The sequence below is a fragment of the Pseudomonas sp. PARCl1 genome (assembly GCF_947311875.1).
In the GTDB taxonomy this organism is placed as follows: Bacteria; Pseudomonadota; Gammaproteobacteria; order Pseudomonadales; family Pseudomonadaceae; genus Aquipseudomonas; species Aquipseudomonas juntendi.
In genome coordinates, this window is sequence record NZ_CAMZMX010000024.1 from 1 (window position 1) to 57,671 (window position 57,671).

General features: G+C 61.8%; 47 protein-coding genes, 4 tRNA genes and 1 pseudogene (1 of these 52 running past the window's edge). 12 read left to right on the plus strand and 40 right to left on the minus strand.

Annotated features, from left to right (window positions below; translation table 11 throughout):
* Window position 1 precedes the first annotated feature (1 nt).
* The 4 genes from QME24_RS14325 to gltX form a co-directional block, all read right to left on the minus strand.
* Window positions 2-77: transfer RNA gene (locus tag QME24_RS14325), tRNA-Ala, on the minus strand.
* Between the two features lie 61 nt (window positions 78-138).
* Window positions 139-214, minus strand: a tRNA-Glu gene (locus tag QME24_RS14330).
* A gap of 42 nt (window positions 215-256) precedes the next feature.
* A tRNA-Ala gene (locus tag QME24_RS14335) sits at window positions 257-332 on the minus strand.
* A 338-nt stretch (window positions 333-670) separates the two neighbouring features.
* A complete protein-coding gene (gene gltX, locus QME24_RS14340; protein ID WP_009685048.1) occupies window positions 671-2,152 on the minus strand; it encodes a glutamate--tRNA ligase in 1,482 nt (493 codons plus the stop codon).
* A gap of 143 nt (window positions 2,153-2,295) precedes the next feature.
* Here gltX and QME24_RS14345 point away from each other — a divergent pair, with 143 nt between their 5' ends.
* Both QME24_RS14345 and QME24_RS14350 read left to right on the plus strand, forming a co-directional pair.
* The gene (locus tag QME24_RS14345; RefSeq protein WP_009685049.1) at window positions 2,296-3,351 is read left to right on the plus strand and encodes an HlyD family secretion protein; all 1,056 of its coding nucleotides are present in this window, start codon (window positions 2,296-2,298) and stop codon (window positions 3,349-3,351) included.
* A 49-nt stretch (window positions 3,352-3,400) separates the two neighbouring features.
* Window positions 3,401-4,891: an MDR family MFS transporter gene (locus QME24_RS14350; protein WP_192441722.1), complete on the plus strand. Its 1,491-nt coding sequence runs from the start codon at window positions 3,401-3,403 to the stop codon at window positions 4,889-4,891.
* A gap of 37 nt (window positions 4,892-4,928) precedes the next feature.
* On the opposite strand, the gene uvrB is transcribed toward QME24_RS14350, so the two are convergent.
* Complete coding sequence (uvrB, locus tag QME24_RS14355) at window positions 4,929-6,944, minus strand: excinuclease ABC subunit UvrB (protein ID WP_009685051.1); 2,016 nt, start codon at window positions 6,942-6,944, stop codon at window positions 4,929-4,931.
* Window positions 6,945-7,231: 287 nt separating this feature from the next.
* Here uvrB and QME24_RS14360 point away from each other — a divergent pair, with 287 nt between their 5' ends.
* Together QME24_RS14360 and QME24_RS14365 are read left to right on the plus strand one after the other, a co-directional pair.
* On the plus strand, window positions 7,232-8,428 hold the full coding sequence (locus tag QME24_RS14360) for an amino acid aminotransferase (protein WP_029887102.1): 1,197 nt from the start codon (window positions 7,232-7,234) through the stop codon (window positions 8,426-8,428).
* A gap of 62 nt (window positions 8,429-8,490) precedes the next feature.
* Window positions 8,491-8,566: transfer RNA gene (locus QME24_RS14365), tRNA-Asn, on the plus strand.
* Window positions 8,567-8,648: 82 nt separating this feature from the next.
* On the opposite strand, the gene QME24_RS14370 is transcribed toward QME24_RS14365, so the two are convergent.
* The 16 genes from QME24_RS14370 to QME24_RS14445 all read right to left on the minus strand — a co-directional run bounded on the left by QME24_RS14370 (window position 8,649) and on the right by QME24_RS14445 (window position 21,951).
* Window positions 8,649-9,209 carry a DUF1285 domain-containing protein gene (locus QME24_RS14370; RefSeq protein ID WP_009685053.1) on the minus strand — a complete coding sequence of 187 codons (561 nt, stop codon included), beginning with the start codon at window positions 9,207-9,209 and terminating at the stop codon, window positions 8,649-8,651.
* Window positions 9,210-9,219: 10 nt separating this feature from the next.
* Entirely contained in the window at window positions 9,220-9,825 is a 606-nt protein-coding gene (locus QME24_RS14375) for a DUF4823 domain-containing protein (RefSeq protein ID WP_009685054.1), read from the minus strand.
* Window positions 9,826-9,891: 66 nt separating this feature from the next.
* Complete coding sequence (locus tag QME24_RS14380; protein ID WP_054905796.1) at window positions 9,892-10,860, minus strand: radical SAM protein; 969 nt, start codon at window positions 10,858-10,860, stop codon at window positions 9,892-9,894.
* A gap of 93 nt (window positions 10,861-10,953) precedes the next feature.
* Window positions 10,954-11,589: a TetR/AcrR family transcriptional regulator gene (locus QME24_RS14385; RefSeq protein WP_009685056.1), complete on the minus strand. Its 636-nt coding sequence runs from the start codon at window positions 11,587-11,589 to the stop codon at window positions 10,954-10,956.
* Window positions 11,590-12,044: 455 nt separating this feature from the next.
* Window positions 12,045-12,827: a TatD family hydrolase gene (locus QME24_RS14390; RefSeq protein WP_009685057.1), complete on the minus strand. Its 783-nt coding sequence runs from the start codon at window positions 12,825-12,827 to the stop codon at window positions 12,045-12,047.
* Window positions 12,828-12,857: 30 nt separating this feature from the next.
* Window positions 12,858-13,844 (minus strand): DNA polymerase III subunit delta', encoded by a 987-nt coding sequence (locus tag QME24_RS14395; protein WP_192440702.1) that lies wholly within the window; start codon window positions 13,842-13,844, stop codon window positions 12,858-12,860.
* A complete protein-coding gene (gene tmk, locus QME24_RS14400) occupies window positions 13,837-14,469 on the minus strand; it encodes a dTMP kinase (protein WP_110679707.1) in 633 nt (210 codons plus the stop codon). The genes QME24_RS14395 and tmk overlap by 8 nt, the downstream gene beginning before the upstream one ends.
* A gap of 9 nt (window positions 14,470-14,478) precedes the next feature.
* Window positions 14,479-15,663, minus strand: a complete 1,185-nt coding sequence (gene mltG, locus QME24_RS14405; protein WP_047149967.1) for an endolytic transglycosylase MltG — start codon at window positions 15,661-15,663, stop codon at window positions 14,479-14,481.
* 4 nt (window positions 15,664-15,667) lie between these two features.
* Window positions 15,668-16,483: an aminodeoxychorismate lyase gene (gene pabC / locus QME24_RS14410; protein WP_029887082.1), complete on the minus strand. Its 816-nt coding sequence runs from the start codon at window positions 16,481-16,483 to the stop codon at window positions 15,668-15,670.
* On the minus strand, window positions 16,483-17,727 hold the full coding sequence (gene fabF / locus QME24_RS14415) for a beta-ketoacyl-ACP synthase II (protein WP_192440704.1): 1,245 nt from the start codon (window positions 17,725-17,727) through the stop codon (window positions 16,483-16,485). Before fabF ends, pabC begins: the two co-directional genes overlap by 1 nt.
* Before the next feature lie 187 nt (window positions 17,728-17,914).
* A complete protein-coding gene (gene acpP, locus QME24_RS14420) occupies window positions 17,915-18,151 on the minus strand; it encodes an acyl carrier protein (protein ID WP_054905790.1) in 237 nt (78 codons plus the stop codon).
* Between the two features lie 202 nt (window positions 18,152-18,353).
* Window positions 18,354-19,094: a 3-oxoacyl-ACP reductase FabG gene (gene fabG, locus QME24_RS14425; RefSeq protein WP_009685066.1), complete on the minus strand. Its 741-nt coding sequence runs from the start codon at window positions 19,092-19,094 to the stop codon at window positions 18,354-18,356.
* 15 nt (window positions 19,095-19,109) lie between these two features.
* Window positions 19,110-20,048, minus strand: coding sequence for an ACP S-malonyltransferase (gene fabD, locus QME24_RS14430; RefSeq protein ID WP_082414728.1), 939 nt, complete (start codon window positions 20,046-20,048; stop codon window positions 19,110-19,112).
* Window positions 20,049-20,213: 165 nt separating this feature from the next.
* Entirely contained in the window at window positions 20,214-21,224 is a 1,011-nt protein-coding gene (plsX, locus tag QME24_RS14435) for a phosphate acyltransferase PlsX (RefSeq protein WP_082416259.1), read from the minus strand.
* Between the two features lie 3 nt (window positions 21,225-21,227).
* On the minus strand, window positions 21,228-21,410 hold the full coding sequence (gene rpmF, locus QME24_RS14440) for a 50S ribosomal protein L32 (RefSeq protein ID WP_029887079.1): 183 nt from the start codon (window positions 21,408-21,410) through the stop codon (window positions 21,228-21,230).
* A gap of 13 nt (window positions 21,411-21,423) precedes the next feature.
* Entirely contained in the window at window positions 21,424-21,951 is a 528-nt protein-coding gene (locus QME24_RS14445; protein ID WP_080709253.1) for a YceD family protein, read from the minus strand.
* 96 nt (window positions 21,952-22,047) lie between these two features.
* Here QME24_RS14445 and QME24_RS14450 point away from each other — a divergent pair, with 96 nt between their 5' ends.
* A complete protein-coding gene (locus QME24_RS14450; protein ID WP_054905787.1) occupies window positions 22,048-22,626 on the plus strand; it encodes a nucleoside triphosphate pyrophosphatase in 579 nt (192 codons plus the stop codon).
* A 123-nt stretch (window positions 22,627-22,749) separates the two neighbouring features.
* Here the strand turns inward: QME24_RS14450 and QME24_RS14455 are convergent, their stop codons facing one another.
* The 3 genes from QME24_RS14455 to rluC are packed head-to-tail and all read right to left on the minus strand — an operon-like array spanning window position 22,750 to window position 25,380.
* Entirely contained in the window at window positions 22,750-23,739 is a 990-nt protein-coding gene (locus QME24_RS14455; RefSeq protein WP_009685073.1) for a S49 family peptidase, read from the minus strand.
* A 6-nt stretch (window positions 23,740-23,745) separates the two neighbouring features.
* Window positions 23,746-24,420 (minus strand): HAD family hydrolase, encoded by a 675-nt coding sequence (locus QME24_RS14460; protein ID WP_054905786.1) that lies wholly within the window; start codon window positions 24,418-24,420, stop codon window positions 23,746-23,748.
* Between the two features lie 3 nt (window positions 24,421-24,423).
* Window positions 24,424-25,380, minus strand: coding sequence for a 23S rRNA pseudouridine(955/2504/2580) synthase RluC (rluC, locus tag QME24_RS14465; RefSeq protein ID WP_054905797.1), 957 nt, complete (start codon window positions 25,378-25,380; stop codon window positions 24,424-24,426).
* An 801-nt stretch (window positions 25,381-26,181) separates the two neighbouring features.
* Here rluC and rne point away from each other — a divergent pair.
* Complete coding sequence (rne, locus tag QME24_RS14470) at window positions 26,182-29,559, plus strand: ribonuclease E (protein WP_281690873.1); 3,378 nt, start codon at window positions 26,182-26,184, stop codon at window positions 29,557-29,559.
* Window positions 29,560-29,785: 226 nt separating this feature from the next.
* Here rne and murB read toward each other — a convergent pair whose 3' ends face one another.
* The 8 genes from murB to QME24_RS14510 all read right to left on the minus strand — a co-directional run bounded on the left by murB (window position 29,786) and on the right by QME24_RS14510 (window position 36,714).
* Window positions 29,786-30,805: a UDP-N-acetylmuramate dehydrogenase gene (murB, locus tag QME24_RS14475; RefSeq protein ID WP_054905784.1), complete on the minus strand. Its 1,020-nt coding sequence runs from the start codon at window positions 30,803-30,805 to the stop codon at window positions 29,786-29,788.
* On the minus strand, window positions 30,802-31,266 hold the full coding sequence (locus tag QME24_RS14480; RefSeq protein WP_054905783.1) for a low molecular weight protein-tyrosine-phosphatase: 465 nt from the start codon (window positions 31,264-31,266) through the stop codon (window positions 30,802-30,804). The genes murB and QME24_RS14480 overlap by 4 nt, the downstream gene beginning before the upstream one ends.
* Entirely contained in the window at window positions 31,266-32,030 is a 765-nt protein-coding gene (kdsB, locus tag QME24_RS14485; protein ID WP_054905782.1) for a 3-deoxy-manno-octulosonate cytidylyltransferase, read from the minus strand. The genes QME24_RS14480 and kdsB overlap by 1 nt, the downstream gene beginning before the upstream one ends.
* Complete coding sequence (locus QME24_RS14490) at window positions 32,027-32,212, minus strand: Trm112 family protein (RefSeq protein WP_003247142.1); 186 nt, start codon at window positions 32,210-32,212, stop codon at window positions 32,027-32,029. The genes kdsB and QME24_RS14490 overlap by 4 nt, the downstream gene beginning before the upstream one ends.
* Before the next feature lie 43 nt (window positions 32,213-32,255).
* Window positions 32,256-33,257 (minus strand): tetraacyldisaccharide 4'-kinase, encoded by a 1,002-nt coding sequence (gene lpxK, locus QME24_RS14495; protein WP_054905781.1) that lies wholly within the window; start codon window positions 33,255-33,257, stop codon window positions 32,256-32,258.
* Complete coding sequence (locus QME24_RS14500; protein WP_012271149.1) at window positions 33,257-33,691, minus strand: biopolymer transporter ExbD; 435 nt, start codon at window positions 33,689-33,691, stop codon at window positions 33,257-33,259. Before QME24_RS14500 ends, lpxK begins: the two co-directional genes overlap by 1 nt.
* On the minus strand, window positions 33,688-34,323 hold the full coding sequence (locus tag QME24_RS14505) for a MotA/TolQ/ExbB proton channel family protein (protein ID WP_009685211.1): 636 nt from the start codon (window positions 34,321-34,323) through the stop codon (window positions 33,688-33,690). Before QME24_RS14505 ends, QME24_RS14500 begins: the two co-directional genes overlap by 4 nt.
* Window positions 34,324-34,500: 177 nt before the next feature.
* Window positions 34,501-36,714 (minus strand): DNA internalization-related competence protein ComEC/Rec2, encoded by a 2,214-nt coding sequence (locus QME24_RS14510; RefSeq protein ID WP_280091578.1) that lies wholly within the window; start codon window positions 36,712-36,714, stop codon window positions 34,501-34,503.
* Between the two features lie 142 nt (window positions 36,715-36,856).
* Here QME24_RS14510 and QME24_RS14515 point away from each other — a divergent pair.
* Window positions 36,857-37,369: pseudogene (locus tag QME24_RS14515) on the plus strand (DUF2062 domain-containing protein); the annotation flags it as partial.
* Window positions 37,370-37,372: 3 nt separating this feature from the next.
* On the opposite strand, the gene QME24_RS14520 reads toward QME24_RS14515, so the two are convergent.
* The 3 genes from QME24_RS14520 to QME24_RS14530 form a co-directional block, all read right to left on the minus strand.
* Entirely contained in the window at window positions 37,373-38,152 is a 780-nt protein-coding gene (locus tag QME24_RS14520) for an ABC transporter permease (protein ID WP_009681883.1), read from the minus strand.
* Window positions 38,149-39,081 (minus strand): ABC transporter ATP-binding protein, encoded by a 933-nt coding sequence (locus QME24_RS14525; RefSeq protein ID WP_280091577.1) that lies wholly within the window; start codon window positions 39,079-39,081, stop codon window positions 38,149-38,151. Before QME24_RS14525 ends, QME24_RS14520 begins: the two co-directional genes overlap by 4 nt.
* A 146-nt stretch (window positions 39,082-39,227) precedes the next feature.
* Entirely contained in the window at window positions 39,228-39,851 is a 624-nt protein-coding gene (locus QME24_RS14530; protein WP_054906176.1) for a glutathione S-transferase, read from the minus strand.
* A 286-nt stretch (window positions 39,852-40,137) separates the two neighbouring features.
* Here QME24_RS14530 and QME24_RS14535 point away from each other — a divergent pair, with 286 nt between their 5' ends.
* Both QME24_RS14535 and QME24_RS14540 read left to right on the plus strand, forming a co-directional pair.
* Window positions 40,138-42,585: an acyl-CoA dehydrogenase gene (locus QME24_RS14535; protein ID WP_280091576.1), complete on the plus strand. Its 2,448-nt coding sequence runs from the start codon at window positions 40,138-40,140 to the stop codon at window positions 42,583-42,585.
* Window positions 42,586-42,663: 78 nt separating this feature from the next.
* Window positions 42,664-43,074 (plus strand): PA2817 family protein, encoded by a 411-nt coding sequence (locus QME24_RS14540; RefSeq protein WP_280091575.1) that lies wholly within the window; start codon window positions 42,664-42,666, stop codon window positions 43,072-43,074.
* 12 nt (window positions 43,075-43,086) lie between these two features.
* Here QME24_RS14540 and QME24_RS14545 read toward each other — a convergent pair whose 3' ends face one another.
* Window positions 43,087-44,622: a hypothetical protein gene (locus QME24_RS14545; protein ID WP_154211993.1), complete on the minus strand. Its 1,536-nt coding sequence runs from the start codon at window positions 44,620-44,622 to the stop codon at window positions 43,087-43,089.
* A 254-nt stretch (window positions 44,623-44,876) separates the two neighbouring features.
* Between QME24_RS14545 and QME24_RS14550 the strand changes: the two genes are divergently transcribed.
* The 3 genes from QME24_RS14550 (at window position 44,877) to QME24_RS14560 (ending at window position 46,839) form a co-directional block, all read left to right on the plus strand.
* A complete protein-coding gene (locus QME24_RS14550; protein ID WP_232892514.1) occupies window positions 44,877-45,434 on the plus strand; it encodes a fimbrial protein in 558 nt (185 codons plus the stop codon).
* A 65-nt stretch (window positions 45,435-45,499) separates the two neighbouring features.
* Window positions 45,500-46,225: a molecular chaperone gene (locus QME24_RS14555; protein WP_009681876.1), complete on the plus strand. Its 726-nt coding sequence runs from the start codon at window positions 45,500-45,502 to the stop codon at window positions 46,223-46,225.
* A gap of 74 nt (window positions 46,226-46,299) precedes the next feature.
* Window positions 46,300-46,839, plus strand: a complete 540-nt coding sequence (locus QME24_RS14560; protein ID WP_054906171.1) for a fimbrial protein — start codon at window positions 46,300-46,302, stop codon at window positions 46,837-46,839.
* Between the two features lie 389 nt (window positions 46,840-47,228).
* Here QME24_RS14560 and QME24_RS14565 read toward each other — a convergent pair whose 3' ends face one another.
* From QME24_RS14565 to QME24_RS14580, 4 genes are all read right to left on the minus strand, one after another.
* The gene (locus QME24_RS14565; RefSeq protein WP_280091574.1) at window positions 47,229-51,077 is read right to left on the minus strand and encodes a sugar-binding protein; all 3,849 of its coding nucleotides are present in this window, start codon (window positions 51,075-51,077) and stop codon (window positions 47,229-47,231) included.
* Between the two features lie 72 nt (window positions 51,078-51,149).
* Window positions 51,150-54,032 (minus strand): hypothetical protein, encoded by a 2,883-nt coding sequence (locus QME24_RS14570; protein ID WP_280091573.1) that lies wholly within the window; start codon window positions 54,030-54,032, stop codon window positions 51,150-51,152.
* 1 nt (window position 54,033) lies between these two features.
* Entirely contained in the window at window positions 54,034-56,508 is a 2,475-nt protein-coding gene (locus tag QME24_RS14575; protein ID WP_235767974.1) for a hypothetical protein, read from the minus strand.
* An 88-nt stretch (window positions 56,509-56,596) separates the two neighbouring features.
* Window positions 56,597-57,671 carry the 3' portion of a hypothetical protein gene (locus QME24_RS14580; RefSeq protein WP_280091570.1) on the minus strand. The gene runs 752 nt beyond the window's last position, so only the last 1,075 of its 1,827 coding nucleotides appear in the window; the start codon falls outside the window, past its right edge — the gene reads right to left on this strand; it ends in the stop codon at window positions 56,597-56,599.

Consider the following 57,671-nt stretch of genomic DNA (forward strand, 5'->3'; position numbering starts at 1 on the left):
TTGGTGGAGCTAAGCGGGATCGAACCGCTGACCTCCTGCATGCCATGCAGGCGCTCTCCCAGCTGAGCTATAGCCCCGAAACAAAAGGCTCATCAATAATCGACGAGCCTTTTTAAGCCCTGCAAAACGCAGGAAAAGTGGCGTCCCCTAGGGGACTCGAACCCCTGTTACCGCCGTGAAAGGGCGGTGTCCTAGGCCACTAGACGAAGGGGACGTAACCTTCGCGAAGATTCACTCGCGTGAACCCTGGCAGAATTGGTGGAGCTAAGCGGGATCGAACCGCTGACCTCCTGCATGCCATGCAGGCGCTCTCCCAGCTGAGCTATAGCCCCACAATGTCGCTTTGAACCGAACCGCTGGCTGGGTGCCTGGCGCTTCGTTTACGTTCATCGCTGTGGACGGGGCGCATATTAAGATCGGATTGCAGGGCTGTCAAACGAATTTTCAAAAATAACCAAAAATTTTTTCACAGATAACAATCACTTACCGCCCTGCCCTGCCCAAACCTGAGCATCCAGGGCCTGCGATCAACCTGTGGGAGCGGCCTTGTGTCGCGAAAGGGCCGCAACGCGGCCCCGGCGATATTTGCGTTGAAGCTGAAATCGTGGGACCGCGTTGGGGTCCTTTCGCGACACAAGGCCGCTCCCACAAGGTTCGGCTGCGGCCTTCCTCAGGCGATGGTGGCCAGCAGCTTTTCCCACTCTTTGTTTTCCTTCTTCGACACACCACCCAGCAGGTCCAGGGCCTGGCGCAGGCGGTAGCGGGTCAGGTCCGGGCCAAGGATTTCCATGGCGTCCAGCACCGACACCGAGCTGGCCTGGCCGGTGATGGCCGCGAACATCAGCGGCATGGCATCGCGCAGCTTCAGCTCCAGCGCCTCGACCACAGCCTGGATACAGCCGGTGATACGCTCTTTTTCCCACTGGCGCAGGCTTTCGAGCTTCCACAGGATCAGCTGGATGACCTGGCGCACCTGGTCGGCCGACAACTTCTTGCTTTCGAACAGTTTGGCGTCCAGCTTCAACGCGCCTTCGAAGAAGAAACCGCCCAGCGGGGCGACCTGGCTGAAGGTTTCCACCCGGCCCTGCACATGCGGAGCGATCTTCATCATGTAATCGCTGTTGAACGCCCACTTCTGCAGGCGCGCCGCGAACTCCTCGACGGGCAGCTCGCGCAGCCACTGGCCGTTGAGCCAGGACAGCTTCTCGATATCGAAGATCGGGCCGCCCAGCGAGATGCGCGACAGGTCGAAGTGCTCGACCATCTCGGCCAGCGAGAACTTCTCGCGCTCGTCCGGCATCGACCAGCCCATGCGGCCCAGGTAGTTGAGCATGGCTTCGGGCATGAAGCCCATGCGCTCGTAGAAGGTGACCGACGTCGGGTTCTTGCGCTTGGACAACTTGGACTTGTCGGGGTTACGCAGCAGCGGCATGTAGCACAGCTTGGGCTGCTCCCAGCCGAAATACTCGTACAGTTTGATCAGCTTGGGTGCCGATGGCAGCCATTCTTCGCCGCGCAGCACGTGGGTAATGCCCATCAGGTGGTCGTCCACCACGTTGGCCAGGAAGTACGTGGGCAGGCCGTCGTTCTTCATCAGCACCTGCATGTCCATGCGATCCCACGGGATTTCGACATCGCCACGCAGCATGTCCGGCACCACGCACACGCCTTCGCTGGGCACCTTCATGCGGATCACGTGCGGTTCGCCAGCGGCCAGGCGGCGCTGCACTTCCTCGTCGCTCAGCAGCAAGGCACGGCCGTCGTAGCGCGGGGTTTCGCCGCGGGCTTGCTGTTCGGCACGCATCTGTTCCAGCTCTTCGGCGGTGCAGAAGCAGTAGAAAGCGTGGCCGGCGTCGACCAGTTGCTTGGCGTACTGGGCGTAGATCTCGCCACGCTCGCTCTGCCGGTACGGGCCGTGCGGGCCGCCAACGTCCGGGCCTTCGTTCCATTCGATGCCGAGCCAGCGCAGGGCATCGAAGATCTGCTGCTCCGACTCGCGCGTGGAGCGCAACTGGTCGGTGTCTTCGATGCGCAGGATGAACTCACCGCCGTGCTGCTTGGCGAAGCAGTAGTTGAACAGGGCGATGTAGGCAGTGCCAACATGAGGGTCGCCGGTAGGCGATGGCGCGATACGCGTGCGTACGGTGGTCATGGAGAGTCTCGAACGAAAGATGAAACAAAGGCGGGATGTTAGCAGGTGGCGGGCACCGGGCTCCAGCAATGGCGCGAACGTCACTTGCCGAGTGGCCATCTGCCGCTGTTAAATTTATTTACATTTCTGCAACGACAATCCCCATGCCTGCCCAACTCAAACGCCGCCTGGCGATATTCTTCACCCTGGTGGCCATCATTGCTTTGGCTTTCCTGGCCCATTGGTATTTCAAGGGGCGCTTCTACGAAAGCACCGACAACGCCTACGTACAGGGCGAGATCACCCGTGTCTCCAGCCAGTTGGGCGCGCGCATCGACAGCGTGCCGGTCGAAGACAACCAGCATGTCAACCAGGGCGACCTGCTGGTGCGCCTGGAGGCGGCCGATTTCGAGCTGGCCCTTGAGCGCGCCCGTGCGGCACTGGCCACCCGCGAAGCCGAGTACGCCCAGGCGCAAAGCCGCCTTACCCAGCAAAGCAGCCTGATTGCCGCCGGCCAGGCCCAGGTGGCCGCCAACCAGGCCACGTTCGACCGCTCGCGGCTGGACCTGAGCCGCGCCGAGAAGCTGCGCAAGCCAGGGTTTGTGTCGGAAGAACGGGTCACCACCCTGTCGGCCGACAGCCATGTTGCCGGGTCGCAAGTGGACAAGGCCCGTGCCGACCTGCAAAGCCAGCGCCAGCAGGTCAGCGCACTGAATGCCGAGCTCAAGCGCCTCGATGCGCAGATCGCCAATGCCCGCGCCGACCTGGCCCAGGCCGAGTTGAACCTCACCCGCTGCGAGATCCGCGCGCCAATCAGCGGCACCATCGGCCAGCGCAGTGCCCGTAATGGCCAGGTGGTGCAGGCCGGGGCTTACTTACTGTCGATCGTGCCTGACGAAGACATCTGGGTGCAGGCCAACTTCAAGGAAACCCAGATCGGCCATATGCAGCCAGGCCAGCGCGCCGAACTGCTGTTCGACAGCTACCCCGATACGCCGATCGAAGGCCGGGTCGACAGCCTGTTCGCAGCCTCGGGTGCGCAATTCAGCCTGCTGCCACCGGACAACGCCACCGGCAACTTCACCAAGGTGGTCCAGCGCATCCCGGTAAAACTCACCTTCCGCGCCGACAACCCTCTGCACGGGCGTATTCGCCCGGGCATGTCGGTCACTGCCACCGTGGACCTGCGCAACGAAGACGAAGGCCACGATGGCCGCTGAACAACTGCTGCGCCCAACGGCGGAACCCAGCCGCCGCGACTGGATCGCCGTGATGAGCGTGATGCTCGGCGCCTTCATGGCGGTGCTGGACATCCAGATCACCAACTCTTCGCTCAAGGACATCCAGGGCGCGCTGTCGGCCACCCTGGAAGAAGGCTCGTGGATTTCCACCTCGTACCTGGTCGCTGAAATCATCATGATCCCGCTGACGGCCTGGCTGGTGCAGCTGCTGTCGGCGCGGCGCCTGGCGGTATGGGTTTCGGCCGGGTTCCTGCTGTCTTCGTTGCTGTGCTCGATGGCCTGGAACCTGGAAAGCATGATCCTGTTCCGCGCCCTGCAAGGCTTTACCGGCGGCGCGCTGATCCCGCTGGCATTCACCCTGACCTTGACCAAACTGCCGGAGCACCACCGTGCCAAGGGCATGGCCATGTTCGCCATGACCGCCACCTTCGCGCCGTCGATCGGCCCCACCCTGGGCGGCTGGCTGACCGAGAACTGGGGCTGGGAATACATCTTCTACATCAACATCCCGCCGGGCCTGGTGATGATCGCTGGCCTGCTGTACGGGCTGGAGAAAAAGGAGGCGCACTGGGACCTGCTGAAAAGCACCGACTATGCCGGCATCCTCACACTCGGCCTGGGCCTGGGCTGCCTGCAGGTATTTCTCGAAGAAGGCCACCGCAAGGACTGGCTGGAATCGCACTTGATCGTGGCCCTGGGCAGCGTCGCCCTGGTCAGCCTCATCACCTTCGTCATCCTGCAGTTTTCCAGGCCGCACCCACTGATGAACCTGCGCATACTCGGCAACCGTAACTTCGGCCTGTCGAGCATCGCCAGCCTGGGCATGGGCGTGGGGTTGTACGGCTCGATCTACCTGCTGCCGCTGTACCTGACCCAGGTGCAGGGCTACAACGCCCTGCAGATTGGCGAAGTGATCATGTGGATGGGCATTCCGCAGCTGTTCCTGATTCCGCTTGTGCCGCAGCTGATGAAGGTGGTATCGCCCAAGGTGCTGTGTGCGCTGGGCTTCTGCCTGTTCGGCGCTGCCAGTTTCGGCTCGGGGGTACTGAACCCTGACTTTGCCGGGCCGCAGTTCAACCATGTGCAGATCATTCGCGCACTGGGCCAGCCGATGATCATGGTCACCATCTCGCTGATCGCCACCGCCTATATTCAGCCGCAGGACGCAGGGTCTGCGTCGAGCCTGTTCAATATCCTGCGCAACCTCGGCGGCGCCATTGGCATTGCCTTGCTGGCAACACTGCTGGACGCCCGCACCAAGGTGTATTTCGATTACCTGCGTGAGGCCGTGGTGCCCACCAACCCCCAAGTGGCCGAGCGCCTGGCGCAACTGACGGAGCGCCTGGGGAGTGACAACGCGGCGCTGGGCAAGCTGAGCGAGATCACCCACCAGCAGGCGCTGATCATGGCTTACAACGACGCTTTCCACTTCGTCGGGATTGGTTTGGCGGTAAGCATGGTGGCGGTGCTGCTGACGCGCAAATTGCCCCAGGGCTTGAAAGCTGGCGAGGCCCATTGAGCGTGTTACGATGCACCCACAGGGCCGGCGCCAGCCTTCAGCTGGTGATCAACCGCTCGCGCAGCTTGGTGATCTCGTCACGCAACTGCGCCGCGGCTTCGAACTCCAGGTCGCGGGCGAACTGCATCATTTTCTCCTCCAACTGCTTGATACGCTTGGTGATCTCCCCAGGCGTGCGCAGTTCGGCCTCGTAACGGGCGCTTTCCTCCGCGGCCTTGGCCATGCCCTTGCGCTTCTTGCTGCGCGCACCCGGTACGGTGGCGCCCTCCATGATGTCGGTAATGTCCTTGATCACGCCCTTGGGCACGATGCCGTTGGCTTCGTTGAAGGCGATCTGCTTCTCGCGGCGGCGCTCGGTTTCATCGATCGCCCGCTGCATCGAGCCGGTGATGTTGTCGGCGTACAGGATGGCCCGGCCATTGAGGTTACGCGCCGCACGGCCAATGGTCTGGATCAGAGACCGCTCCGAGCGCAGGAAACCTTCCTTGTCAGCATCGAGGATCGCCACCAGGGACACCTCGGGCATGTCCAGGCCCTCACGCAGCAGGTTGATCCCCACCAGCACGTCAAAGGTACCCAGGCGCAAGTCACGGATGATCTCCACCCGCTCCACCGTGTCGATGTCCGAGTGCAGGTAGCGCACCCGCACATCGTGATCGGCCAGGTAGTCGCTGAGGTCTTCTGCCATGCGCTTGGTCAAGGTGGTGGCCAGCACCCTTTCGCCGGCAGCCACCCGCTTGCGGATCTCCGACAGCAGGTCGTCGACCTGGGTCAGTGCCGGGCGAATTTCGACCTGCGGGTCGACCAGCCCGGTGGGGCGCACCACCTGCTCCACCACCCGCCCGGCATGCTCGGCCTCGTAAGGCCCCGGAGTGGCGGAAACGAAGATGGTCTGTGGGCTGACACTCTCCCATTCATCGAAGCGCATGGGCCGGTTGTCCAGTGCCGACGGCAGGCGGAAGCCATACTCGACCAGGGTTTCCTTGCGCGAACGGTCGCCTTTGTACATGGCCCCCACCTGCGGCACGCTGACGTGGGATTCGTCGATCACCAGCAGCGCATCGGGCGGCAGGTAGTCGTACAGCGTTGGCGGCGGTGCACCCGCCGGGCGGCCAGACAAGTAACGCGAGTAGTTTTCGATGCCATTGCAGTAGCCCAGCTCCAGGATCATCTCCAGGTCGAACCGGGTGCGCTGCTCCAGGCGCTGGGCTTCGACCAGCTTGTTGGCCTTGTGCAGGTACTCCAGGCGGTCCTTGAGCTCTGCCTTGATGCCCTCCACGGCGTCCAGCAGGGTTTCCCGCGGGGTGACGTAGTGGCTTTTGGGGTAGAAGGTGAACCGCGGCAGCTTGCGGAAGACCTCGCCGGTCAGCGGGTCGAACGCCGCGATGTTCTCCACCTCGTCGTCGAACAGCTCGACGCGGATGGCCTCCAGGTCCGATTCTGCGGGGAAAATGTCGATCACATCCCCCCTTACACGGAAGGTGGCGCGGGCAAAGTCCATCTCGTTGCGGGTGTACTGCAGGTCGGCCAGGCGGCGCAGCAGCGCGCGCTGGTCGAGCTTGTCGCCGCGGTCCACGTGCAGGACCATTTTCAGGTAGGTCTCGGGGCTGCCCAGGCCGTAGATGCACGACACGGTGGTGACGATGATCGCATCGCGGCGCTCCAGCAGCGCCTTGGTCGCCGAGAGGCGCATCTGCTCGATATGGTCGTTGATCGATGCATCCTTCTCGATGAAGGTGTCCGACGACGGTACATAGGCTTCCGGCTGGTAATAGTCGTAGTAGGAGACGAAGTACTCCACCGCGTTATTTGGGAAAAACGCCTTGAACTCACCGTACAGCTGCGCGGCCAGGGTCTTGTTCGGCGCCAGCACCAGGGTCGGGCGCTGAACCTGCTGGATCACGTTGGCAATGCTGAACGTCTTGCCCGAACCCGTCACCCCCAGCAGCGTCTGGTGCGACAGCCCGGCCTCGATGCCCTCGACCATCTGGCGGATCGCCTCGGGCTGGTCGCCGGCGGGCTGGAAACGGGTAACGAGCTGGAACTCGGACATGACGGACCTCGCGGTGCTGCAGCAACTGTAAATTTAGCCAGTAGTCTATACCCAAATGCGCCCGAACGGGGCGGCTTTCAAGGCACAGCCACAACCAGGTATTACGGTTGACCGGGCAATCAGACCGATGGTCAAAAAATATTTGCGCAAATACCCGGAAAAGCCGCGCCAGAGTGTCGCGGTCACCGGTCGGTATCACTATACTGACTCCCCGTTTGTGCACCGCTTCAGTGCATTCGGCTGGAGCGTGTACGCCCTATCACTCTCCAATCAGAGCCGAAGTAACAATGAGCCTGTTTTCCGCTGTCGAGCTGGCACCCCGCGACCCTATCCTGGGCCTCAACGAAGCATTCAATGCCGACCCACGTACCGACAAGGTCAACCTGGGTGTTGGCGTGTACTGCAATGAGGAAGGCCGCATTCCGCTGCTGCGCGCCGTGATCGAAGCCGAGACCCAGCGTGCAGCCCAGCATGCCTCGCGCGGCTACCTGCCGATCGATGGTATCGCCACCTACGACCAGGCCGTGCAAAAGCTGCTGTTCGGTGCCGAATCGCCACTGCTGGCCGCCGGCCGCGTGGTCACCGTGCAGGCCGTCGGTGGTACTGGCGCACTGAAAATCGGTGCCGACTTCCTCAAGCGGATTTCGCCAAACGCCGTGGTGGCCATCAGCGACCCGAGCTGGGAAAACCACCGCGCCCTGTTCGAGTCGGCCGGTTTCCCGGTGCAGACCTACCGCTACTACGACGCCCCGAGCAACGACGTCAACCGCGCCGGCATGCTCGAAGACCTCAACGCCCTGCCCTCCGGCTCGATCGTGGTGCTGCACGCCTGCTGCCACAACCCGACGGGCGTCGACCTGAGCCTGGACGACTGGAAAAACGTGCTGGAAGTGGTCAAGGCCAAAGGCCACGTGCCGTTCCTCGACATGGCCTACCAAGGCTTTGGCGACGGTATTGCCGAAGACGCCTTCGCGGTCCGCCTGTTCGCCGAGTCGGGCCTGGAGTTCTTCGTATCCAGCTCATTCTCCAAGTCGTTCTCGCTGTACGGCGAGCGCGTGGGTGCGCTGTCGGTGGTTACCGCCTCCAAAGACGAAAGCACCCGCGTGCTGTCGCAGGTCAAGCGCGTGATCCGCACCACCTATTCCAACCCGCCCACCCACGGCGCAACCATCGTCGCTACCGTGCTGAACAGCGCCGAGCTGCGCCAGATGTGGGAAACCGAACTGGCCGAAATGCGCGAACGCATCCACGGCATGCGCAAGCAGATGGTCGCGCTGTTGGCCGAATACGGTGCCAATCGCGATTTCAGCTTCGTCGGTCGCCAGGTCGGCATGTTCTCCTACTCGGGCCTGAGCGTAGAGCAGGTGGCCCGGTTGAAGAACGACTTTGGCATCTACGCGCTGGACACTGGCCGCATCGCTGTGGCTGCGCTGAACCAGAGCAACATCCATGTCGTCACCAAGGCGATCGTGCAAGTGTTGTAACTGCTTGATTTGGCAGGGGGTGGCTTGACTTCCCCCTGGCGATCGGTATGATGTGCGCAGATTCCGCGATAGCTCAGTCGGTAGAGCAAATGACTGTTAATCATTGGGTCCCTGGTTCGAGTCCAGGTCGCGGAGCCAAACATTGGAAAAGCCCCCGGCTGTGAAAGCAGCCGGGGGCTTTTTCGTTTGCTGCGAAGCCGGCGACGCACGCACAATGCAATCAGCTGCTGCGCCCAATCGGGTAGAACTCGCCACCGCTCCAAACGCCCAGCCATTGCTCACCATCGATCTCGCGCGGCACCGCCAACTCCACCATCTGGTAGAACACATTGCGGTGTATCAATGCCTCGAGGTTGCTGCGCATCAGCACGTACGGCGACGGCGCTTGCGTCACCGGATCGGTGACTACCCGTAGCGGATTGGCCGGGCCGGCCTCGACCTGATCCTCGACATTGCTGGTAAAGCGCAGCACCTGCTGCTCGCCCTGCCCTTGCACCTCCAGCGCCACCGCCACGAACGGCGCATCGTCTACCTGGATGCCCACCTTTTCCACCGGGGTAATCAGGAAGTAATCGTCACCATCGCGGCGCAGGATGGTCGAGAACAGCCGCACCATCGGTTTGCGGCCGATGGGCGTGCCCAGGTAATACCAGGTGCCATCGCGGGCGATACGCATGTCGATGTCACCGCAGAAATCGGGGTTCCACAGGTGGACCGGTGGCAGGCCCTTGGCCTTGGGGATCTGCGCCAGCAGGTCGTTGGCCTTACCGGTGTCGCTCATCACACTCGCCTCACTCACTCATGCCCAGAAGGCTACGAGCGTACTCGCGCATCGGTGCGGCAAGCAAATCCTCGGGGGTTTTATCGTGGAACGTCAACAAACCGCCACGGCTCTTGATGCGAGCGGTATCGATCAGGTAGCGGGTATTGGTTTCGATCAGCATCATCTGCACCACACCGCTGTCCCAGCCCAGGCGGTCGACGGCTTGCTCATCGTACCACTCGTCACCATTGCCGATGCGGTCGTCGGTGCGGGCGAAGCGGGTATACAGCACATAGTCGGCACCGACCGAACGGGCCTGCGCAATGGCCTCTTCCAGGCCCAGCGGGCCTTGGGCGCGGCGCACCAGCGGGAAATACTCGACGAAACTCTTGAACGCCTGCTCGGCCACTGCATTCTGCCGGGGTACCGGGCCCTTGCCAGGCGGCACGAATGCGCCCTGCCCTATGAAGATGAACGAGTCGGGCTGCAGGCGAATCGACAGCGTGCGCCGGGTTTCGCTATGGTCCAGCAGCCCTGCGTCGCTCATGTGATAGCGGACGCCCTCGCCCATATCGCTGACATTCATGCAACCGCCCAACGCCATCAGCGCCAGCAGCAAGACCAGGCTACGCATCTTTCCTCCAGTGACCGGCGACGAAAAACCGGCGAATAGCCGGCGGATGCAGCTTTTGCGCCAGCTTCAGCCGCCGATTACCTTCATCACCGTCACGCCGCCGGAAAACGCCAATGCCTGTTTGTCTGCCAGCGCCTTGACCAGTAACCGCTGCAGCGCCGGCAAGGCTTGGTGACGTGGTTTCTCCAGAAGGTCGCCAACGAAATGACGACTACCCGACGACAGGCAGCCATGCAGCCAACCTGTGGACGACAGCCGTAGCCGCGAGCACGTCCGGCAGAACGGCACGCTCTCATTGGCGATCACGCCGAAGTGCCCCTTGCCGGGGATCTGATAGCGCATGGCGGTGGCGTCCACCGGCGCAGCGACACGGGCGAAGGCGTGCTGACCGCCGATCAGCGTGAGCAGGTCATCGAGGCTGACAAATTGCCGCAGGAAAGCAGAGTGATCACGCGCCAGATGGCCCATGCGCATCAGTTCGATGAAACGCAACTCAAAGCCGCGCGCCATGCAGTAATCCAGCAACGGCAGCACCTGGTCGAGGTTCTGCCCGCGCATCGGCACCATGTTCACTTTGATCTGCATGCCCATGGCGCGGGCCCGCTCCATCGCCGCCAACACCGTGGCCAGGTCGCCGCCGCGGGCGATCTGGCGAAACGCCAACGGGTCCAGGGTGTCGAGCGAAACGTTCAGCCGACGAATTCCGGCTGCCTGCAATTGCGGCAACTTACGGCCCAGCAGCTGACCATTGGTGGTCAGCGAAATATCCTCGAGGCCGAGTTTGGCCACCGCGGCGAGAAAGGCATCCAGGCGCGGACTGACCAGCGGTTCCCCACCGGTGATACGCAAGCGCTCGATGCCGGCTGCTTCAATCAGGTAGGCCACGCCACGCGCCAGTGCGTCTGCCGAAAGCTCGTCCTGCGCCGCCACCAGGCGCTTGCCGTCGGGCACGCAATAGGTACAGGCGTAATTGCAGGCAGCCGTCAGGCTGACACGCAGGTTGCGAAACCGCCTGCCTTGACGATCGACGATCATGGATGACTCCGGCATGGGTAAAAGGGGCCGGCAAAAGCTGACTCATAAATCAGGTTTTTGCAAGCCCTGTACGCATAGCCGGTGGGGCGTAGCTCAGTGGGACGGTTCCGGGTCGCGCTTGCGCTTGTTGCCCATGCGCACGCCAATGTCCATCAGGAACTGGAAGAAGCCTTCCTGATCTTCCAGCACATTGCTCCAGAACGGTGAGTGGTACAGCGCAACGGCGCCATGCACCAGTGCCCAGGCGGCGCAGTAATGGAAGTAAGGAGGCACGTCTTCGAGCTTGCCTTCGCTGATGCGGCCCTTGATCAGCTGCGTGAGGCGGTCGAAGTTGGAAGCGCGGATGCTGTGCAACTGTTCGACCATTTCCGGCACCTGGTTGCCCTTGACCACCTTTTCTTCCAGGCGGTCGAACAGCCGGTAACGCTGAGGGTCACGCATGCGGAATTCGAAATAGGCACGCGACAGGGCCTCCTTGTCACGGTCGACGTCGGCCGAGTGCAGCAACCCGTTCAGGTCGCGCTCGTAGTCGAGCATCAGGCGCAGGTAGATCTCGGCCTTGGACTTGAAGTGCTTGTAGATCGTGCCTTTGCCGATGCCCACGGCGTCGGCGATCATCTCGACGGTGACGCTGTCTTCACCTTGCTCGAGAAACAGCTTGAGCGCGGTATCGAGGATTTCCTGTTCGCGACGGCGAAACTCACGGACCTTACGAGGTTCTTTCTGCATGGGAAGGACTGGATGACAATCGAAGCGGTTTATTATGCCTAACTTGCGGGAAATTGCACGGATCTTCCGAGCATGGCTGTGTTTCAGGATGCTCTCGACCATACGATGCGGGAGGAACCAGACGCGGCCGTATTCCAAATCTGTTTAAAAAACGACCAATAGCCACTGGCAGGCCGCCAAACCTGGCCAATACTAGAAGTGTTGGCGCGGCGCATCCCCCCTAGCGGCGCGCCGATAAAGGTGCTCAGGGACCGCGTACCTTTGTTTTACTCCTAATGGTCTTAACCCGGATTCCTCCCCCAGAACCCGGGTTTTTTTTGTGTGTTTGCGGGGGATATGCGTTGGAGGTGGGGTTTTGGGGATGGTATGAGGGGCGAAGGTGTTCGAGCCCACAGGCGCTGAATTTATTGTGGCAGGCACCTCATGGCCCTCACACAACCTTCAACTCCAATGAATCAACCCACCCGCGCCAACGGAAACAACCGCTTGAAGTTAGCCGTTGTCTGCTCAGCCAATTGCCCATAACTGGCCCCGCGCAGCGAAGCCACATACTCCGCCACTTCCCGCACATATTGCGGCAAGTTCGGCTTGCCGCGATACGGAATCGGCGCCAGGTACGGCGAATCGGTTTCCACCAACAAGCGGTCGACCGGCACTTGCCGCGCCACTTCCCGCAGGGCATCGGCATTGCGGAAGGTAACGATGCCAGACAGCGATATGTAATAGCCCAGGTCCAGCGCCGCCTTGGCCATGTCCCAGTCTTCGGTAAAGCAGTGCAGCACGCCAGCCTGCGGCAGATTGGCCTCGCGCAGCAGTGCCAGGGTATCGGCACGCGCCGCCCGGGTATGCACGATCACTGGCTTGCCGGTCTGCCGCGAAGCCTCCAGGTGCAGGCGGAACGAGGCCTGCTGCAATTCAGCGGCTTCAGGCTCGTAGTGGTAATCCAGCCCGGTTTCGCCAATGGCCACCACATGCGGGTGGGCCAGTTCGCGCAGTAGCCATTCCAGCGCCGGGGTTTCGCCCGGCGCCAGGTCCAGCGGGTGTACACCGACCGAGCAGTCGACATCCGCGTACTGCTCGCTCAACGCCTTTACCGCGCCGGCGTTTTCGGCACTGACGCCGATGCACAGGAAATGCCCCACCCCGCGATCACGCGCCGCCTGCAGCGCAGCATCGAGCGAGCCCTGATGGGCACTGAGGTCAAGACGGTCAAGGTGGCAATGGGAGTCTACGAGCATGGGATAGCGGCACACATGGAAAATGGGAAATCAGCGGACGCCCGGCAGTTGCAGCCAATGGGCCAGCAGCGATTCGAGCAACAGGGTTTGATTGAGATTGGCCTTACCCAGCACCTTCTGGCGCTGTTCGAGGATCCACGCCTGCACCTCCAGCACCTTGGCCTGGCGGCTTTTCTGCGCCAGGTACTGCACCACCTTGCGCATATCGGCCAAGCCTAACCCCTCCTCGTCCTGGGTCAACTGGTAGCGCAGAATGAGGTGCGCCCAATCGCAGAACCAGTCGAATACCCTCAACATCGGCACAGCCTTCCAGGCTTCAGCCAGCTGGCTGGGCGATTGCTGTTGCTTGAGCAACTTCTTCACCCCGTCAGTAACCAGCGCACGCTGCTCGCGCACACACTGCGCCTGCAGGCTGATCGCCATCAGCGGCGAGCCGGCGGCCAAACTCAGCAATTCGTCGCGCTCGGCCTCGTCCATATCAGGCAACGCCGCGGCCAGCCAGGCCTGGCTCTGGGCCAGGTTTGGCTGGGGGCAGGCTACCTGCTGACAACGGCTCTTGATGGTCGGCAGCAGCCGGCTGGGCTGGTGCGTGACCAGCAGCAACACGGTGTCGCCGGAGGGCTCCTCAAGGCTTTTCAACAGTGCGTTGGCAGCATTGACGTTCATGGCTTCGACCGGCTCGATCAACACCACCTTGCGGCCACCCAACTGCGCCGTCTGCACCACGAAGGCCACCAGCTCACGGACCTGGTCGACCTTGATCGGCTTATCGGCCTCTTCGGGCTCAAGGATGTAGTTGTCAGGGTGGCTACCGGCCTTCAGCAGCAGGCAGGACTTGCAGGTGCCGCAGGCATCAAGGCCTTGCGGCTGCTGGCACAACAGGCGGGCCATCAGACGCTCGGCCATGGCCCGCTTGCCAATGCCCTGCGGCCCGTGCAGCAGGTAGGCATGGGCATGCTGACTGCGCCCGGCCAATTGCTGCCAGAGCGCCTGCTGCCATGGGTAGGCCTCAGCCACGGCAACGCTCCACGATGGCCGGCAACAGCGCATCGATAGCACGCTGCACGGCTGCGAGCGGCTGTGCGGCATCCAGCAGGCTGTAACGCTGCGGTTCGCGCTGGGCGCGCTGCAGGTAGGCCTGGCGCACAGCCTGGAAAAACGCCTGGCCTTCCTGCTCGAAGCGGTCGAGGCGGCCGCGCGCAGCGGCACGGGCCAAACCGACTTCGACCGGCAGGTCGAACACCAGGGTCAGCTGCGGGCGAAGGTCGCCCTGGACGAATTGCTCCAGGGTGGCGATACGCTCGACCGACAGGCCGCGCCCGCCGCCCTGGTAGGCATATGTGGCATCGGTAAACCGGTCGCACAACACCACAGCGCCACGGGCCAGCGCCGGGCGGATCACCTGGGCCAGGTGCTGGGCGCGGGCAGCGAACACCAGCAGCAGTTCGGTGTCGGCGGCCATGGGTTCATCGCTGGGGGCCAGTAGCAGCTCACGCACCTTCTCGGCCAGCGGCGTGCCACCAGGCTCACGGGTCAGCACCACATCCAGGCCGTGCTCGCGCAAGCGCGCCGCCAGGTAGTCGCGGTTGGTGCTTTTGCCCGCGCCTTCGGGGCCTTCCAAAGTAATAAACAAGCCGCTCACAGGCAGTCCTTAATGTTGTTCGTCAGGCGTTGCCGGCTCGGCCGCCTGGGCATCACCGGCGGGAGCGGCCGGCGCCGGCTGCGCAGCCGGCTCATCGGGTACCGGCTGCTCTTCGCCGGCGGCTGGCGCAGCGTCATCGGCGCCCGGCTTTGCCGGCTGCTGCGGCGCGGGGCTGGAGCGATAGTCTGCCCGCCGCTTGAGCTGAAACTCCCGCACCGCCGAGTTGTGATCGTTGAGGTCGTCGGAGAACACATGGCTGCCGTCGCCACGGGCGACGAAGTACAGGCTGGTGCCATCGGCCGGGTTAAGCGCCGCGTGAATCGCCTCGCGGCCGACCATGGCAATCGGCGTGGGCGGCAGGCCAGTGATGGTGTAGGTATTGTAGGGCGTAGGCTCACGCAGGTCGGCACGGGTGATCTTGCCGTTATAGCGTTCACCCATCCCGTAGATAACCGTCGGATCGGTCTGCAGCATCATGCCCAGGCGCAAACGCCGCACGAACACCCCGGCGATCTGCCCGCGCTCTTGGGGGATGCCGGTTTCCTTCTCCACCAGCGAAGCCATGATCAGCGCCTGGTAGGGATCGCGGTACGGCAGGTCGGTGGCGCGCTCGGCCCATTCCTTGGCCAGCACCTCTTCCAGACGCATGTAGGCCTGCTGCAGCAATTCGACGTCGCTCATGCCGCGCACGAAGCGGTAGGTATCGGGGAAGAACCTGCCCTCAGGGAACACACCGGTATGGCCGAGTTTGTCCATGACCTCGGCGTCCGACAGGCCATCCAGGGTGTGCTTGAGCTTTTCATGCTTGGCCACGGCCGCGCGCAGCTGGCGGAAGGTCCAGCCCTCGACCAGGGTCAGGTTGTATTGAACTACGTCGCCCCGGCGCCAGGCGTCGAACAGCTGCTCGACGGTCATGCCAGGGGTGAGGCGATATTCGCCGGTGTGCAACGGGGTACCGGCCATGTTGAAGCGCCAGTACAGGCGCAACCAGACGGCGTCGTCGAGCAGCCCTTCGGTTTGCATGCGGTAGAACATGCGGTTGGGCGTGGTGCCATTGGGCACGTCGAGCAGGCGTTCCTGCGTGACGTGCAGTGGCTGCTCCAGGACCGAGTTGATTTTCCAGGCCGACCAGCCTAGCGCCAGACCGGCGAGGATCAGACCCATTTCCAGCAGCAGCAGGAATTTACGTCTCACGAATTCAGGTTTCCAGTAACGTACGGGCAACGGCCTGCAGTTTTCGGGTAAGCGGGCCCGGCGACCAGTTTAACGCGGCAAGCCCGCGCACGGGCCACACGCCATAGACGCTGTTGCAAACAAATACTTCATCGGCCTGCTCCAGCGCACCATACGGCAGGTCGCAGACGTTGGCCGTAATACCCTGCAAGCGCGCCTGTTCGAGCAAGGCACCGCGCATGACCCCGGCCACGCCACAACGGCTGAGGTCGGCAGTAAAAAGCACGCCGTCGCGCACCAGGAACAGATTGCTGTATACCCCTTCGATCACCCGGCCTTGCCCGTCACACATCAGGCCCTCGGCATGGTCACTGTCCTGCCATTCGGCACGGGCCAGCACCTGCTCCAGGCGGTTGAGGTGTTTGAGCCCGGCCAGCAACGGTTGTTCCCCAAGCCGTGTCTGGCAGGGGAACAAGCGTACGCCCTGCTCGGCATGGGCAACAGGATAGCTGGGTAATGGGCCGCCCTGCAGGATACGCCGGGGCACGGCATCGGCAACCGGCGCGTAACCACGCTGGCTGTCGCCACGGGTGAGGATGAGTTTGGCTACCCCGTCACCGAGCTGGCTGGCGTAGCGCAGCAATTCCTCACGCACCTGCGCCAGGTCGGCGCCAATCGCCAGCCGCTGGCAACCCAGCGCCAGGCGAGCGAGATGGCCATCCAGGAGGCTGGGCCGGCCATGCCGAACGGCGATGGTTTCGAAAAGACCATCGCCGTAAGCCAGCCCGCGGTTCTGCAGATTGAGCGCAGTCGCAGGCTGGCCGTCGATCCAGCTGAGCATCAACCGGCGAACCGGCGGAACACCAGCGAGCCGTTGGTGCCACCAAAGCCGAACGAGTTGGACAACACCACATCGATCGGCATGCTGCGCGCCTGGTGCGGCACGAAGTCCAGGTCGCAACCCTCGTCCGGTTCGTCCAGGTTGATGGTCGGCGGCGCCATCTGGCTGTTGATCGCCAGCACACTGAAGATCGCCTCTACCGCGCCGGCTGCCCCCAGCAGGTGGCCGGTCATCGACTTGGTCGAGCTGACTGCCAGCTTGTAGGCGTGGTCGCCGAATACGCGCTTGATCGCCGCCACCTCGGCAATATCGCCCGCGGGGGTCGAAGTGCCATGGGCGTTGATGTAGCTCACGTGCTCCGGCTGGATGCCAGCATCGCGCAGGGCGTTGGCCATGCAGCGCGCAGCGCCTTCACCGGAGTCTGGTGGCGAGGTCATGTGGTAGGCGTCGCCGCTCATGCCAAAACCGATCAACTCGGCATAGATGGTCGCCCCACGGGCCTGGGCATGCTCCAGTTCTTCGAGCACCAAGGCACCGGCACCGTCGGACAGCACGAAACCGTCGCGACCTTTGTCCCATGGGCGGCTGGCGCGGGCAGGCTCGTCGTTGCGGGTGGACAGCGCGCGCGAAGCACCGAAGCCACCCATGCCCAGCCCGCAAGCGGCCATTTCGGCGCCGCCGGCAATCATTACGTCGGCTTCACCGTAGGCGATATTGCGCGCGGCCATGCCGATGCAATGGGTGCCGGTGGTGCAGGCCGTGGCAATGGCGTAGTTGGGGCCCTGCAGGCCCAGGTGGATCGACAGGAAACCCGAGATCATGTTGATGATCGAGCCCGGCACGAAGAATGGCGAAATGCGACGCGGCCCCGAGTCATGCAGGATGCGGCTGGTTTCTTCGATGTTGGTCAGGCCACCGATCCCCGACCCCATGGCCACGCCGATGCGCTCGCGGTTGGCGTCGGTGACTTCCAGGCCGGCATTACGCACCGCCTGGAACCCGGCCGCCAGGCCGTACTGGATGAACAGGTCGAGTTTGCGGGCCTCTTTGGCCGACAGGTACTGCTCCACCTCGAAGCCTTTCACCGAGCCGCCAAAACGGGTGGAGTAGGCAGACAGGTCCGTGTGTTCGATCGGACCGATGCCACTGCGGCCAGCCAGAATGCCCTGCCAGGTGCTCGGTACATCGGTACCCAGTGGCGACAGCATACCCATACCGGTGACCACGACGCGTCTACGCGACACAGTACTCTCCTTTTCTAATAACAGAGTCTCTTGGCATTGCATTCAAGCGCTGGAATGAAATGGCAACAGGCTCTTGGTGCGCGGTGAACGAGGCGGCCTGGACAATACGCGGCGCTCGCAAAGAAAAAACCGCACGCCAGCGAAGGCAGTGCGGTTTTCCCCGACAAGTAGCGTCGACGGTAACGTCTTAAGCCTGGTGGTTCTTGACGTAGTCGATAGCAGCTTGAACGGTAGTGATCTTCTCGGCTTCTTCGTCAGGGATTTCGGTCTCGAATTCCTCTTCCAGAGCCATCACCAGTTCAACGGTGTCAAGCGAATCGGCACCCAGGTCATCGACGAAGGACTTCTCAACAGTCACTTCTTCTGCCTTGACGCCCAGTTGCTCGGCGACGATATTCTTGACGCGTTCTTCGATGGTGCTCATACCTAGTTTTCACTCCTAATGGATATATGCAGGCAGCTGGCCGGTGGCTAATTTTATAGAAAGACGTTCGCTTTTCAAGCTGAACCTGCCTTCAGGCTAGTCACCGCACCCGCTGTCTGGAATCTGATTGCAGCTTTATAACGGATTTTAGGCTCGCAGTATGACTCTTTTTTTACGAAATCCGTCACATTGAGTTGCAGGGTTACATGTACATCCCGCCGTTGACCGGCACGGTTGCACCGGTTACATAGGCTGCACCGTCCGAAGCCAGGAACGAAACCACCTTGGCAATTTCGTCGGCCTGCCCCAGGCGGCCCAGTGGAATCTGGGTTTGCAGGGCTTCGCGCTGCGCTTCAGGCAGTTCGCGGGTCATGTCGGTATCGATGAAACCAGGGGTCACCGAGTTGACGGTAATGCCACGCGAACCGACTTCACGCGCCAGGGCGCGGCTGAAGCCTTCCAGCCCGGCCTTGGCAGCCGCATAGTTGGCCTGGCCAGCGTTACCCATGGCACCGACGACCGAGCCGATGCTGATGATACGACCCCAACGGGCCTTGGTCATGCCACGCAGCACGCCCTTGGACAGACGGTAGAGGCTGTTCAGGTTGGTGTCGATCACGTCGAACCATTCGTCGTCTTTCATGCGCAGCATGAGGTTGTCCCGGGTGATGCCGGCGTTGTTGACCAGAATGGCCGGGGCGCCGAACTGCTCGCCAATGGCAGCCAGTACCGCGTCAACCGACTCGGCGCTGGTCACGTTCAGTTCCATGCCGGTGCCGGTGATACCGTGCTCCTTCAGGGTGGCGGCGATACGCTCGGCGCCGGAGGCCGAAGTGGCGGTACCAATCACGGTTGCGCCCTGGCGGCCCAGTTCCAGGGCGATGGCCTGGCCAATGCCACGGCTGGCGCCAGTGACCAGTGCAACTTTACCTTGCAGGCTCATGCAAGCTTCTCCAAATCAGGCCAGTGCCGCGCGGGTGGCGGCAACGGCGTCAGGGGTATTGAGGTTGTAAGTGGTCACGCCATCGGCGCAACGCTTGTTCAGGCCAGCCAGGACTTTGCCCGGGCCGCACTCGACCAGATTGACTGCACCATTGGCCGCCAGGGCCTGCACGCACTCAACCCAGCGTACCGGCTGGTACAGCTGCGCCAGCAGGTCCTGCTTGAGGGCATCGAGGTCGGCCGCGATGGCGGCGGTGACGTTCTGCACCACCGGAATCTGCGGGGCCTTCCACTCGATGGCGTTGACCGCATCGGCAAAGCGCTCGGCAGCTGGCTTCATCAGGGCGCAGTGCGAAGGCACGCTGACGGCCAGCGGCAGGGCGCGCTTGGCGCCTTTGGCCTTGCACAGCTCCATGGCGCGGTCGACCGCCGCCTTGTTCCCGGCGATGACCACCTGCCCTGGCGAGTTGAAGTTGACGGCACTGACCACTTCATCTTCAGCCGCTTCGGCGCACAGCTCCACGACCACAGCGTCGTCCAGGCCGAGGATGGCGGCCATGGCCCCGTGCCCGGCAGGTACCGCTTCCTGCATCAGCTGGCCACGGCGCTCGACCAGGCGCACAGCGTCTTTCAGGCTGATGCTGCCGGCAGCGACCAGGGCGCTGTATTCACCCAGGCTATGACCGGACACGAAAGCTGGCGTGGCACCGCCCTCTTCCAGCCACAGACGCCACAGCGCGATGGACGCGGCGAGGATCGCCGGCTGCGTCTTGTCAGTCTGGTTGAGTTGCTCTTCCGGACCTTCCTGAACCAGCTTCCACAGGTCGTAACCGAGAGCTTCAGAAGCTTCCTTGAAGGTTTCGATGATCACTGGCTTCTCGGCGCCGAGCTCGGCGAGCATGCCCAGCGACTGGGAACCTTGACCGGGAAAGACGAATGCGAGAGATGCAGACATTGAACAAGCCCTTATGATCTTGTCGTCGGATAGGGTACGCCAGGCCTTGGGCCAGGCGCGGAATCTGAAAGCTTGGATGAAGACGCAGACCAAGCGGTCACATTTAAGCACTTCATCGGGGATATGCCTAAGGTCTTTGTTTGCCTGCCCGGGCCCCGTCGCAGGCTAAAGCAGCAGGTCCTCCAAACGCCCGTGCAAACGCTGCGGCAGATTCTCCTGAATCTCGATCAACGCCCGCTGGATGGCACTCTGGAACCCCTGAACGCCCGCAGAGCCATGGCTCTTGATGACGATACCCTGCAAACCCAGGAAACTCGCGCCATTGTGCCGCGCCGGCGCCAGGTCGGCCTGCAGGCGCTTGAGCAGGGGCATGGCCACGGCTCCAGCGGCCCGCGCCAGCAACCCGCCCTTGAACAATTGCTCGATCCGCGCACCGATCATGGTGGCCAGGCCCTCGCTGGATTTGAGCAGGATATTGCCAACGAAGCCGTCGCACACCACCACATCCGCCTCGCCACGGTACAGCCCGTCACCTTCGACAAAGCCCACATAGTTGAGCCCGCGGGCATTGTGCAACAGGCTTGCCGCCAACTTGACCTGCTGGTTGCCCTTGATGTCCTCGGTACCGATGTTCAGCAACGCCACCCGCGGGCGGTGAACACCCAGGGCCTGGGCGGCCACCGACCCCATCACGGCGAACTGGTACAGGTTTTCGGCACTGCAATCGACATTGGCGCCCAGGTCGAGCAACTGGCAGTAACCGGCCTGGGTCGGGATCGCCGCCACCATGGCCGGGCGGTCGATACCCGGCAGGGTCTTGAGCACGAAGCGTGACAATGCCATCAGCGCGCCAGTGTTGCCGGCACTGACGCAGGCCTGGGCCTTGCCATCACGCACCAGTTCCAGGGCGATGCGCATGGACGAGTCCGGCTTGCCACGCAGCACCTGGGATGGCCGCTCGTCCATGCCGACCACTTCACTGGCGGCGACGATTTGCAGGCGCGCGCGATCCGCAGCCGCAAGGCCGCTGACAAGATCTTCCAGGAGTGAGGGTTGACCGACGAGGGTCAGGTGCAACGAGGGGGTAGCGGAAAGGCAGGCAATGCTAGCCTGAACAATGCTGCGGGGACCGAAGTCCCCGCCCATTGCGTCGATCGCGATGACCTGAGCGGACAAGGATTACTCGTCAGCGCCCTTGTCGACCACTTTGCGACCACGGTATACGCCTTCTGGCGAAACGTGGTGGCGCAGGTGGACTTCACCGGTGGACTTGTCTACCGACAGCGCGTTTTCCGACAGGGCGTCGTGCGAACGGCGCATGTCACGGGCAGAGCGGGATTTTTTGTTCTGCTGAACAGCCATAATTGATTAACTCCTAAACGTTTGGGTCACGCTTTAACTGCGCCAAAACACTGAACGGGTTGGACCGCGATACCTCGTCCTTGCTCGATTCGGGCTCGTCTGCGCCCGCCGGCTGCTGGCATTCTTCCGGATGATGAGCAGGCACGATTGGCAGGGCGAGCAGAAGCTCCTCCTCGATCAATGCCTGCAGATCCAAAGGATCTTCGCCCAGTTCCAGCACGTCATAGCCTTTCGGCAACGACTGGGTATTCGCACCCTCCTTCACCACAGCGTAAGTGCATTCGCTATGGATCGGCAGGGTGACCAGCTCAAGACAACGCTGGCAAACCATTTTGACTTCGACGTCCAGCTCGCTGTGGATAACCACCACGTGCTGTTCATCTCGTTCAAAATCGAACTTCGCCTGCACCGTACCGACATTGTCGGAAAGCGGGTCGCAGAGTCTTTCCAAATCAGCGAGCGGCAGCGAACCGTTAAGGGTTACGCCACGATCGGCTAATTTGCGCGGGTCAACGTGAGGTGGAATCGGGTCATTCAACATAGGCGCAGCATAATAGGGATGCCCCCCGCCCCTGTCAAAGGAAATTAGGCGGCATCGTGCGTGATAGAATTTGTTCAACTGAATCAGGAGTCTACCATGCTTCCTCTGTTACTGGCTTCCAGCTCTGCCTATCGCCGCGAACTGCTCGCCCGCCTGCAACTGCCTTTCACCTGGGCAAGCCCCGACATAGACGAGCAGCGCCAGGCCGGCGAGCCAGCGCCAGAGCTGGTGCAGCGCCTGGCCAGGCAGAAGGCCGAGGCACTGGCGGGCAACCACCCCGGGCACCTGATCATCGGCTCGGACCAAGTGGCGGTGCTGGGCGAACAGGTGCTGGGCAAGCCGCAGACCTTCGAGCGCGCGTGCGAACAACTGCTGGCGTGCAGCGGGCAGCAGGTGTGCTTCCTGACCGGGCTGGCACTGCTTAACAGCGCCACCGGGCAATGCCAGGTCGATTGCATAGCGTTTACCGTGACCTTGCGCGAACTGAGCCGCGAGCAGGTGGAGCGCTATGTCGCGGCGGAGCAGCCGCTGGACTGCGCTGGCAGCTTCAAGGCGGAGGGGTTGGGGGTGAGTTTGTTTCAGAGCACCCATGGCTGCGACGCCACCAGCCTGATCGGGCTACCGTTGATTCGGCTGGTGGACATGCTGACCAAGGAAGGGGTGGTGATTCCTTGAGGGCCTGGGGCCGCTTTGCGGCCCATCGCCGGCAAGCCGGCTCCCATGGGTACTGCACAAGTTTTGAGAACTGTGGGATGCCTGTGGGAGCCGGCTTGCCGGCGATGGGGCCAGAACAGGCAATCAGCGCAGCTGTGGCCCCTGGAAGCCCATCCACATGGCCAGGTGCTCAGCCACACTGGCCCCGACCCGCTTGGAGAAGCGGTCAAACGGCGATTCCTGCACGGTGAAGTCCACCAACTCCTTCTCACCCACGATCTCACGCGCCACATAACTGGCACTGCCCAGCCCATCCACCAGCCCCAGCGCCTTGGCTTGCTCACCCGACCACACCAGGCCACTGAACAGCTCCGGGTGCTCCTTGTCTTTCAGGCGCTCGCCGCGGCCCTGCTTGACCATGGCGATGAACTGGTTGTGCGTGGTGTCCAGCACCCCTTGCCAGAACCGCGTCTCCTCGGGCTTTTCCGGCGAGAACGGGTCAAGGAACGCCTTGTGCTCACCCGAGGTGTAGGCGCGGCGCTCGACACCCAGCTTTTCCATGGTGCCGACGAAGCCGTAGCCGGCCGCCGTTACCCCGATGGACCCGACCAGGCTGGCCTTGTCGGCGTAGATCTCGTCTGCGGCACTGGCAATGTAGTAGGCACCGGACGCCCCCAGGTCGGCGATTACCGCGTACAGCTTGATGGCCGGGTATTCGGCACGCAGGCGGCGGATTTCGTCGTACACGTAACCGGCCTGCACCGGGCTGCCACCCGGGCTGTTGATGCGCATTACCACAGCTTTGGTCTTGCTGTCTTTGAAGGCCTCACGCAGGCTCTTCACGATATTGTCTGCGCTGGCCGCCTCCTGGTCGGCAATCACGCCACGCACCTCGACCAGTGCGGTATGGCTGGCACCGCGCGAGGCCGCCTTGTCCATATCCATCAGCGGCGAGAACAGCGCCAGGATGCCGAACAGGTAAACGAAGGTCAGCAGCTTGAAAAAAATCCCCCAGCGCCGTGAGCGGCGCTGCTCCTGCACACTGGCCAACAGGGTCTTTTCCAGCAGTTGCCAGCTCTTGCGCTCTTCGCGCTCCCCGGGCTCGGCCTCGGGGGCTTTCCATTCGTCTGCCATGCTCACCTACCTTGGAAGTGGAATTGCGGCCCCAGCCAACCACTCGCGCAGCTGGGAAAAATGCTCGATGCACACCTGCGGGCCAAACTCGGCCAGCGCCTGTAACGACATGGCACCATAGCCCACGGCCACCGAATGCATGCCGGCATTGCTGGCCATTTGCAGGTCGAATGCCGAATCTCCGACCATCAGCGCACGCTGCGGTTCTACACCACAATGGCCGAGAATTTCCTCGAGCATCAGCGGGTGTGGCTTGCCACGGGTTTCATCAGCGGCGCGGGTAATGTCGAAAAACGCCTGCCAGCCATTGGCCTTGAGCACCCGATCGAGGCCGCGACGGGCCTTGCCGGTGGCCACCGCCAGGCGGTAACCCTCGGCGCGGAAGGCGTCCAGCGACTCGCTCACACCCTCGAACAGCGGCGAAGGCTGCTGATCCAGGGCGGTGTAGATATCAGCGTAGTGCTGACGGAAGCTTTCGACCTGAACGGGCTCCAGGTGCGGGTACAGGGTATGGATGGCCTCGTCCAGGGCCAGGCCGATGATGCCCTTGATCGCATCATCACTGCGTTGCGCCTCACCGGCACGCACGGCAGCCGCGTTCATGGACTCGACGATGCGCCCGATGGAGTCGGCCAGCGTGCCGTCCCAGTCGAATATCAGCAGTTCATAAGCTTTTTTCATAGGTCACGGCGCACTCAGCCGCTCCACCGTCTTGGCCCAGACATCGTCCACCGGCGCTTCAAGCTTGAGCTCGCCACCGTCCGGCAGCGGCACGGTCAGCGCGTAGGCGTGCAGGAACAGGCGCTTGCCACCCAACTCGCGAATTTCGCGGCTGAAATCTTCGTCGCCGTATTTGTTGTCGCCGGCGATCATGTGCCCGGCATGCAGGGTATGCACGCGAATCTGGTGGGTACGCCCGGTGATTGGCCGCGCCTCGACAATGGTGGCGAAATCGCCGAAGCGACGCAGCACGCGGAACAGGGTCAGCGCCTCCTTGCCCTCATCGTTCACCTCGACCATGCGCTCGCCCGAGCGCAGGTTGCTTTTGAGCAGGGGCGCGTTGACCTGTTTCTTGGCCGTGGGCCAGTGGCCCCGCACCAATGCCATGTAGCGCTTGTCCACGCCATCACCGCGCAGCGCCGCATGCAGGTGGCGCAACATGCTGCGCTTCTTGGCGATCATCAGCAGACCGGAGGTGTCGCGGTCCAGGCGGTGCACCAGCTCCAGCTCCTTGGCGTCAGGGCGCAGCTGGCGCAGCGCCTCGATCACGCCGAAGCTCAGGCCACTACCGCCATGCACGGCGATGCCGGCCGGCTTGTTCATCACGATCAGCGCCTTGTCTTCATAGACGATGGCCGCCTCCAGGCGCTGCAACAGCCCCTGGGCGACCGGTGCCGGCTCGTCGCGCTCCGGCAGGCGGACGGGCGGCACCCGCACGATATCGCCGGCCTGGATCTTGTACTCGGGTTTCACGCGGCCCTTGTTGACCCGCACCTCACCCTTGCGCAGGATGCGGTAGACCAGGGTCTTGGGTACGCCCTTGAGCGCCGTGATGAGGAAATTGTCGATGCGTTGGCCGGCAAGCTCCGGCGCGACTTCGATCAGCTGTACGCCGGAAGTCGGAGGGGTATTGGTCGTCATGGCGGGAATCATAACAATTTTTTATGGAATTGAAGCACTTAATCATTGCTGCTATAGTCGCGAACGCCGCCAAAAGTGGCAGGCCAGCAAAACCAGGCCCAGAGCCGGTTGCTGACCTACGCAATTCTCCAGGACGCGAGGCCGTCCTACGGGGTTTTCGCCAGTTTACCGAATTGCCTGGAATCGCCACCAGCGCTGTGTAGAGAAGACCGAAAAAAAACGACAAGTGTGGTTGTTCACCTGCTTACCCGATTCTTTTCGTTGTAGCTCTGCCCGCCCCCGTCGCTTCCACGCAACGCAAGGCGAATGCTCCGGAAACAACAGCCTTGGACATGTAATGGCGTCAGCTTCCCATTCGAAGCTGGCGAAAAATGCAACCCGTTGCGGATTCAGCGCGCGGCAGCACCCGAATTATCAGGGATACGTGCAGGGTGGAGATGCACAGCCCTCGGACCGTGTAGCACCGCGTCCGGCCAGCAGCCGATTGAAGGCTGGTGAGCGGATAAGGTCCTGAACAGATGCCCCCGGGCGTCCACGGCTGACGGTTGATTCCTCCTCCTGACTGAGTGCACAAGGCCCGCTTGGTTGATTCGGATACCCATTCGAAGCCACCGGGGCCTTGTTGGCACCGCAGCAAACAGGACGCGTCGTCGCGACAACGGCAGGCTGGGCAACCGGCTGGTGCCGAACGTTGCTCGACACGGGGGTGGCCCGGCCACCCTTTGCGCACCTTGGCACCGACCATGAGACGTCGTGTGTGCCGAACGCCGTTTCCGGCAGCCCGGAAACCGACGGTACAACATGAAAAGAATGCTGATTAACGCAACTCAACCCGAAGAGTTGCGTGTAGCCCTGGTGGACGGCCAACGTCTCTACGACCTGGACATCGAGTCCGGCGCGCGTGAGCAGAAAAAGGCCAACATCTACAAAGGCAAGATCACCCGCATCGAACCCAGCCTCGAAGCCGCTTTCGTCGACTTCGGTTCCGAACGTCACGGCTTCCTGCCGCTGAAAGAAATCTCCCGCGAATACTTCAAGAAAACCCCGGAAGGCCGGGTGAACATCAAGGAAGTGCTCAGCGAAGGCCAGGAAGTCATCGTTCAGGTCGAGAAGGAAGAGCGTGGCAACAAAGGTGCCGCCCTCACCACCTTCATCAGCCTGGCCGGCCGCTACCTGGTACTGATGCCCAACAACCCGCGCGCCGGTGGCATCTCGCGCCGCATCGAAGGCGAAGAGCGCAACGAACTGCGCGAAGCCCTGAACGGCCTGACCGTACCGGGCGACATGGGCCTGATCGTGCGCACCGCCGGCCTGGGCCGCAGCAGCGAAGAAATGCAGTGGGACCTGGACTACCTGCTGCAACTGTGGACCGCCATCAAGGAAGCGTCCCTGGACCGCGCCGCGCCGTTCCTGATCTACCAGGAAAGCAACGTCATCATCCGCGCCATCCGCGACTACCTGCGCCAGGACATCGGCGAAGTATTGATCGACAGCATCGACGCCCAGGAAGAAGCACTGACCTTCATCCGTCAGGTGATGCCTCAGTACGCCAGCAAGGTCAAGCTCTACGAAGACAGCGTGCCGCTGTTCAACCGCTTCCAGATCGAAAGCCAGATCGAAACCGCCTTCCAGCGCGTGGTCGACCTGCCGTCCGGTGGCTCGATCGTGATCGACCCGACCGAAGCCCTGGTGTCCATCGACATCAACTCGGCGCGCGCCACCAAAGGCAGCGACATCGAAGAAACCGCCCTGCAGACCAACCTGGAAGCGGCCGAGGAAATCGCCCGCCAGCTGCGCCTGCGTGACATCGGCGGCCTGATCGTCATCGACTTCATCGACATGACCCCGGCCAAGAACCAGCGCGCCGTCGAAGAGCGCGTGCGTGAGTGCCTGGAAGCCGACCGCGCCCGCGTGCAGGTTGGCCGCATCTCCCGCTTTGGCCTGCTGGAAATGTCCCGTCAGCGCCTGCGCCCATCGCTGGGTGAAAGCAGCGGCATCGTCTGCCCACGTTGCTCCGGCACCGGCATCATCCGTGACGTCGAGTCGCTGTCGCTGGCCATCCTGCGCCTGATCGAAGAAGAAGCCCTGAAAGACCGCACCGCCGAAGTGCGTGCCCAGGTGCCAATCCCGGTAGCAGCGTTCCTGCTCAACGAAAAGCGTAATTCCATCACCAAGATCGAGCTGCGCACCCGTGCGCGCATCATCATCCTGCCGAACGATCACCTGGAAACCCCGCACTTCGAAGTCCAGCGCCTGCGCGACGACAACCCGGAAGTGCTGAACAACCAGTCCAGCTACGAAATCGCCGCCAGCGAAACCGAAGAAGCACCACAACCGACTGCTACCCGTACCCTGGTTCGCCAGGAAGCGGCCGTGAAAACCGCCCCGGCCCGCGCCAATGCACCGGTACCGGCCGCCGCCGAAGTGCAGCAGCCTGCACCGGCCGCCGCCGCCGCGCCGAGCGCGCCGGAGCCAAGCCTGTTCAAGGGCCTGGTCAAGTCGCTGGTCAGCCTGTTCGCCGGCAAGGACGAGCCTGCCGCTGCCCCGGTCGCCCCTGCCGCCGAGAAACCGGCCGCCGAGCGCAGCCCACGCAACGAAGAACGCCGCAACGGCCGTCAGCAAAGCCGCAACCGCAATGGCCGCCGCGACGAAGAGCGCAAACCACGTGAAGAGCGTGCCGAACGCGTACCACGCGAAGAGCGTCAGCCACGCGAGGAACGCGCTGCGCGTGAAGAACGTGCGCCACGTGAAGAGCGCGCACCACGCGAGGAACGCGCCCCACGCCAGCCACGCGAAGACCGCCGTGGCAACCGTGGCGAAGAGCGCGTGCGCGAACTGCGCGAGCCGCTGGATGCCACTCCGCCAGCCGAGCGCGAAGAGCGCCAGCCGCGTGAAGAGCGCGTAGCCCGTGAAGAGCGTGCACCGCGCGAAGAACGCGCCCCGCGTGAAGAGCGTGCTCCGCGCGAAGAACGTGCTCCACGTGAAGAACGTGCCCCGCGCGAAGAACGTGCTCCACGTGAAGAACGTGCCCCGCGCGAAGAACGTGCTCCACGTGAAGAGCGTGCTCCGCGCGAAGAACGTGCCCCGCGTGAAGAACGTGCCCCGCGCGAAGAACGTGCTCCACGTGAAGAACGTGCCCCGCGCGAAGAACGTGCTCCACGTGAAGAACGTGCCCCGCGCGAAGAACGTGCCCCGCGTGAAGAGCGTGCCCCACGCCCACCCCGTGAAGAGCGTCAGCCACGCGCTGCCGAAGAAGCGGCCGAACAGGCTGCCGAGCTGGCCGAAGAGCAACTGCCGAACGAAGAACAGCTGCAAGACGAGCAGGAAGGCACGGATGGCGAGCGTCCGCGCCGCCGCTCGCGTGGCCAGCGTCGCCGCAGCAACCGTCGTGAACGTCAGCGCAATGCCAATGGCGAGCTGATCGACGGCGAAGAAGAAGGCAGCGACGAGCAGCCACAGCAGCACCAGGCCACCGAGCTGGGTGCTGAACTGGCGGCGGGCCTGGCCGTGACTGCCGCTGTCGCGACCAGCAACATCAGCAGCGATGCCGAGGCCCAGGCCAACCAACAGGCCGAGCGCGCCAACGCTGACGTCGTTGCCGCTGCAGCAACCGACAACAGCGAAGCCGCCCAGCCGGTTGAGCAGGCTGAAAAGCTCGAGCAAGTCGAAGTTGTCACCAAGGTTGAAGAAGTGGCCGTGGCCCCAGTGGTCGAGCAGCCGGTCAGCGAGCCTGTGGCCGTGGTCGAGGCAACTGCCGAGCCAGTGGTCGAAGTCGCGCCACAACCGGTCGTCGAAGAAGCGCCTGTTGTCGAGCCGGCCGTGGCTGTCGAAGCTCCGGTAGAAGCGCCAGCTGTCGAAGCCGGTGAAATCGAGCAGGCGCCGACCGTGGTCGAGGCTGCGCCGGCTGTCGAACAGCCTGCCCCGGTTGCCGAAGCCCAGCCAGAAGTAGTGGCCGAGCCTGCACCTGTGGTTGTCGAGCCTGCGCCGGTCGCGGCCCCAGCTGTGGTAGAGCCTGCCACTGTCATGCTGGCCAACGGCCGCGCGCCGAACGACCCGCGTGAAGTGCGCCGCCGCAAACGTGAGGCCGAGGCTGCCGCCAAAGCCGCGCAGGAAGCTGCTGCAGCCACTGGCGAGCCAGCCCTGGAAACCGCCGATGAGCAAAAGCCTCATCATGGTTGATAGCCAAGGCTGAATGAAAAAGCCCCGCCAGTGCGAACTGGCGGGGCTTTTTCTTGGCCTATCACTTTATGTCAGCGCCGGGGCTGCCCTTTGTAGGAGCGGCCTTGTGTCGCGATGGGGCGCAAAGCGGCCCCGGGAATATTTGCATTGACGCTGAAATCTGGGGCCGCTACGCGCCCCATCGCGACACAAGGCCGCTCCTACAGGTTCTGCACCGCCCTCTAATTCAGTACAGGTTAGGCTCCATCTCCAGCTCAACCCCGAACCGTTCGAGGATATCGGCCTGGATCCGTCGCGCCAGCGCATGCATCTGCGCCCCACTCGCCTGGCCATGGTTGACCAGCACCAGCGACTGCAAGCGATGCACCCCGGCATCACCCTCGCGATAGCCCTTCCAGCCTGCCTGCTCGATCAACCAGCCTGCGGCCAGCTTTACCTGACCGTCAGCCTGCGGATAGGCGACCACGCCGGGGTACTGCGCACGGATACGCGCCACGCATTCGGCTGAAACCACCGGGTTCTTGAAGAAGCTTCCGGCATTACCCAGCTCGGCCGGGTCTGGCAGCTTTTCGCGGCGAATGCTGCAGATCGCATCGCTGATCGCCTGCGCCGTCGGTTCGGTCACGCCCTGCTCTGCCAGGCGCTGGCGGACCGGGCCGTAGTCCAGGTGCGCGTGCAGGGTCCGGCTCAAGGCAAACCGCACCCGCAGGATCAACCACCGGCCTGGGTTACGCTTGAATACGCTGTCGCGGTAACCGAAGGCACAGTCCGCCAGCGCGAAGTCGCGCAGCTCGCCCGTCTCGCGGTCCAGGGCCGTAAGGCCGACGAACACGTCCTTGATCTCCACCCCGTAGGCACCCACGTTCTGCATGGGTGCAGCGCCCACGGTGCCAGGGATCAGGCTGAGGTTCTCCAAGCCGCAAAAACCCTGCGCCAGGGTCCACTGCACGAACGGGTGCCAGGGCTCGCCGGCCTCGGCTTCGACCACCACATGCTCGCCGTCATCACTGAGCACCCGGCGGCCCTGGCTGGCCATGTGCAAGACCAGCGCATCGATATCGCGCGTCAGCAGCAGGTTGCTGCCGCCGCCGATCACCAGCACTGGCAACGCCAGGCGCTGAGCCTGGCTCAGCGCCTGGCGCACATGCAGGTCATTGCGGGCCTGGCTGAAGTAACGCGCCTTCACGTCGATGCCGAAGGTGTTGTAAGGCTTGAGCGATACCTGCTCCTGCCATTGCCCGGTCATATCCGCCCCTTGATTTCCAGCACCAGCGCCTGGCAGGCCGATTCGATCAGGTCGAGTACCTGCTCGAAGCCATCGGCGCCGCCGTAGTACGGGTCAGGCACTTCATCCAATGCCGCACCATAGCGGCGCAGGAACAGGTCAAGCTCGCCCGTCGCCGTTGGCGGGCGCAGGGCACGCAGGTCGCGAAGGTTGCTCTCGTCCATGGCCAGCACCAGGTCGTATTCGGCGAAGTGCCGCTGCTTGACCTGCTGCGCGCGTTGCCTGGACAAGTCATAGCCACGCGCCAGCGCCGCCTTGCAGGTGCGGCTGTCGGGTGATTTGCCAACGTGCCAGTCGCCCGTACCCGCGGAGGCCACCTGCACGCGGTCGGCGAGCCCGGCAGCCTGTAGCTGGTGGCGCAGCACGCCTTCGGCAGTGGGCGAGCGGCAAATGTTGCCCAGGCACACGAACAGTACGCGCATCAGGCCTCCAGCAAGCGCCGTACGCGCTCCAGGTCTTCTGCGGTGTCTACACCCACGGCAGGCGCCTCGATCGCGTCCTCGACGTGGATGCGCACACCGTGCCACAGGGCACGCAACTGCTCCAGGGCTTCGGTCTGCTCCAGCCAGCAGGGGCCCCAGCTGACGAAGTCGTGGAGGAAGCCCACGCGGTAGGCGTACATGCCGATATGGCGGCGGTAAGGTACGCCGGCTGGCAACTGGTCCTGGCCTTTGGCGAAGGTGTCACGCGCCCACGGCAGCGGCGCCCGGCTGAAGCTCAGGGCAAGGCCGTGCTTGTCGCTGACCACCTTCACCGCATTGGGGTTGAACACGGTTTCCGGCTCATGGATCTGCTCGGCCAGGGTGGCGATGGCCGCTTGCGGGTGGGCAGCCAGGTTGGCAGCTACCTGGTCGATGATCACCGGCGGGATCAGCGGCTCGTCACCCTGCACGTTGACCACGATGGCATCGGCCGCCAGGCCTAGTTGCGTCGCCACTTCAGCCAGGCGGTCGGTACCCGACTCATGGTCGACACGGGTCATCAGCACTTCAGCGCCAAAGGCCTGGCAAGCTTCGAAGATGCTGGCATCGTCGGTAGCGATGACCACGCGGCTGGCCGCGCTCTTGCGCGCCTGCTCCCATACATGTTGCACCATCGGCTTGCCGGCGATGGCCAGCAGCGGCTTGCCTGGCAAGCGCGTGGAACGCAGGCGGGCAGGAATCACCACGGTGTAGTCCAGGCTCATTTGTCCAGGCGCTCGTCGTCGGTCAGGGTACGTGCTTCGCTCTCCAGCATGACCGGGATACCGTCGCGAATCGGGTAGGCCAGGCCGGCACCCTTGCTGATCAGCTCGGTCTTGTCGGCGCTGAGCTTGAGCGGGCCCTTGGTGATTGGGCAGGCGAGGATATCGAGCAGTTTGGTGTCCATTGAAGGCTTCCTTTAGGCCAGATGGCCAGAAATGAAAACGGGCTCAGGGCTTGTGCAGCAAACGCTGCAGCTGGCTGTCGAACCAGGCGCTGAATGCCGGCGTGGGCTGTGCTTCGACAGCCAGGTACCACCAGTCGTCGGCGGCGAAGGCGCGGCATTTCACGGCGTCCTTCTCGGTCATGACCAGCGGTAGCGGTGGGCTGAAGGCCAGGCTCCGGGCGCTGAAGTGTGCATGGTCGGCAAAAGGGTGCGGCAGCGGCTGCCAGTTTAGCCCCAGCAGGGTATTGAAGAAACGTTGCGGGTTGCCGATACCGGCCACCGCGTGCAGGCGCTGGCCGGCGGGAAAATGGTCGAGTGGGCGGCGCTCGCCACTGCGCAGGTTGACCAGTGCGGATGGCTGCAGGCGCAGGCCAAAGCCACCGACACGGTCTTCGCCGGCACCATTGAACAGCACCGCATCGGCGCCCTGCAGGCGTTCGGCAGGCTCGCGCAGCGGGCCGGCCGGCAGGCAGCGGCCGTTGCCCAGGCCACGCGCGGCATCGATCAGGACCAGCTCCAGGTCACGTGCCAGGCGGTAGTGCTGCATGCCGTCATCACACAGGATCAGGTCCAGCGGTTCACTGGCCAGCAGGGCCTGCACGGCGCGGGCGCGATCTGGGTCGATCATCAGCGGTACCCCGCTGCGCTGCACGATCAGTAGCGGTTCGTCCCCGGCCTGTTCGGCAGACTGGTCGGCCAACACCCGCCACGGCAACTGCGGCGGTTTGGCGCCATAGCCACGGCTGACCACGCCGACGTTCAGCCCCTGCTGGCGGCAATGCTCGATCAGCCAGAGAATCATCGGTGTCTTGCCGGTGCCACCCACGGTGATATTGCCCACCACGATGACCGGCACCGGTGCGCGGTAGCTGGCACTTTCACCCTTTAGAAAGCGCGCGCGCTTGCGCGTGACCACGCGGCGGTACAACGCCTCCAGCGGGCGCAGCAGCGCCAGCGCCGGGTGCCCGGCGTACCAGGCGGCGAGCAGGCGATCGGCGATAGCCATCAGGGCGTGCCCTGGGCCGCCTCGACGGTGGTCATGCGCAATTGGCTGAAGCCGAGCTTGCCGGCAGCATCCATCGCAGTGACCACAGCCTGGTGCGGGGTCTTGCCATCGGCACTGATGGCCAGGGGCAGCTTGTTGTCACCACCCGACTCACGCTCGATGGCCTCGCTCAGTGTGGCCAGGTCGCTCTTGGGCAGCAGGTGGTTGTTCACCGAGTACACGCCTTCGGCGCTGATGGTGATTTCCACCAGCTTGCCCTGGTCGGCCGGCGCCTGCTCGGCACTGGCGGCCTCCGGCAGCTCGACCCGCAGCTGCGTTTCACGGGTGAAGGTGGTGGTGACCACGAAGAACAGCAGCAGCACGAACACCACGTCGATCAGCGACGCCAGGTTGATGTCGACGTTCTCCCGCTGGCGATTGCGCCGGAACTTCACGCCTTGCCTCCGGCCACTTCCACTTCGCGGTCGCCCTGCAGCACTTCCACCAGCTTGATCGCCTCCTGCTCCATGCCCACCACCAGTTCATCGATGCGGCGCAGCAGGAAACGGTGGAAGAACACCGCCGGAATACCGACCATCAGGCCCGCCGCCGTGGTGACCAGGGCCTTGGAAATACCACCGGCCAGTACCGCGGCGTTGGCGGTCATCTGCGTGCCCATGAAGGCACTGAAGATGTCGATCATGCCCAGCACGGTGCCCAGCAGGCCCAGCAGCGGGGCCATGGCAGCGATGGTGCCGAGGGTGCTGATGTAGCGCTCCAGCTCGTGGATAACGCGCGAAGCCGCCTCTTCGATGCACTCTTTCATGATTTCGCGGCCATGGCGCGAATTGGCCAGGCCCGCGGCGAGGATCTCACCCAGTGGCGAATCGGCGCGCAGCGCCTTGAGCTTGTCACTGGTGAGTTGCTTGTCCTTGATCCATATCCAGACCTGGCCCAGCAAGTGTGGCGGGGTGACGCGGCTGGCGCGCAGGGTCCACAGGCGCTCGATGACGATAGCCATGGCAGCGATGGAGCTCAGAATGATCGGCAGCATCATCCAACCACCGGACTTGACCAATTCCCACACAGTAAACGCCCCTTCGGATAAAGGCCGCCACTCTACCATAGGCACGGCGGAGGCTCATCTGCCGGAGATCAGGGAGCATGCCTTGGATCGGTATCAGGGCTGACAGGCGCTGCAACTGTCATGGCGAACCCCTGGGGCATAGAAAATGTCATGGCAAGCACCTGCAAGCCCCTCCCCTCACTCCACCCGAGCCCGCCAGAACCGCCGCTGTCCCCGCATCCCCTCAACCTCCCCCCACCCACCCAGCACCAACCGCAAAGCCCCCTGCACCGCCGTGTCATGCACCACCACCCCATGCCGCCGGTACCGCTCCACCACCTGCGCATGCGGGTGTCCAAAGCTATTATTGCGCCCCCGCGATATCAGCACCCCACGCGGCGCCGTGGCACGCATGAACCCCTCGCTGGAGGAACTGCGGCTGCCATGGTGCGGCGACTGCAGCCAGTCAATGCGTGGCGCGTCGGTCGCCGCCAGCCAGGCACGCTCCGCCCCTACCTCCATGTCGCCGGCCAGCAACAACCGCTCACCCTGCGCCTCGACCAGCAACACACAGGAGCGGTCATTACTGCTGCGCCCATCCGCCCAGCGCCACAGCGAAAAACCCACGCCATCCCATTCCCATTGCTCGCCACTGGCACAGGGTTGCAACTGAACATCATCCAGCGCTTCCCCACCGATAACCCGCTCGACCGGCAAACCCCGCTGTATCGCCCCAGCACCGCCGGCATGATCGGCGTGGGCATGGCTGATCAGCATCACGTCCAGGTGACTCACCCCCAACTTGCGCAAGGTCGGCAACACCACCCGCTCCCCCAGGTCGCTGTCGCCCCTCGCCGGCCCGGCGTCATACAGCAGGTTGTGATGCCGGGTGCGCAACAGCACCGCCAAGCCTTGGCCAACGTCCAGCTGCCAGACCTCCACCTGCCCGAAAGGCACCGGCTCGCGCGGCACCCAAAGGGCCAACAGCATCACCCCGCCCAACCCTCTCAGCGGCACGCCACGGGGCAGCAGCACCAGCAAAGCCCCCAGGCAGACCAGCAGCCAGGCCCATAGCGGCAGGGCCGGCGGCACCCATGCCGGGCGTTGCTGCGCAACCAGCGCCAGCACCCGAAACAGCACGTCCAGCAAGCCACCTGCCAGCCACAACAAGGCCTCCCCAGCCCCACCCAACGGCAACAACAAGGTACCCAGCAAGGCCAACGGCAGTACCGCCAGGCTCACCCATGGCACCGCCACCAGGTTGGCCAGCGGCGCACTCAGGCTCACCGGCAAGCCCACGGCCAGCAGCACCGGCAACAAACCGATGGCAATCACCCACTGCGCCCGCGTCCAGGCCTGCCATGGCCGCCATGCCCCCAGGCGGGCGCTGAAGCAAAACACCAGCGTGGCCACGGCGCCGAACGACAGCCAGAAGCCCGGAAGCAGCGCCGCCAGCGGCTCGACCAGCAACACGACCACCAGCGCCAGCAACAGTGGCAGGAACGCCCCCAGGTGCCGAAAACGCAGCCGCCAGAGCAACACCACGGCCAGCATCAGACAGGCACGCTGTACCGGCACCCCCGCGCCGGCCAGCCAGCCGTAGGCCAGTGCCGCACCCATGGCCAGCGCGCACGCCGAGGGCAGCCACGGCAGCCGTGCGGGCCACAGCCCCCAGCGGGCCAACCCGGCGACCAGGCCATAGAGCAAACCGGCAACCAGGCCAATGTGCTGGCCGGAAATGACCAACAAGTGCACCGTGCCGGTGGCCTGCAACGTCTGCCAATCTTCCCGCGCCAGGCCGGTCCCGTCGCCGAGCACCAGGGCCACCAGCGCGGCCTGCCGGCCGTTGGCATCGACCGCCAGCAAGCGCTGGCGCAGCGAGTCCCGCCACCCATAGCTGGCCGGCGCCAGCAGCTGCCCCGCCTTCACCGTACCGGTAGCGCCGACCCGCCGGGCCAGCAACTGCGCTTCACGGTCCGGCCCATGCGGGTTCAACAACCCGGCGGGGCGCTGCAAGGTCACCGCCAGCCGCCACTGCTCGCCGGCCCGTACCGGCGGCCCGTCGAACCAGCTGACTTGCAGGCGTTGTGGCAATTCGGCACGGCGCGAACGGGCGGCCTCCAGCTCGAAACGCACACCGTGCGCCGTGCGTGCCGGCAAGCCGACCACCCGCCCCTCCAGCCACAAGGTGCGGCCATCCAAAGCGGCCGCCAGCCGGTCATCCAGGGCCTGCTGGGCAGACCAGCTGGCCCAGCACAGCCCCAACAGAAAACAGCCCAATGGCCACCCGCGGGTGAACAGGCAGACGCCAGCGCAAGCCGCCAGCACCCACAACCACCCGTCCGGTGGCAATACAGGAAGAAAGCCCAGGCACAGCAGCCCGAGCGCAAGCGCCAACATCCCTGTGCGCATGAGGTAGAGCTCCAGAAGCCAAATCACCTTCTGAGGCATAGCCCAATTGCCGGCACGGCTTGCTCAACAATTGTCACAAACTCTGAACGAGGCTGAGCGGGAATAAGGGCATACTGCCCGGGTCAACGCTCCGGGAGCCTACATGCCGCGCCGACTTTTCAAACGCTACATGCCGGACCCGACCAGTATTCGGGAACACAAGTCCTTACGCTTTTTCGGCAAGTTGCTGCACGACCCGAACCTCTGGCACCTGAACCGCCATTCGGTGGCGCGGGCCATGGGCGTTGGCCTGTTCGCGGCACTGATCCCGATGCCGGCGCAGATGCTGCTGGCCGCCGCGCTGGCCATTCCGGTACGCGGCAACCTGCCGATCGCGGTCAGCCTGGTGTGGTTGACCAACCCACTGACGATGCCGCCGGTGTTCTTCGTCACCTACATGACCGGCGCCTGGCTGATGCAGGTACCACCGCGCACATTGCCTGACGAACTGACCTTCGAGTGGATCACCGACCAGCTGTCGACGCTGTGGCAACCCTTCCTGCTCGGCTCGGTGGTGTGCGGCGTGGTGCTGGGCATCCTTGGCTACTTCGGCACCATGCTGTACTGGCGCTGGTGGGTGGGCCGGCAGTGGCGGCGCCGCCAATGCCGGTGCAAGGCCTCAGGCGCGCATGCCGCGGCCGCTGACCAGCAGGCGCACACACAGCAGGTAGAGCACCGCGGTGGCCACCAGCATGAAGGTGATCGCCGTACCGATGCTGATATCCGACACCCCTAGGATGCCGTAGCGGAACGAGTTGACCATGTGCAGCACCGGGTTGGCCAGCGACACGGTCTGCCAGAATGGCGGCAGCAGGTTGATCGAATAGAACACCCCGCCCAGGTAAGTCAGTGGCGTCAGCACGAAGGTCGGGATGATCGAAATGTCATCGAAGTTGCGCGCGAACACCGCGTTGACGAAGCCCAGCAGCGAGAAAATGGTCGCGGTCAACAGCACCACGGCCACGGTCACGCCCAGGTGGTGAACCTGCAGGTCGGTGAAGAACATCGACAGGATGGTCACGATCACCCCCACCGCCAGGCCACGCAACACGCCGCCCAGCACATAGCCGACGAGAATGATGTGCGGCGATACCGGCGACACCATCAACTCTTCGATCGAGCGCTGGAACTTGCTGCCGAAGAAGCTCGACACCACGTTGCCATAAGAGTTGGTGATCACCGACATCATGATCAGCCCGGGCACGATGTACTGCATGTAGGTGAAACCACCCATGTCACCGATCTGCCGGCCGATCAGGTTACCGAAAATCACGAAGTACAGGACCATGGTGATCGCGGGCGGCAGCAGGGTCTGCGGCCAGATGCGCAGAAAACGCCGCACTTCACGGTAGACGATGGTGTTCAGGGCGACCCAGTTGGTACGCAGTTCCACACTCATACGGCCACCTTCGACAGGTTTTTTTCCACCAGGGACACGAACAGCTCCTCGAGTCGGTTGGTCTTGTTGCGCAGGCTTTGCACTTCGATGTTCTGCAAGGCCAGCTGGCCGAACAGCGCGGTAATGCCGATGTCCTTGTCCACCTGCACTTCCAGCGTGTGCGGTGTCAGCAGCCGGCTAGGGTAGCCTTGCAACACCGGCGCCGTGGCCAGGTCCTGCTTGAGGTCGAGGACGAAGGTTTCGACATGCAGCTTGCCCAGCAACTGGCGCATGCTGGTGTTCTCGACGATGGTGCCGTGGTCGATGATGCCGATGTTACGGCACAGCTGCTCAGCCTCTTCCAGGTAATGGGTGGTGAGGATGATGGTGATGCCCTTCTGGTTCAGCTCGGTGAGAAAGCTCCACATCGACCGGCGCAGCTCGATGTCCACCCCGGCGGTAGGTTCGTCCAGGATCAGCAGGCGCGGCTCGTGAATCAGCGCGCGGGCAATCATCAGGCGGCGCTTCATGCCACCAGACAACGAACGCGACTGCACGTCGCGCTTGTCCCACAGGCCCAGCTGGGTCAGGTATTGCTCGGCGCGCTCCTTGGCCAGTTTAGGCGGGATACCGTAGTAGCCGGCCTGGGTCACCACGATATCGAAGGTTTTCTCGAACTGGTTGAAGTTGAATTCCTGCGGCACCACGCCCAGGCAGCGCTTTAGCGCGGCGGGCTCGCGGTCCAGGTCATGGCCGAACACGTTGACCGTGCCGCTGGTCTTGTTCACCAGCGTGGACAGGATGCCGATGGTGGTGGACTTGCCGGCGCCGTTGGGACCGAGCAAGGCGAAGAAGTCACCTTCGGCAACGTCCAGGTCGATGCCCTTGAGGGCCTGGAAGCCGTTGCCGTAGGTTTTGGTGAGCTGTCGGATGGACAGGGCAGAACTCATAGCGGGTCACTTACCGAAGAATAAGGTGCAGGACACGCCAGATAACGTCACTGGCGCAGTGAGTGCGGCCAATGGTGCAAGGCCTGGCCGCACAAGTACAGTCATGTGTATTGATAGTGACTATCGAAACAGCCGTGGTGTTCGATTCAGGTCAGCGCCGTCATCACCGCAGCCTGGTAGGCCGGGCGTGCCTTGAGGCGTGCGTACCACGCTTCCAGATGCTGCATGGCCGGGCGCTCGATGGGCAGCTCGAACCAGGCGTAGGCGAAGCACCCCAGTGGGATGTCGCCCATGCCGATCTGGTCACCGGAAAGATACGGCTGCTGGGCCAGGGCAGCATCGGCCATCGCCAGCAGCTCGGCACAGCGCTTGTGCGCAGCGTTGATCGCCACCCAGTCGCGCTGGTCTTCCGGGGTACGCAGCAGGCCCCAGAACAGCGGGCGGAAGGGGGTTGCCAAGGCCGAGGTGGTCCAGTCCATCCACTTGTCGGCCAGGGCGCGCTGGCGCGGGTCTTCCAGGTACCAGCCTTGCTCGGCGCCGTACTCGGCGCACAGGTAGCGGACGATGGCGTTGGACTCCCACAGGACCAGGTCGCCGTCCTCCAGCAGGGGCACCAGGCCATTGGGGTTGCGCGCGCGGTAGTGCGGCTCGTTGACCACGCCGAAAGCGCCGCCGGCGTCGATGGACGCGAAGTCCAGGCCCAGTTCGTGGGCAATCCACAGCGCCTTGCGCACATTGCTCGAATTCTTGCGGCCCCAGATCTTCAGCATGGCAACGTCCTTATGAATGTGGAGGGCTGCACAGTCTACTCCAGAGTTTTCTCGCCTGTACCGGCCTCTTCGCGGGCGCGCCCGCTCCCACAGGTGCCTCACCCGTCTCGAACCCTGTGATATCCCTGTGGGAGCGGGCGTGCCCGCGAAGAGGCCGGCACAGGCTGAAAATATCCTGAAACTCCCACCGCCACACCCTGTCACTGTTCTGACCCTGCCGTTCACGGCGTTACGTCTAAGCTGTCTGGGACGGTTCAAGCTCCCCTGGTTCCAAGGAGGACCGATTATGTTGCTGTTATGGTTGGTAGTGCTGGTGATCGGCGCGGCATACCTCACGCACCGGCGCCTGGCGCCCCTGCAGATTCTCGGCATCGTGGCGGCCTACGTCCTGCTGATGAGCATTTTCAGCAACGCCCCCGGCTGGCTGCTGGCGCTGATCTGGATCGTGCTGGCGTTCAAGGTGGCCGTGGTGGCGCTGCCCGACTGGCGCCGCAGGGTACTTACCGGCCGGGTGTTCAGCTGGTTCCAGCGCACCCTGCCGCCCATGTCGCAAACCGAGCGCGAAGCGATCGACGCAGGCACCGTCTGGTGGGACGGCGAGCTGTTCAGTGGCCGCCCCGACTGGCGCACACTGCTCGCCTACCCGGCACCGACGCTGACCGAGGAGGAACAGGCCTTCATCGACGGCCCCACCGAAGCGCTCTGCGCAATGGTCAGCGACTGGCAGATCGGCCAGGACCTCGACCTGCCGCCCGAAGCGTGGGCGCATATCAAGTCGAACGGTTTCTTTGCCCTGATCATCCCCAAGGAATATGGCGGTAAAGGTTTCTCCGCCTATGCCCACTCCCAGGTGGCGATGAAGCTGGCCACCCGCAGCGGCGACCTGGCCTCGACCGTGATGGTGCCCAACTCCCTGGGGCCCGCTGAGTTGCTGCTGCACTACGGCACCGATGAGCAACGCAACCACTACCTGCCGCGCCTGGCCCGTGGCGAAGAAATCCCCTGCTTCGCCCTCACCGGCCCATTGGCCGGCTCCGACGCTGGCGCCATGCCCGACACTGGTGTCATCTGCAAAGGCCAATGGCAAGGCGAAGAAGTCCTCGGCCTGCGCCTGAACTGGGAAAAGCGCTATATCACCCTCGGCCCGGTCGCGACCTTGCTGGGCCTGGCCTTCAAGGCCTACGACCCGGACCATTTGCTGGGCGAGCAGGAAGAACTGGGCATCAGCCTGGCCCTGATCCCCACCGACACCCCCGGCGTAGAAATCGGCAAGCGCCACCTGCCGCTGGGCGCTGCCTTCATGAACGGCCCCAACAGCGGCAAGGACGTGTTCGTGCCGCTGAGCTTCCTGATCGGTGGCCAGGCCATGCTCGGCAAGGGCTGGATGATGCTGATGAACTGCCTGTCGGTGGGCCGCTCGATTTCCCTGCCCGCCGTCGGCACGGGGGCGGCCAAGTACACCAGCCTGGTCACCGGCCAGTACGCCACTATCCGTGAACAGTTCAACGTGCCGCTTGCCGCGTTCGAGGGCATCCAGGAATCCCTGGCACGCATCGGCGGCAACGCCTGGCTGATGGACAGCGCCCGCCTGCTCACCGCCAAGGCCGTGGACCTGGGCGAAAAGCCCTCGGTGCTGTCGGCGATTCTCAAGTACCACCTCACCGAGCGCGGCCGTGAATGCATCCAGCATGCCATGGACGTGCACGGCGGCAAGGGCATCATCATGGGCCCGAACAACTACCTGGGCCGGAACTGGCAGGGGGCGCCGATCTTCATCACCGTCGAGGGCGCCAATATCCTCTCGCGCAACCTGATGATCTTCGGCCAGGGCGCCATCCGTTGCCACCCGTTCGTGCTCAAGGAAATGGCCCTGGCAAGCCGTGAAGACCGCGACCAGGCCCTGAAGGAATTCGACGACCTGCTGATGAAGCACATCATGTTCGCTGCCGGCAACGCGGCAAGCACACTCGTGTTCAACCTTGGGCTGGGTCGATTGGAGAATGTGCCCGGTGATGCCTTGAGCCAAGGCTACTTCCGCGCCCTCAACCGCCAGGCATCAGCCTTTGCTCTGCTGGCCGACCTGTCGATGATGCTACTGGGCGGCGCGCTCAAACGTCGCGAACGCCTCAGCGCGCGGCTGGGCGACGTCCTGAGCTACCTGTACTTGGCCAGCGCCGCGCTCAAGCGCTATCACGACCTCGGCTCACCCCAGCACATGCAGCCCCTGCTGCGCTGGGCCATGGAAGAAAGCCTGGGCCAGGCGGAAACAGCCCTGGATAGGCTGCTGGACAATTTCCCCAACCGCTTCATTGGCTGCGCCCTGCGCGTGCTGGTGTTCCCCTTTGGCCGTCGTCACACCGGGCCCAGCGATGAACTGGACGCCGAAGTGGCAGCGCTGATTGGGCGTAGCAAAGGTGACCCGGCGCTGGAAGAGCTGCTTTCCGGTTGCTTCAGGCCAAAAACCGATGGAGATCCAGTGGCGGCGCTGCAACGGGCCTGCGAGTTGCTGGAGGAAGCTGCACCCTTGCACAAGGCGCTGCATCAGGCGATCAAGGGTGGCAAGGTACAGCCGACCCCTGGGCAATCGGCAATTGATGCAGCGGTAAAGGCCGGTGCGCTTCAGCCAGGTGAAGGCCTACAGCTGCATGAGGCTGAAAAAGCCCGCAGGATCGTGATTGATGTGGACGCGTTCGACAAAGCGCAGTTGCTGCCTGAGCACGGCAAGGTACGCTGAAACCAGGGGCCGTTTTGCGGCCCCCTCCCTCCCGGCGTATACTCCGCGCCCGTTTGACCTATCTCGAGGACCATGCCCATGGCCACCCCCCACCTGCAATACCACCTGCAACTGCTGAACCACCTGCGCACCATCTTGGAGGCCCTGGGTGACGCCGAGCAGGTACCGGAGGAAAGCCACGCCCTGTTCCTGGAGCGCTTCGACGAACTACTGACCCTACTGCCGCAGGACCCACTGCAAAGCCAGTACCTGGGCCAGGACCTGACCTGTCAGGTGATCCAGCGCTACCCACAGATCGCTCATCTGGTACCCCGCGATTTGCTGTGGTTCTTCGGTGGTGACTGCCTGCATTTCATGCCTGACGAAGAGTTGGACCTGTACCAGCAACTCGAGGAGCGTCGCTACGAAGCCGAGCGCAACGACGAGCCGTTCGACTGGCACCAGGAAAAGCAGTTGCTGGCCCAGACGCCTCCATCGACCCACCACTGAACGGGCCATTGCTCAACGCGAGTAGTAGTCGACCAGCGTGTCAATATCGAGCATCGGCATCGCAATGATTGTCAGCCCCCAGCGCCATTCATCCACAGCGAAGGTGTCCTCCCCCATGACGACAGAGTAAGGGCTTGGGTTGCTCACATCTGGCCTGAAAACGCCAGCAATAACCGAGCCATTACCCGCAAGAACCCGCCACGATACCTGCGAGTCCGCAACCGCTTTTTCCTCTTGACGTCCGTTTAAGTAAAACAGTGAAAGTTTAAGGCCCAAGGCGTGCCGGGCAACCCGGATAAAGTGCGTGGGATGTACCCAGCGAATCACAAACGTGGCATAGGCCTCCTGCCACGTGTCTGTTACTTTAATGATATCTGTCTCGGTCGGAGTAACCAGGGACGCGCGGCAGGCGGCAGGTATGAATGTGTCTCCCCCCGTATTGAAACGCACCGCCGCTGGCAGTGATTGCGGCGGTTTGTAGTAGTGCTTGCCGTTCTGCACGAGCAACTCGCCATGCAGTGTGCCCTCCGCACCCCAGACTGGCTGCGCTCCCGCTGACATCAGCTGGATCTCTTCCAGATCGCCTCCATAATCGCAAAAACTAATCAGCGGAGAGCACTTCAGCGCCTGCGCCTGGGTACTTACTTTGGTTTGCGCCATCTCAGAGCCAGAAAGAGCATATACGGCAAAATAAAAATTGCCCGGCGGTATGTACCCTCCCAGGGTCCACTTCATTGACCAGCTGGGCGCGAACAGACCAACTACCCAGTCTTTGTCCACTGGCGGCAGCTGGGTCAGGGTGATTGGGAATGCCCCGACCTCAAAGGCGATAGCGACGTCTTCGGATGCCGGCACCAGAATCGGATCTGATTGGGCGGCTACCTGACCCGGGCCGTTGAAGACGTTGACCCGGATTCGTGACTGGTCATATTCGAAATAAACCCATACGTCGTCAAGAGCAACAGAAACTGGCTTTGACAAAGTCGCGACCTTCATGCGCTTCAAGGGCTCGAAGTGCTCCTTGAACCGGTCAGCGCTCAATCGGTCATTTGCTATCACGTAAGTGGCAGGTTGCTCCCAGTGCACCACCGCCTCACTGCCTTTCCATTTGTGGTATTCGATATGGCTGCTGTTGAGACCGAGGGTCACCTCAAGCACCTTGCCCGCGCTGGCGTCCGACTGCTCGATTCTCACAGCCTGGCGCGCATTCATGCCAATAGGTGTATTCAACGATAGCCGCAGGTCGGTCAGCAGGTTCTTGTCCAGTTTCAATGTTCGCGCTGACGTTTCGAACCGCAACTTTGGGTAACCCAGATGCACCAAGCTCAGCTCCCAAGTCGTTCTGTTCATCTCGCGCTCGGAAACCACCAACTCAGGCCAGTCCATATCGTGACCAATGAGTGCATGGCGCTTTGCCCATAAACCGTTCAGCTGTGTTTCATCGTTAAGGGCATAGAGGAGCAATATCGCAGACTCTGCGGCGGCCGCTGAGTCTGAGACTTCTTTAGCCACAGGCTTATTGCTTTCTTTCTCTTTGTGCATGCTCATGCCCCACTCCCATCAACAAAGCACTGATATGCCCATAATCAGGCAGCATTGAAAACTGGCATTTTTACCAGTTGTCGGGCGGCAAGAAGCGACTCACTCTTGAAGCAGAATCACGCATTAGGCTTTTACTATGTACTTATCAGTATTTTCCTACATGCGACCATTCCCAAACGACCTAATCTTTTCTCCCCCTGCCGTCAAGTTTTTCGGCAGAAATCCATAGGCCGAAATGCCCTGCCTACAACGGGTCCACAGTGGAGTACAACATGAAGAAGAAGCTTATCCCGCTTGCCATCTTGCTTGGCCTTGCCAGCAATGCAGCACTCGCCAATACTGGCTCGATCAACTTCTACGGCCAGGTGCACGCCGGTACTTGCCCGATCGAAATCATTGACCCGTCGACCGGCCTGCCGGTAGCCCGCATCAACATGGGCAACGTCAGCGTTTCGCAGTTCGCAGCCACAGGCGATGAAGCTGCATCGCGCGCCTTCGGCATGCGCGTGACCCCAGGTAATGGCTGTACTGTAACCCCTAATACCAGTGCCCAGGTGACTTTCACTGGCGCCTATGGCGGTGCCGGTACTGGTGGTACGCTGTATGCGCTGGAGCCAGGCGGGGCAGCCGACTTGGCCTTGATTATCAAGGACAATGCCGGTACACCGATAGACAACGGCTCGCCTTCCAAGGATTACCCACTGGATGACGCGAACCCCACCACGATGATTTTCTCTGCGGCCTATAAGTCCATTGGCACCGGGGTCACCGCCGGCACCGCCAATACCGATGTGCAATTTCTTGTCAACATCCCATGAGAAAGCACCTCAGGCGAACTGACGTCGCCTGAGGTGTCTTCATACCATTCAAAAGGTATCGCCAGATGAAGATTCACCTGCGCCGCCTTGCCTTGGGTATTTGCTTCGCGAGCATGATGCAGACCGCTCAGGCAGCGCTAACCGTCAATACCACGCGAATCGTGTTCGACAGCGACAACAGCAGCACCTCTGTAGTGATCGCCAACCCCAGCCCCCGCCCCTATGCGGTGCAAACCTGGGTCAACACCGCGAAGGACGACACCGATACAGCCGTCCCTCTGGCGACTTCGCCCGGGTTGTTCCGCCTGGACCCCGGCAAGGAGCAAATGGTGCAGATCAGCCGCCTGCCCAACAAGTTGCCCAAGGATCGGGAAACGCTGTTCTACCTCAATGTTCAGGAGATCCCCGAAGCAACGCCGGGGGATGTCAACGTACTCAATATTGCGCTGCGCACGCGCCTGAAGCTTTTCTATCGCCCCAAAGAATTGAAAGACCGGCCCGCAGAGCGCATCGGTGAGCTGGAGTGGTCCGTGCGCCAACGCGCTGGGCGTGTCGAACTCGTGGTACACAACCCAACGCCCTACCATTACACATTCGGCCGCCTGGAAGTCAGCAGTGCAGGCAAAACAGAGGCAATCCAGGCCATGGCCATGGCGCGGCCATTTGATCTGCAGGTTTATGACCTGACCCAAATCAAAACGCTCACTGGCTTGCAACTGACCTTTACCACCATCAATGACTACGGGGTCGCCACCACGCCGATGCAAAAAGCACTGTCGAGCCTGCCCTGAGCCCCTTGCGTCACCTCAATCGAGCCCTTTGGGCTCGTTTGCTATTCCGACTTACCTGTAACAGGACAGCTTATATGAAGCCCTTAGTCGTAGCCTTTGGACTGGCAATTTCCAGCCAACAAGCGCTTGCAAACACGGGTTCAATCAACTTCTTTGGCCAGGTCCACAGCGGGACCTGTGCAGTTGAAATCATCGACCCTTCAACCGGCCTGCCCGCCAGCAGGATCTACATGGGCGAAGTATCCACTGCCCAGTTCAAGCAGCCAGATGATGAGGCCGCAAACCGCGCCTTCGGTTTGCGCCTTACCCCCGGTGGCGGCTGCATACTGCTCCCCGGTGCCAATACCAGCGTAACCTTCACCGGAAGTTACGGCGGCGCCGGCGCCAGCGGCACGTTGTACGCCCTGGAGCCAGGTGGCGCCACGGGGTTGGCCTTGATCATCAAGGACAATGTGGGTACACCGGTAGACAATGGAATCGCCTCCAAACAATATCCCCTGCATGACAGCAAACCTACTGACATGTTGTTTTCTGCGGCTTACAAAGCGATCGATACACAGGTAACCGCTGGTTCCGCCAACAGTGATGTGCAGTTCACGGTGGCCATACCGTAAGCGTTGAAAAATCGGGCCTCACGGCCCGATGCCGGTCAGCTAAGCCTTGGTGGCAGCCATGGGGCCGCTTTGCAGCCCATCGCCGGCAAGCCAGCTCCCACAGGGATTGCCTTAGGGCTGACAGGTGTTTGCCACAAGGTATGGCAGCGCCTGTTAGAGCGAGCGCAGCTCGCGATTGCGCCGCGCGGGCGGCGCTCGATCTCACAGGCGCTGAAGATGCTCCGGCTACCCTTGCCAGAAACCATAGAATCGCCCACAGGGGCCGGGCAAAACTTGAGGTCTGCCCTGCTCCTGTGGAAGCCCGGCTTGCCGGCGATCGGCTGCAAAGGGGTCTCAAGCGCTTGACTGCTCGACATTAGCTTCACACCCCGATCTTCACAGCAGCTGCTTCATGCCTCCTGGCCTGACAGCCTGTCCAGAGGGTCGTAGCTGTAACCGCCACCATCGTAGCTGCTCAGACGCCCCAAGGCGTCATACGTCAACACCTTGCCCCTGTCATCGACCTTCATGTTGCCGTCCTCATCATATTCCAGGGTGAAGTCGGCATAGTCTGCATGCGTGTTAGTCACACCCGTCAGCTGGGCAGGGTCGTCATTTTCAAACAGGTACGTGGCCTCATTTGAGTCTTTACTACCGTCCTCTTCTTCGAAATCAGTCAGTACCCAGGTGATATTGTCGAGCGCATCAAAATTGAAGTACTGCTGACGAATGGTTTTACCAGCCGGGTCTTTCGGGCTGTGGGAAAGCAATCCGTCACAGGCATACTCCTCGAGGCGACCACGCCGGTCATATCTGTAACTCTCCTCACGCAAGGCACTACCGTTTTCGGACAGGCGTTTGAACGTGATCTGGTCAAGCAGGCTGTATTCCTGCTCCAGCACCTGAATCCCTTGCACCAGCAGCCCCGCTGTGTCCACCAGCGCCTGCACACTATCATTGGCAAACTGGAAACCTTCGATCGGTGCCTCGACCACGGTATTCAGGAACACGAATCTGCGCAGGCACTCGCGCCCCTGGTGGTCATACTCAAGTTCCGTGGCCAACCCTTGTGTACCGTCGAGCGTGAGAATGCATTGGGTATTGCTCAGCCCATCGTAGAAGAACCGGCTGCTGGTAGACCCCAGCGCAGTCTGCTCCAGCAGGCCACTGGCGTAGTAGGCATAAGTCTGCGTCTGACCGAGAACATCTTTATAGAACAACTGCCGCCCCAACAGGCTGGTGCCATATTCCATTGACCAGGTCTCGTTTCCGATCGTGCGGGTTTCCTGCTTGATCTGGCCTGTACTGAAATAGGCGCGGGCAAGCTCTTCGCCCTCCTCTTTACACCAGGTGAGCCGCGCGTTATGCGGGTCGAATTCATAATCCGCCTGGCGGCCCGGAATGCGCCGCACTTGAGGCTCCTCACCCAACTGCGGAAGGTACTGGTACTCAATGACATTGCCGGCGGCCGTCTTCACTTTGCTTGGTTTGGTCTGGCCTGGCTCGTACTGCATGTGGCGCGCCCGCCCCCCGGTAATGGAGGTGATCATTCGGTTGAGGCCGTCGAAAACCTGCTCACCCAGCATGATGCCGCCGACGCTGATACTGATCGGCAGGTCTTCACTGCTGTGCACGGCATAGTCGCGATGCACCACAGACCTGTCTGCCAGGGTCTGGTCCACCAAACGGCCGAACACGTCATAACTGGAGCGGGTGGTGGTGTCGCGTGCATCGATTTCGCGCACATTTCGCCCCAGCCCGTCATAGAAATACTCATGTTTGGCATACAGCTTGTTCGCCAGGTCGAATCGCCGAACCAGGGCAGGTTGCTCAAACAAATTCAGCCAGGTGGTGGTTTTGCCCAGGCTCATTGTGCCATCGGCAGATTCACTCCACACGGTCTGGGTAGGCAGGTTGCCATTGGGGTCCGCACCGAAAGGGTTAGACCCGATCAGGTCTTGCTCGTGGTACCGCTTGACACCATCCGGACCGATTTCGCACCGCTGCTGCCCCCAGTCGTCGTATTCATACCGGGTCGCCAACGGCATTTGCTCGGCGCCTTTCCAATCGTATTCGACTGCTTCGGTCAACTGGTCAAGCTCATCGTAGGTAAACGCATTAATCGGGCGGAAGACCTGGCGCAGAAGGGCATCCCCACCGTCGACGTCGGCATCATGACGCTCCTCCCTGGCCACTCGCCCCAGGCCATCGATGTACGAGCGGACAGCAACCCCTTTAACATCCACTCGGCTTTGCAATGCCTGGCCACCGGCCCCGCTCACAAGCCCGTATGCGTAGGTACGGGACGCCTTGTACTTATCGTCATTGGGCGACACTGTTTCCCGAATCACACGGCGCAGAGCGTCGTAGGCGTACTCGATCTCAATATCGTTGTCGTCGCGATTCAGAATGGGCTCGCCAATCAGTATCGAATCCTTCAGCGTGATTACCTTGCAAACATTGCGCGGCAGGCCGGTCACTGGGTCGATCTCGCCATTATCGAAACCCGTCACCTGCTGCTCGGTCACCAATACAGGGTGCCCATCAAGGTCATCGGTGCTGTAAGTAAAAGCGGTATTGGTGCTTTTACCGCCCATGGTCAAGGTTTGCAGCAACGGGCGCCCATGGCGCAGCAGGTCGGTGGCAACATTGACCGGGCGCGTGGTAGTGACCTGCAAAGGCGCCTGCTCTACCCCGTCAACCACTTCCAACAGGCTTTCCTGCGTCAGCACCAACCAATCGGACGCGGGCAGTTTGGCAGAGCGAGCCGGGTAGACCACGCGGGGGAGCGCTTCAAACTCGAAGTGTCGCCGCAATATCGGTGCAGGCTCGTCGCCACCCTCTGCAGGGTATTGCGTCACGCGCTTCGGGTTACGCACGAAACCGTCCGGATCATCTTCGCCCGGGTAGTACTCGGTAACGGTACGCTGCCCGGTGGGCAAGGTCTGAGCGATCAGATTGCCGTGCAGGTCATACTCGGTTCTGGTGGCAGGCTCCTCGCGCACCCGGGAGGCATCCCCCTGCACTGACCATCTGCTGCGTTGTTCCAGCGGTAGCTGGAAGTTGCTCGGCTGATTGTCGAATTCAGTTGCCGGATTGCCGTGGTACGTGGTGCTGCTGGCGAGTTGGTTCTTGCCCTGCACAACGACCTCACTCACCTGCAAGTGGAAACGGTTGTAAGTACGCTCGGTGGTACGCAACACCTGATCCGTGCCATCCGCGCCCTTGCCCCATTGGTGGGCCGTACTTGCATACCGGTAATTGGACCTGGCGCGATAAAGGTTGTCTTCGCCATCGTCACGCCAAGTGACATCGCTGCCATTACCTACAAAATTGTGCGGGGCCTGAATCCCCTCATGCAAGATGGTATAGGTGTAGGTGGTTTTCACCGACGGCTGGGCGGCGCCAGGGTTGACTGCATGAGAGGTCACCCGCGGTATCGCTGCCCGCGTCCCTCCCCCTGGCAGCAGGTGGCCGGTATCGCCATTCTCCCCATAGCGAATATCTTCCACACTACCGTAGGGTGTCGAAACCTTGGCCAGGCAAGTCAGCCCATTGGCGAGGGTGTATTCAAACCGCCAGTTGCCACCAGCCTCACCTGGCAAGTCAACTTGGCGCAACTCCCCATCGACCAGGCCGAGCTTGTACTCTGCGACCGGCTTGCCATCATTGGCATAGGGATGCAATTTGAGGTTTACCGTGCTGCCATAGCTGATTTCCAGCAATACCAGGTCCGTGCCGTCGATAATCCGCTCCAGCCGTTGATTATTGTCATACTTCAACAGGATACGATGGCCCGATGCCGCGCGAACTTCTGAAGGCAATGCAACTAGATTATCCCTGGTACCGTACTCGCTCAGGATTTCTTCCATGTGGGATTTGTGAACCACACGATACTGTTTCTTGCCTTCTACACTCTCCTCGAAAAAGCGGAACGTTTCGAGCTTTCTTTCTTTAATGCCTGGCTCGTTGCCAGACCCAGTCACCCGGAAACTTTCGCCGGTATGAAGCCGCAACATGCGAGTTGTCGGAATGTATTGGGTAAGTTCGATATACCAACCCTGGCCAAAGCCAGTATTTTTGTCGCTGAATGGATTGAATACCAGGCGAATCGGCAGGTCTGGGCCAGCTTGATAGTTACCGACAAGGGGGGGCAGGTTGATACTCATCGCATACTGGCCAGTGCGCGGATCGACCGCATTCTGGACAAAACCCGACGCATTGAATGCATTGGAATGAACTACTGTTTCAATAGCCATATTATTGATCATCCGAAGGAGGTTGTGTCGCAACTCACCCCAGTGCCCATGTGCGCTAAGGTGAGCCATTGCTCAACGAATCGAGAGTTTCAGGACGTCGCGATGGGTAATGCCCGCCCTTTCTTCTTCCGCCGTGACGGCAAACGTAAACTTCAATGGATGCGTGTTACCCTCCACATCCAGCAGGGTAAACTCCAAGTCCCTTTCCAATGCCTTGCGATAACCCGGATCTTCAAGACCACAGGACAGCACAAACCCTGAATCCCGCTGCAGGGTGATCATCAATTGCCCGGCACCCGGCTTTGCGCCTAGCACCCTATCTGGCAATGCATAGGCCCGATTCTTTGCCATGCGGTAGAGCAGCCCGTCGAACAACAGTTCGTCCTTTATCTGGCCATTACTCGACTCGAATGAAAACCCGGTAAAGCTGACAAAGTCGTCGTCTTGGACAGGGGGGGTAGACGAGCCCGGCTGCCACGACCAACGCACAGCCGATTTTCTATCGGAATCCTTGATAAACAGTCGTGCAAACTTGGTTATCCGGCCTTCTTTGATAACGTGCTCAAGCAACCAGTTGTCTGTACTGGTGTCGATGTAAGCGAACTCATCCCCTTCAGACGGTGACGTATCCCCCGCCACACGCGTGCGCTTGAAAGAGTACAGCTCCTGGGTAAAGGACGGAATGTCCTGCCCGCGCAATTCCAGTTTACCCTTTTCGCCAAGGTTTTCAGACGTAACCACTTTCCCTGTCAGGGTGTTCTGTATCGAGGCAATCACCCCGATCACCCCCGGCTTACGTGAATGCAGGAAAAACCGGCGATTTCTGGCCCGCAAAGGCGCGCTACCTCCAACTTGCAATCCAGGTTGACGCTGGATATCGTTGGCAACCCTGTTGACCGCCCAGTCTGGCGCGTCATCATCTCCGGCAGCCAAGGCTTCCTCCAGCGGCGCCAGGAACGGCAGATCGTTGTTGTTATCAGCATTCAAGAACTTCAATGTGGCCAGATCGGCGTCGGAGATCTCGACCGGGTTACCATTGCTATCATCGGCAGCAGCAACGGTGACCTCGACTTCGACTTGCTGCCAACCATTGGCGTAGCACTGCGGTGCACCGATGGCTCTAAGTTCGAAATTGGCAATGGTCTCCCATGACAATAGACCGGCTATTTTGTCCTGCCGGCTTTGGCTGAACTCCACGATGGCGTAGCCGGTGCGCTCAATGCCGTCAAACCCAGTCACCACCGCAATCGGCAACTGCGGGCTTTGCGGGGGGATGTATACGCTGTCGTGGAATTCACCTTCCCCATGTACCGTCCAGGTCACAGCGCGACCGAGGTTTTGCTCGAACTCCCGAGACATTATCGTGAACGGTGTAGGCTGCATCGACAGCCCCTGTGCGACGTGAAACGGAACCACGTTAAGGTCCGCCTCCCAGCCAATCACTACCACCGCACCTTCGGCGCTATCCCCGGTAAGCCGGTTGGTGCAACGGATCCGCTGGACCTCGAAATCGCGGCCGCTGCTAGGCGGATAGGGCGTGAAAATGGCCCGACCATTACCTTTGTCGTCCAGCTCCCCTAGCGGCTGATCGAGCGGTTGAACCCGATTAGTGCCGTTGGACAGAAGCACCGCCTCGACCAGGCTCCACTGCAGGCTACCGCCGTCGTCACTAGAGGCGCGGAGCTCGATCGGGGCGTCCCCTGTCACCCACGTGGCAACACGCGGTGCGACATGTACCGTACGGGCGCTTTCCACTACCAACGCGTGGCTAAGCACCGGATCAGGGCCATCAGGCGAAGTCGCGGTTACCAGCACCACCTGCTGGTCCTGCACAAAACTGTCTGCAGGGGTTGGGCTGTAGCTGGCGCCATTGAATGTGCCAACTGCCTTGGGGCGCATCAGGTTGGTGGCCGACCACAGTACCTGGCCCGTTGCGCCATCAGCAGTGAACGCGATGGGTTGCCCAGTTACCACATTCGCGAAGGCAGGCTCGACCGCTAACGCGCCCGCTTTTTTTTGCCAGTTTCCGGTCAAGACAAGATCTGCGTCTGAGCTTGATGCCCGCATCACGAACTCATGGCCACTGGGCAGGCTGAAGGTACTCAGCACATCCTTTACCTCCCCCGCCCCCAGCTCCGCAATGTCCGGTACAAGGATCAGCGTACCCGGCAGATCGCTCGCACCCTCGGCAATCGGGTAAGGGAAGTCGGTGCCTGGGGGTAGCTGGCCGCCTGGGCGCAAGTCGATGCCCAACTTCATGAAAACCAGCACAGCACCGTCCCCGTACCGAGGGCTGCCTTCGCTTTGCCCCCAAGGTGCGGCCATGGTATTGACCATGAACTGCTCCGGGCTCAGCGGGTAGTAGTCGTCCATGACGAAACTGCCCAGGGAATAGGTGTGCTGGTAAGCCCGCATATAGCTGATCGATTGCTGCAGGCGCCGGCCAAGCATGGCCTGGGCATAGGGGGTTGGCCCAAGGTTGGTAGAGTAGCTGTCCGCGCTGGCAAGGTTCAGTTGCAGTTGGGTATGCCGGCTCCCCTTGGGTCGGCCGACCCGCACTTCCAGCGGCGCTTCGACCCGATAGCCCATGGCTTCGGTAAGGGTAAAGCTTTCCACCACGCGCTTGGGTCTGCCAGGAAGCCCCAAGACCCGCATGTACTCCCCGGCGATAATGTTCATCCGCAGCGTCAGGCCCGAGCCGACCCCTGTTGCATGTTCAAAGCTGACTTGGGGCACCCCCAGCACCAGCCCTTGCAGGGTAACGCCGATTCGCTGGCCCTCATCGAGGTAAGCCTCGAGATGGATAGGGTCCATCGCACCGAAGTTACCGAGTGCTTCCAGGTATTGTTCACGAAGTACCAGGTCAAGCAAGCTGCGGTCCAGGGCAAGCACGCCCCCCCAATCTTGCCGTACAGAGGTTTTCTGTTCTTCCGGCGAAGCAAGCCTACGTTCCATCTCACACCTCCTCCAGACCATGGGAAGTCTTGACGCCATTAAGGATATTGGTGTAAGCAGGCCCGGGGACGAACGGCAGTGGCAAGATAACGTAGTCGTGGGTGTCGAACCAATCATCGTTGACCCAGAAAGCCGATATGATTACGTACTGGTCGTTCCCATCGTTGCCAGGCGTGTACACTTGGGTATCCTGGTCGACGGACCCACCGCCGCGAAGCACAGTCCATTCGATTGGCTCAGGAACCTTGACCTTCTGCTTATGTTTGTCCAACTTGTAGAACGGAAGCGCCACCTTGCCATCGTCTCTGACTTCTGGCTCCATCCAGTAATTGGAGCTCTTGGAGCCAACGACCAGCATGTCAATCTTCGCCGAGTGGCCTCCCACAGATCGAACGGTGACCTCGTCCAAGCGCAGCTCGCCGTAGTGCTCCGGCTTGGTCCCGTCGCCAATTGGCAGTTCTAACGGTGCGGTATATTTGTAACCCCCGGGGTTCAGCGGATCGTCATCCGGGGCGACTGTGCCCAGTTCGGGAGTATCCCATGTCACTGCAGCACCGTCGGGAGTACCCGCGGACACCGCAAAGGATCTGCCTACACCCACCACCGCCACCAAGGGGCTGACCGTGATGTGGTTTGGTACAACACTAACCAGTGCTTTGCTGACCAGCTCCCCACTGGTGGCCGTTACGATCAACCGGCGTTGTCCTTCTCTCAGCAACGCGTCATCGGAGGGGGCCGTATACCGCCCTACCGAGGGGTCTTTGAACGACCCTGTGTCGCCGGTTTCGCCAGGGAGGTTACTCACGGTCCAGTTGACACTGGCCGCCGCAGGAGAAACGCTGAATTCGATGACTCCACCCCTTGCCACGATCGGCTCCGAAGGGCTTATCACCATCGTGGTGCGCTTGGGCGCCAATTTGCCCAGCAGGGTCAGGTCGGTCGGCAGGGACACGTCGCGCGGTTCGACAACGTTCTCGCCACGGAAGAGCAAATTATTGAGGCGTAAGGCGTCGATTTCAAACGTCATATCCATGAGTTCGCTGGCTTTTGCCTCGAATTCCGATGCCAGTTTGGTTTCTAACCCAACTACAATGTTTGCGGAATTTTCCCTGGCGGCTGAAGCCGCGTCGCCAGAACCGAAATCATCTTGGATGTCGATTTTCGTATTAACCTTTACATCATCCATCACAAACTTTAGGACCGGCTTAACCTCGGCATCATCAACCACAAACTTATAACTAGCATCAATAGATACAATCGCATTAATATCTAGATTTATAGTACGTCCTGCCGAATCTCCGGTCTGAATAAAATACACCACAGTTCCTGCCACAACTTCGGTGTGCCAGTGCGCCTTAAGCGATCTGCCCTCGAATACAAATTTATCGCCCGGAGAAAACAGCGGAACGTGAACTCCATTAACCGACAGCTTCCAGCGCCAAGGCTGCAGCGTTCCTCCATGACCCTCATCATAATATTCGTAACTTATCCAGTGAGCAGTCTGTCCATTCGCAACCAGTTCATAGCGCTCGCCGGGCAGCTCTCTAACGTCGAATTTACCATTTATCCATTCAAATTGATCCAAGCCACGCTTAATGGCTTGATTAGCTATAAATTTCTGCGAGAGTACCAGATTACTCGTATACGGCTCTACCGCAGCGGGCAACATGTACAGCAATGCGCTATCGTCATGGGGGTAATCACCAGGCTTACTGCCTTGCATGGCAACAAACACGACCACCGCGCCTTCACCAAAATTCTCGGAGCCGAGCAAGGCGCCTCCCGGCGCCGCGTGAGTGCGAATACCAAAAACCCCTGGGTTTATAGGCGAGTTAGCATCAACCACCATCTCGCTGAGCGGGAACTGCGTAATCTCCTTACTCCAACTGTCCAATTGTCCCTTGAAATAAATACCCAACCGTATCCTCTCAGGCCCAGTCGCCCCTCCACTGAAGACATGTTCCGTGCCGTCCTTCAAGTCAAGCAATACCTTGCCGCTATCATTGACGGAACCTTGTACTGCCCTCAGGTCAATGTCCATGTCCAGTATGCCGCGGTTAGCGGCATTATAGATAACCAAGGCGGTTACGCTCCTGACCATCTGGCCAGCGTGAGGCGTGTCAATCACTTCAAGATGCTTTCCGCCCACCAGGCGCATCTGCAACTTACCCTTGGAATACGCGATAGTTGCGTTCTCGAAAGACAGCCGAGGCTTGTCGAGTACCAGGCCATTCAGAACATGTTTGATACCGTTACCTGAGTCAACCACATCGTCCTTCAGCTTGGGGAAAAATGCTTCCTCGATATCGATACGGTCAATGTACTCTTGCGTCAGCAGGGCATTGGTCGCCGCCCTGTCAAACACCAGCAGCGCATCCCACTTGACGGTTTGCGCGCCCTGTTCCATTTTACGCAGAAATTCTTCAAGGGATTGAATACCCACGGCTTGAGCCCGCACAGGTGCTTTACTGTTCATTTATATCCAACTCCATGTGACCCGCGTTAATCAGCGCAACGGCACGCCGCCCCTAAACCTGGCCAGCGCGGCCAGTTGCACTGGCCATTTATTTAGAGTGCTTGGGAATCAGGAGCAGCGGGCGAAGCTTGTGCCAACTATCGCCCTGATCGAAACTGACTTCCCCATAAACGGTGTACTGTTTGTCTTCTTCCAACCCGTTATAGGTCGCAACACTTAACCACTGTTGTATGCGCGCATTGCTGAGTTCGCCGGCAGTGACCGGCGCTCGATCACGTAATACGGCGCCGCTTTGAATGGCCAGCGTGAACAGTTGACCGGTTGCCGCGAAAGGCCAGAGCAGCACCCCATACACCTCAAGCATTGCACCGTTGGCCGAGAGTTTGCTCCGCCAAAGTTCGCCGTTGGCCTGGGCTTGATCGCATTTGACGTTGTTGTCGATGACCAGCGGCTGGACACGCAAGTCCACCGCATCAGAGGGTGCCGAGCGCACACCGTTTTCATCGACGATGTGGTAGAACACCTTGAAACGCCTGCTGTGGTCATCGCCAGGCTGATGCATGTTCGCGGCGACTACACCAGGGTCGATCTTGAACTTGCGGCCGTCACCTACCTCCGGTGTGTCGACCACTTGCTTACCGTTGTGCTCATAACCATCCCAGTGAACCTCGAAGCGTTCGCCTGGGCGCAGGGGCACATCCGGTACCGTTACATAGGCCCCAAGAATCGCTCTGTCCGCCGACAGCTTTTGCCTGCCGAGGCCGTCCTCTTCTGCGCGCTCGATACGTGGCGCTGCAAGGGTGCGTGCTGTTTCAAACGCTACGTCCAGGCTATGCGAAGTCAACGCGTGCCCCGCGCGGGCAACCTGGTAGAACACTTTATGATCACCCGGTTCAAGCAAAGCCGGGTCAACCCGGAATACGGTCTCATCGCTTTGCAGGCTGCTCGCATCCATGCGCGCAAACTGCACTTCAGGCTCGAGCGCCTGGGGGCTTTTCCAGTGCAGCAAATAGTGGTCACCTACTTGAACACTTGGCGCTGTAGGCACCCGAACGATCAAGCCATCGGGGAACATACCAGGGTCAAGCGGCACCCCCGTGAAGCCATCGATAGTGGCAGCAGGCAAAAAGTCAGCCGGGCTGGGCGCCTCTGTTACAGTCATT

Excerpts from the sequence above, each read along its gene's own strand:
- QME24_RS14370 (WP_009685053.1), bottom strand. The coding sequence starts at position 9,209 with ATGAGCGACACCGGTAAGGCCAACGACCTGCTGGCGCAGATCCCCAAG.
- QME24_RS14460 (WP_054905786.1), bottom strand. The coding sequence starts at position 24,420 with ATGAAAAAAGCTTATGAACTGCTGATATTCGACTGGGACGGCACGCTG.
- murB (WP_054905784.1), bottom strand. The coding sequence starts at position 30,805 with ATGACCGGGCAATGGCAGGAGCAGGTATCGCTCAAGCCTTACAACACC.
- acpP (WP_054905790.1), bottom strand. The coding sequence starts at position 18,151 with ATGAGCACCATCGAAGAACGCGTCAAGAATATCGTCGCCGAGCAACTG.
- pabC (WP_029887082.1), bottom strand. The coding sequence starts at position 16,483 with ATGCTCAGCTGGATCGACGGCCAGCCTGCGACTGCGCTCAATCTGCAG.
- QME24_RS14570 (WP_280091573.1), bottom strand. The coding sequence starts at position 54,032 with ATGGAACGTAGGCTTGCTTCGCCGGAAGAACAGAAAACCTCTGTACGG.
- QME24_RS14345 (WP_009685049.1), top strand. The coding sequence starts at position 2,296 with ATGCCTGCCCAACTCAAACGCCGCCTGGCGATATTCTTCACCCTGGTG.
- QME24_RS14565 (WP_280091574.1), bottom strand. The coding sequence starts at position 51,077 with ATGGCTATTGAAACAGTAGTTCATTCCAATGCATTCAATGCGTCGGGT.
- fabD (WP_082414728.1), bottom strand. The coding sequence starts at position 20,048 with ATGTCTGCATCTCTCGCATTCGTCTTTCCCGGTCAAGGTTCCCAGTCG.
- QME24_RS14480 (WP_054905783.1), bottom strand. The coding sequence starts at position 31,266 with ATGCGCGTACTGTTCGTGTGCCTGGGCAACATTTGCCGCTCGCCCACT.
- QME24_RS14360 (WP_029887102.1), top strand. The coding sequence starts at position 7,232 with ATGAGCCTGTTTTCCGCTGTCGAGCTGGCACCCCGCGACCCTATCCTG.
- gltX (WP_009685048.1), bottom strand. The coding sequence starts at position 2,152 with ATGACCACCGTACGCACGCGTATCGCGCCATCGCCTACCGGCGACCCT.
- QME24_RS14535 (WP_280091576.1), top strand. The coding sequence starts at position 40,138 with ATGTTGCTGTTATGGTTGGTAGTGCTGGTGATCGGCGCGGCATACCTC.
- QME24_RS14575 (WP_235767974.1), bottom strand. The coding sequence starts at position 56,508 with ATGAACAGTAAAGCACCTGTGCGGGCTCAAGCCGTGGGTATTCAATCC.
- QME24_RS14455 (WP_009685073.1), bottom strand. The coding sequence starts at position 23,739 with ATGGCAGACGAATGGAAAGCCCCCGAGGCCGAGCCCGGGGAGCGCGAA.
- QME24_RS14555 (WP_009681876.1), top strand. The coding sequence starts at position 45,500 with ATGAAGATTCACCTGCGCCGCCTTGCCTTGGGTATTTGCTTCGCGAGC.
- lpxK (WP_054905781.1), bottom strand. The coding sequence starts at position 33,257 with ATGGCTATCGCCGATCGCCTGCTCGCCGCCTGGTACGCCGGGCACCCG.
- QME24_RS14510 (WP_280091578.1), bottom strand. The coding sequence starts at position 36,714 with ATGCGCACAGGGATGTTGGCGCTTGCGCTCGGGCTGCTGTGCCTGGGC.
- rluC (WP_054905797.1), bottom strand. The coding sequence starts at position 25,380 with ATGACGACCAATACCCCTCCGACTTCCGGCGTACAGCTGATCGAAGTC.
- QME24_RS14490 (WP_003247142.1), bottom strand. The coding sequence starts at position 32,212 with ATGGACACCAAACTGCTCGATATCCTCGCCTGCCCAATCACCAAGGGC.
- QME24_RS14375 (WP_009685054.1), bottom strand. The coding sequence starts at position 9,825 with ATGCGTAGCCTGGTCTTGCTGCTGGCGCTGATGGCGTTGGGCGGTTGC.
- QME24_RS14450 (WP_054905787.1), top strand. The coding sequence starts at position 22,048 with ATGCTTCCTCTGTTACTGGCTTCCAGCTCTGCCTATCGCCGCGAACTG.
- QME24_RS14520 (WP_009681883.1), bottom strand. The coding sequence starts at position 38,152 with ATGAGTGTGGAACTGCGTACCAACTGGGTCGCCCTGAACACCATCGTC.
- QME24_RS14445 (WP_080709253.1), bottom strand. The coding sequence starts at position 21,951 with ATGTTGAATGACCCGATTCCACCTCACGTTGACCCGCGCAAATTAGCC.
- QME24_RS14540 (WP_280091575.1), top strand. The coding sequence starts at position 42,664 with ATGGCCACCCCCCACCTGCAATACCACCTGCAACTGCTGAACCACCTG.
- rpmF (WP_029887079.1), bottom strand. The coding sequence starts at position 21,410 with ATGGCTGTTCAGCAGAACAAAAAATCCCGCTCTGCCCGTGACATGCGC.
- QME24_RS14530 (WP_054906176.1), bottom strand. The coding sequence starts at position 39,851 with ATGCTGAAGATCTGGGGCCGCAAGAATTCGAGCAATGTGCGCAAGGCG.
- QME24_RS14380 (WP_054905796.1), bottom strand. The coding sequence starts at position 10,860 with ATGATCGTCGATCGTCAAGGCAGGCGGTTTCGCAACCTGCGTGTCAGC.
- QME24_RS14560 (WP_054906171.1), top strand. The coding sequence starts at position 46,300 with ATGAAGCCCTTAGTCGTAGCCTTTGGACTGGCAATTTCCAGCCAACAA.
- QME24_RS14385 (WP_009685056.1), bottom strand. The coding sequence starts at position 11,589 with ATGCAGAAAGAACCTCGTAAGGTCCGTGAGTTTCGCCGTCGCGAACAG.
- uvrB (WP_009685051.1), bottom strand. The coding sequence starts at position 6,944 with ATGTCCGAGTTCCAGCTCGTTACCCGTTTCCAGCCCGCCGGCGACCAG.
- kdsB (WP_054905782.1), bottom strand. The coding sequence starts at position 32,030 with ATGAGCCTGGACTACACCGTGGTGATTCCTGCCCGCCTGCGTTCCACG.
- QME24_RS14390 (WP_009685057.1), bottom strand. The coding sequence starts at position 12,827 with ATGCTCGTAGACTCCCATTGCCACCTTGACCGTCTTGACCTCAGTGCC.
- fabG (WP_009685066.1), bottom strand. The coding sequence starts at position 19,094 with ATGAGCCTGCAAGGTAAAGTTGCACTGGTCACTGGCGCCAGCCGTGGC.
- rne (WP_281690873.1), top strand. The coding sequence starts at position 26,182 with ATGAAAAGAATGCTGATTAACGCAACTCAACCCGAAGAGTTGCGTGTA.
- QME24_RS14545 (WP_154211993.1), bottom strand. The coding sequence starts at position 44,622 with ATGAGCATGCACAAAGAGAAAGAAAGCAATAAGCCTGTGGCTAAAGAA.
- QME24_RS14525 (WP_280091577.1), bottom strand. The coding sequence starts at position 39,081 with ATGAGTTCTGCCCTGTCCATCCGACAGCTCACCAAAACCTACGGCAAC.